Annotated in this window: 42 protein-coding genes; 18 read left to right on the top strand and 24 right to left on the bottom strand. The window is 75.0% G+C overall.

Annotated elements, in window-relative coordinates:
• On the bottom strand, positions 1-1,504 hold a 1,504-nt coding region (locus ACFV2S_RS33345; RefSeq protein ID WP_385568018.1), incomplete at its 3' end, for a glyceraldehyde-3-phosphate dehydrogenase.
• A 138-nt stretch (positions 1,505-1,642) separates the two neighbouring features.
• Between ACFV2S_RS33345 and ACFV2S_RS33340 the strand changes: the two genes are divergently transcribed.
• Both ACFV2S_RS33340 and ACFV2S_RS33335 read left to right on the top strand, forming a co-directional pair.
• Positions 1,643-4,654: a BTAD domain-containing putative transcriptional regulator gene (locus ACFV2S_RS33340; RefSeq protein ID WP_385568013.1), complete on the top strand. Its 3,012-nt coding sequence runs from the start codon at positions 1,643-1,645 to the stop codon at positions 4,652-4,654.
• Positions 4,655-4,880: 226 nt separating this feature from the next.
• Positions 4,881-5,423: a hypothetical protein gene (locus ACFV2S_RS33335; RefSeq protein ID WP_385568009.1), complete on the top strand. Its 543-nt coding sequence runs from the start codon at positions 4,881-4,883 to the stop codon at positions 5,421-5,423.
• On the opposite strand, the gene ACFV2S_RS33330 is transcribed toward ACFV2S_RS33335, so the two are convergent.
• The 3 genes from ACFV2S_RS33330 to ACFV2S_RS33320 all read right to left on the bottom strand — a co-directional run bounded on the left by ACFV2S_RS33330 (position 5,417) and on the right by ACFV2S_RS33320 (position 9,095).
• On the bottom strand, positions 5,417-6,058 hold the full coding sequence (locus ACFV2S_RS33330; RefSeq protein WP_385568005.1) for a GNAT family N-acetyltransferase: 642 nt from the start codon (positions 6,056-6,058) through the stop codon (positions 5,417-5,419). The genes ACFV2S_RS33335 and ACFV2S_RS33330 overlap by 7 nt on opposite strands.
• Positions 6,059-6,156: 98 nt before the next feature.
• Positions 6,157-7,188 (bottom strand): serine hydrolase domain-containing protein, encoded by a 1,032-nt coding sequence (locus ACFV2S_RS33325; protein WP_385568000.1) that lies wholly within the window; start codon positions 7,186-7,188, stop codon positions 6,157-6,159.
• 104 nt (positions 7,189-7,292) lie between these two features.
• On the bottom strand, positions 7,293-9,095 hold the full coding sequence (locus ACFV2S_RS33320) for a VanW family protein (RefSeq protein ID WP_385567995.1): 1,803 nt from the start codon (positions 9,093-9,095) through the stop codon (positions 7,293-7,295).
• Positions 9,096-9,326: 231 nt separating this feature from the next.
• Between ACFV2S_RS33320 and ACFV2S_RS33315 the strand changes: the two genes are divergently transcribed.
• The 5 genes from ACFV2S_RS33315 to ACFV2S_RS33295 all read left to right on the top strand — a co-directional run bounded on the left by ACFV2S_RS33315 (position 9,327) and on the right by ACFV2S_RS33295 (position 16,998).
• Positions 9,327-10,094: an IclR family transcriptional regulator gene (locus ACFV2S_RS33315; protein ID WP_385567990.1), complete on the top strand. Its 768-nt coding sequence runs from the start codon at positions 9,327-9,329 to the stop codon at positions 10,092-10,094.
• 45 nt (positions 10,095-10,139) lie between these two features.
• Positions 10,140-10,469 carry a putative quinol monooxygenase gene (locus ACFV2S_RS33310; RefSeq protein WP_382870858.1) on the top strand — a complete coding sequence of 110 codons (330 nt, stop codon included), beginning with the start codon at positions 10,140-10,142 and terminating at the stop codon, positions 10,467-10,469.
• A gap of 92 nt (positions 10,470-10,561) precedes the next feature.
• A complete protein-coding gene (locus tag ACFV2S_RS33305) occupies positions 10,562-11,596 on the top strand; it encodes a LacI family DNA-binding transcriptional regulator (protein ID WP_385567985.1) in 1,035 nt (344 codons plus the stop codon).
• Positions 11,597-11,728: 132 nt separating this feature from the next.
• Entirely contained in the window at positions 11,729-16,207 is a 4,479-nt protein-coding gene (locus ACFV2S_RS33300) for an aminotransferase class I/II-fold pyridoxal phosphate-dependent enzyme (protein WP_385567980.1), read from the top strand.
• Entirely contained in the window at positions 16,204-16,998 is a 795-nt protein-coding gene (locus ACFV2S_RS33295) for a class I SAM-dependent methyltransferase (protein WP_385567977.1), read from the top strand. Before ACFV2S_RS33300 ends, ACFV2S_RS33295 begins: the two co-directional genes overlap by 4 nt.
• Here the strand turns inward: ACFV2S_RS33295 and ACFV2S_RS33290 are convergent.
• The 9 genes from ACFV2S_RS33290 to ACFV2S_RS33250 form a co-directional block, all read right to left on the bottom strand.
• Positions 16,989-18,263 carry a beta-galactosidase gene (locus ACFV2S_RS33290; protein ID WP_385567973.1) on the bottom strand — a complete coding sequence of 425 codons (1,275 nt, stop codon included), beginning with the start codon at positions 18,261-18,263 and terminating at the stop codon, positions 16,989-16,991. The two genes, ACFV2S_RS33295 and ACFV2S_RS33290, sit on opposite strands and share 10 nt — an antisense overlap.
• On the bottom strand, positions 18,260-19,354 hold the full coding sequence (locus ACFV2S_RS33285) for a glycosyltransferase family 4 protein (RefSeq protein WP_385567969.1): 1,095 nt from the start codon (positions 19,352-19,354) through the stop codon (positions 18,260-18,262). Before ACFV2S_RS33285 ends, ACFV2S_RS33290 begins: the two co-directional genes overlap by 4 nt.
• Positions 19,341-20,990 carry a phospholipid carrier-dependent glycosyltransferase gene (locus ACFV2S_RS33280; protein ID WP_385567965.1) on the bottom strand — a complete coding sequence of 550 codons (1,650 nt, stop codon included), beginning with the start codon at positions 20,988-20,990 and terminating at the stop codon, positions 19,341-19,343. Before ACFV2S_RS33280 ends, ACFV2S_RS33285 begins: the two co-directional genes overlap by 14 nt.
• Positions 20,987-21,859, bottom strand: a complete 873-nt coding sequence (locus ACFV2S_RS33275; protein WP_385567961.1) for a PIG-L deacetylase family protein — start codon at positions 21,857-21,859, stop codon at positions 20,987-20,989. Before ACFV2S_RS33275 ends, ACFV2S_RS33280 begins: the two co-directional genes overlap by 4 nt.
• Positions 21,841-23,685, bottom strand: coding sequence for a glycosyltransferase (locus tag ACFV2S_RS33270; protein WP_385567957.1), 1,845 nt, complete (start codon positions 23,683-23,685; stop codon positions 21,841-21,843). The genes ACFV2S_RS33275 and ACFV2S_RS33270 overlap by 19 nt, the downstream gene beginning before the upstream one ends.
• Positions 23,682-26,144 (bottom strand): lipopolysaccharide biosynthesis protein, encoded by a 2,463-nt coding sequence (locus ACFV2S_RS33265; RefSeq protein ID WP_385567953.1) that lies wholly within the window; start codon positions 26,142-26,144, stop codon positions 23,682-23,684. Before ACFV2S_RS33265 ends, ACFV2S_RS33270 begins: the two co-directional genes overlap by 4 nt.
• Positions 26,141-27,592 carry a glycosyltransferase family 4 protein gene (locus tag ACFV2S_RS33260; protein ID WP_385567949.1) on the bottom strand — a complete coding sequence of 484 codons (1,452 nt, stop codon included), beginning with the start codon at positions 27,590-27,592 and terminating at the stop codon, positions 26,141-26,143. The genes ACFV2S_RS33265 and ACFV2S_RS33260 overlap by 4 nt, the downstream gene beginning before the upstream one ends.
• 5 nt (positions 27,593-27,597) lie before the next feature.
• A complete protein-coding gene (locus tag ACFV2S_RS33255) occupies positions 27,598-28,347 on the bottom strand; it encodes a glycosyltransferase (protein WP_385567944.1) in 750 nt (249 codons plus the stop codon).
• A 565-nt stretch (positions 28,348-28,912) separates the two neighbouring features.
• Positions 28,913-29,707 (bottom strand): glycosyltransferase family 2 protein, encoded by a 795-nt coding sequence (locus ACFV2S_RS33250; RefSeq protein WP_385567942.1) that lies wholly within the window; start codon positions 29,705-29,707, stop codon positions 28,913-28,915.
• A gap of 194 nt (positions 29,708-29,901) precedes the next feature.
• Between ACFV2S_RS33250 and ACFV2S_RS33245 the strand changes: the two genes are divergently transcribed.
• The 6 genes from ACFV2S_RS33245 (at position 29,902) to ACFV2S_RS33220 (ending at position 37,469) form a co-directional block, all read left to right on the top strand.
• Entirely contained in the window at positions 29,902-31,737 is a 1,836-nt protein-coding gene (locus ACFV2S_RS33245) for a glycoside hydrolase family 15 protein (protein WP_385567939.1), read from the top strand.
• Positions 31,738-31,782: 45 nt separating this feature from the next.
• A complete protein-coding gene (locus ACFV2S_RS33240) occupies positions 31,783-32,076 on the top strand; it encodes a hypothetical protein (RefSeq protein ID WP_385567936.1) in 294 nt (97 codons plus the stop codon).
• Between the two features lie 126 nt (positions 32,077-32,202).
• The gene (locus ACFV2S_RS33235; RefSeq protein WP_385567932.1) at positions 32,203-33,276 is read left to right on the top strand and encodes a phosphatase PAP2 family protein; all 1,074 of its coding nucleotides are present in this window, start codon (positions 32,203-32,205) and stop codon (positions 33,274-33,276) included.
• 43 nt (positions 33,277-33,319) lie between these two features.
• Positions 33,320-35,539, top strand: coding sequence for an NADP-dependent isocitrate dehydrogenase (locus ACFV2S_RS33230; RefSeq protein ID WP_385567928.1), 2,220 nt, complete (start codon positions 33,320-33,322; stop codon positions 35,537-35,539).
• Between the two features lie 79 nt (positions 35,540-35,618).
• On the top strand, positions 35,619-35,912 hold the full coding sequence (locus tag ACFV2S_RS33225; RefSeq protein WP_383797613.1) for a hypothetical protein: 294 nt from the start codon (positions 35,619-35,621) through the stop codon (positions 35,910-35,912).
• A gap of 87 nt (positions 35,913-35,999) precedes the next feature.
• On the top strand, positions 36,000-37,469 hold the full coding sequence (locus ACFV2S_RS33220) for a sigma-70 family RNA polymerase sigma factor (RefSeq protein ID WP_385567924.1): 1,470 nt from the start codon (positions 36,000-36,002) through the stop codon (positions 37,467-37,469).
• Positions 37,470-37,473: 4 nt separating this feature from the next.
• Here the strand turns inward: ACFV2S_RS33220 and ACFV2S_RS33215 are convergent, their stop codons facing one another.
• The 4 genes from ACFV2S_RS33215 to ACFV2S_RS33200 form a co-directional block, all read right to left on the bottom strand.
• The gene (locus ACFV2S_RS33215; RefSeq protein WP_385567921.1) at positions 37,474-38,136 is read right to left on the bottom strand and encodes a CAP domain-containing protein; all 663 of its coding nucleotides are present in this window, start codon (positions 38,134-38,136) and stop codon (positions 37,474-37,476) included.
• A gap of 138 nt (positions 38,137-38,274) precedes the next feature.
• Positions 38,275-39,147 (bottom strand): universal stress protein, encoded by an 873-nt coding sequence (locus tag ACFV2S_RS33210; RefSeq protein ID WP_385567917.1) that lies wholly within the window; start codon positions 39,145-39,147, stop codon positions 38,275-38,277.
• 137 nt (positions 39,148-39,284) lie between these two features.
• Positions 39,285-40,646, bottom strand: a complete 1,362-nt coding sequence (locus ACFV2S_RS33205) for an acyl-CoA dehydrogenase (RefSeq protein ID WP_385567914.1) — start codon at positions 40,644-40,646, stop codon at positions 39,285-39,287.
• Positions 40,647-41,006: 360 nt separating this feature from the next.
• Positions 41,007-41,462, bottom strand: coding sequence for an RrF2 family transcriptional regulator (locus ACFV2S_RS33200; RefSeq protein WP_383797618.1), 456 nt, complete (start codon positions 41,460-41,462; stop codon positions 41,007-41,009).
• Positions 41,463-41,915: 453 nt separating this feature from the next.
• Here ACFV2S_RS33200 and ACFV2S_RS33195 point away from each other — a divergent pair, with 453 nt between their 5' ends.
• Complete coding sequence (locus ACFV2S_RS33195; protein WP_385567907.1) at positions 41,916-42,779, top strand: glutathione S-transferase C-terminal domain-containing protein; 864 nt, start codon at positions 41,916-41,918, stop codon at positions 42,777-42,779.
• Between the two features lie 11 nt (positions 42,780-42,790).
• On the opposite strand, the gene ACFV2S_RS33190 is transcribed toward ACFV2S_RS33195, so the two are convergent.
• Complete coding sequence (locus ACFV2S_RS33190; RefSeq protein ID WP_385567903.1) at positions 42,791-43,828, bottom strand: NAD-dependent epimerase/dehydratase family protein; 1,038 nt, start codon at positions 43,826-43,828, stop codon at positions 42,791-42,793.
• 144 nt (positions 43,829-43,972) lie between these two features.
• Here ACFV2S_RS33190 and ACFV2S_RS33185 point away from each other — a divergent pair, with 144 nt between their 5' ends.
• Together ACFV2S_RS33185 and ACFV2S_RS33180 are read left to right on the top strand one after the other, a co-directional pair.
• Positions 43,973-44,218, top strand: coding sequence for a DUF5133 domain-containing protein (locus ACFV2S_RS33185; RefSeq protein ID WP_383797621.1), 246 nt, complete (start codon positions 43,973-43,975; stop codon positions 44,216-44,218).
• A gap of 115 nt (positions 44,219-44,333) precedes the next feature.
• Positions 44,334-46,721, top strand: a complete 2,388-nt coding sequence (locus tag ACFV2S_RS33180; RefSeq protein ID WP_385567898.1) for an ATP-binding cassette domain-containing protein — start codon at positions 44,334-44,336, stop codon at positions 46,719-46,721.
• Between the two features lie 235 nt (positions 46,722-46,956).
• Here the strand turns inward: ACFV2S_RS33180 and ACFV2S_RS33175 are convergent, their stop codons facing one another.
• Positions 46,957-48,222 carry a D-alanyl-D-alanine carboxypeptidase family protein gene (locus ACFV2S_RS33175; RefSeq protein ID WP_385567894.1) on the bottom strand — a complete coding sequence of 422 codons (1,266 nt, stop codon included), beginning with the start codon at positions 48,220-48,222 and terminating at the stop codon, positions 46,957-46,959.
• Between the two features lie 339 nt (positions 48,223-48,561).
• On the opposite strand from ACFV2S_RS33175, the gene ACFV2S_RS33170 reads away from it, so the two are divergent.
• Together ACFV2S_RS33170 and ACFV2S_RS33165 are read left to right on the top strand one after the other, a co-directional pair.
• Entirely contained in the window at positions 48,562-50,463 is a 1,902-nt protein-coding gene (locus tag ACFV2S_RS33170; protein WP_385568026.1) for an NAD-binding protein, read from the top strand.
• A gap of 116 nt (positions 50,464-50,579) precedes the next feature.
• Positions 50,580-51,785 carry a cytochrome P450 gene (locus ACFV2S_RS33165; protein ID WP_385568022.1) on the top strand — a complete coding sequence of 402 codons (1,206 nt, stop codon included), beginning with the start codon at positions 50,580-50,582 and terminating at the stop codon, positions 51,783-51,785.
• Between the two features lie 10 nt (positions 51,786-51,795).
• On the opposite strand, the gene ACFV2S_RS33160 is transcribed toward ACFV2S_RS33165, so the two are convergent.
• The 5 genes from ACFV2S_RS33160 to ACFV2S_RS33140 all read right to left on the bottom strand — a co-directional run.
• Positions 51,796-52,026 carry a hypothetical protein gene (locus ACFV2S_RS33160; protein ID WP_383798233.1) on the bottom strand — a complete coding sequence of 77 codons (231 nt, stop codon included), beginning with the start codon at positions 52,024-52,026 and terminating at the stop codon, positions 51,796-51,798.
• Positions 52,027-52,088: 62 nt separating this feature from the next.
• Positions 52,089-52,565: an NUDIX domain-containing protein gene (locus tag ACFV2S_RS33155; RefSeq protein ID WP_385567888.1), complete on the bottom strand. Its 477-nt coding sequence runs from the start codon at positions 52,563-52,565 to the stop codon at positions 52,089-52,091.
• A gap of 55 nt (positions 52,566-52,620) precedes the next feature.
• Positions 52,621-53,829, bottom strand: a complete 1,209-nt coding sequence (locus tag ACFV2S_RS33150) for an FAD-dependent oxidoreductase (RefSeq protein WP_385567885.1) — start codon at positions 53,827-53,829, stop codon at positions 52,621-52,623.
• On the bottom strand, positions 53,826-55,208 hold the full coding sequence (locus tag ACFV2S_RS33145; protein ID WP_385567882.1) for an FAD-dependent oxidoreductase: 1,383 nt from the start codon (positions 55,206-55,208) through the stop codon (positions 53,826-53,828). Before ACFV2S_RS33145 ends, ACFV2S_RS33150 begins: the two co-directional genes overlap by 4 nt.
• Positions 55,209-55,357: 149 nt before the next feature.
• A partial coding sequence (locus ACFV2S_RS33140; RefSeq protein WP_385567877.1) for an FGGY family carbohydrate kinase occupies positions 55,358-56,743 on the bottom strand: 1,386 nt, incomplete at its 5' end.

Below are 56,743 nucleotides of genomic sequence, written 5' to 3'. Positions count from 1 at the left end.
GGAGCTGACCCTCGCGTACGAGGAGCGGACCGTCGTCCACGAGCTGGACCTGGCGATCCCGGACGGCCGGGGCCGGGAAGGTCGGGTACTCCACGCCGGAGACGTGCTGGACGACCCGGATGACCTGGCACGAGTAGCCGAACTCGTTGTCGTACCACAGGTACAGGATCGCGTTGTCGCCGTCGACCTTGGTCGCGCCCGCGTCGACGATGGACGCGTGGCGCGAGCCGACGAAGTCCATCGAGACGGCGTCGGGGGCCGTGGTGAAGTCGATCTGGCGCTTCAGCGGCGAGTGCAGCGAGACGTCGCGGAGGTACTCGAGGACCTCCTCGCGGGTGGTCTCGCGGCCCAGGCGCAGGCTGAGGATGGCGATCGAGACGTCCGGGACGGGGACGCGGATCGAGCTGCCGGTGATCGGGGCCTTCAGGTCCGGCAGCGCCTTGGCGACGGCCGAGGCGGCACCGGTCTCGGTGATCACCATGTTGAGCGGCGCGGAACGGCCGCGGCGGTCGGCCTTGTGGTAGTTGTCCAGCAGGTTCTGGTCGTTCGTGAACGAGTGGACCGTCTCCACGTGGCCGCGCAGCACGCCGTACTCGTCGTCCATGGCCTTCAGCGGCGGGACGATCGCGTTGGTGGTGCAGGAGGCGCAGGAGAGGATCTGCTCGTCCGGCTTGACCGTGTCGTGGTTGACGCCGTGCACGATGTTCGGCACGTCACCCTTGCCGGGCGCGGTCAGGACGACCTTGTCGATGCCGGGGCGCAGGTGCTTGGAGAGGCCCTCGCGGTCCCGCCACTTGCCGGTGTTGTCGATGAGGATGGCGTTCTCGATGCCGTACGCCGTGTAGTCGACCTCGGAGGGGTCGTTGGCGTAGATCACCTTGATCGTGTTGCCGTTGGCGACGATGGCGCTGTTCGCCTCGTCGACCGTGATCGTGCCCTGGAACTGGCCGTGGATGGAGTCGCGGCGCAGCAGCGAGGCGCGCTTCACGAGGTCCTGCTCGCCGCCGCCGCGGACGACGATCGCGCGCAGGCGCAGACCGTTGCCGGAGCCGGCCTTCTCGATGAGGAGGCGGGCGACGAGGCGGCCGATGCGGCCGAAGCCGTAGAGGACGACGTCGCGGCCGTCACGGCGCTCGATCTTGTTCTCGCCGATGGCGCCGGCGACGGCCTCGGCGGTGAACTCCGCGACCGAGAGACCGCGGTCGTCGGTCTTGTAGTCGGCGGCGAGCACACCGATGTCGATCTGGCAGGGGCCCAGGTCGAGGGTCGTGAGCGTCTGGAGGAACGGGAGCGTCTCGGTGACCGACAGCTCCTCGCCGGCGATCTGCCGGGCGAAGCGGTGGGTCTTGAGAATGCTGACCACCGACTTGTTCACCAGGGAGCGGCTGTGGACCAGGACGGTGATGTCCTGCTCCCGGTGCAGCTTCCCGATGATCGGGATCATCGACTCCGCGATCTCCTCGCGGTTCTTCCAACTGATGAACGAGTCGTCATTGACAGTCACAAGATTTATCTTTCGAGCTAGGCGGCGCTCATATGGTAACCCGGGGCCGGTTTGATCAATCAAGGGGTGCCGAACCGTACGATGGGCACGTCGGGATCCGCCGCAGGCGGGCGGGCCCGCCTACCTTGATGCGGGGGCATGGTGGTGGTGAAGTTCGGGCTGCTCGGATCGCTCGTCGTCCACGACGGGACGGAGCCGCGGCCGGTCACCGGCCCCAAGGTCCGCGCCCTCCTCGCCGCACTGCTGCTCCAGGCCAACCGCACGGTCTCCCGCGACGCCCTCAAGGAAGCCCTCTGGGGCGACGCGGTCCCCGCCAGCGCCGACGCCGCCCTCGCCAACCACCTCACCCGGCTCCGCCGCGTCCTCGCCTCCGCCGACGGGGGGACCGACGAGCGCCTGCGGACCGTCGCCCCCGGCTACCAGCTGGACGTCCGCGAGGGCGAGCTCGACGCCGACGCCTTCGAGACCCGGGTCCGCGCCGTACACCGGGCGCACCAGGAGGAGGACTGGGAGGCGGTCCGCCGGGAGAGCGACCTCGCGCTCCGTCTGTGGCGCGGCACCCCGCTCGCGGACATCGCCCCCTTCTCCGAGACCGAGGCGCCCGCACTGAGGGTCCACCAGCTGACGGAGGCGCGCCTCCAGGTCCTGGAATGGGGCTTCGACGCCGAACTGTCCCTCGGCCGCCACCACGAGGCCGTCGCCCCGCTCACCGTGCTGGTGGGGGAGCACCCCCTGCGGGAGGGCTTCCACCGGCTGCTCATGCTCGCCCTGCACCGCTCCGGACGCCAGGCCGAGGCCTTCTCCGTCTTCCACCGGCTGCGCCGCGACCTGGTCGAGGAGCTCGGCACGGAACCCGGCACCGCCGCCCGGGAGGCCTACGCGGAGGTGCTGGCGGGAGAACCCGCACCGCACCCCCGCCCCCCGGCCGCGTCCGTCCGCCCGCCCTTCCAGCTGCCCTGCGAGGCCGACGCCTTCACGGGCCGGGCGGCCGAGGCGGCGGCCGTCCGGGCCCTGCTCGGGGTACGCGGCGAGGGGGGCGCCGGGACCGCCCCGGGTGCCGACAGGGGTACGGGCCGGGACGCCGACAGCGGTGCGGGCTCCGGCGGGGCCGGTACGGCCGTCGGGTTCGGCGGCGCGGGCACGGGCTCCGGCCCCGTCGGGGTGGGGGCCATCGGCGGCGTGGGCGGGCACGGGAGCGCGCCCTCCCGCGCCCGGGCCGTGGTCATCTCCGGCATGGGCGGCGTCGGCAAGACCGCCCTCGCGGTGCACGTCGCCCACCGGGTGCGCGAGGCCTTCCCCGACGGCGCCCTCTACGCCGACCTGCGCGGCTACTGCGTGGGCGGGGCGCGCACGGCCCACGAACTGCTCGCCCGGTTCCTGTCCGACCTGGGCGTCCACCAGGACGCGCTGCCCGAGGACACCGACGACCGCGCCCTCCTCTTCCGCTCGGCGCTCGCCGAGCGCAGGGTCCTCCTGGTCCTCGACAACGCGCGCAACGCCGCCCACGTGGCCCCCCTGCTCCCCGCCGGCGGCGAGAGCGCCGCGCTGATCACGAGCCGTCAGCTGCTCGCCGACCTGCCGGGCTCCGCCAAGGTGCCGCTCTCCCCGCTGCCCGAGTCCGACCAGCACGCGCTCCTCGCCAAGCTCGCCGGGTCCGCCCGGGTGCGGAGCGAGCCCGACGCGCTGGCCGACATCATGGCCGCCTGCGGAGGGCTGCCGCTCGCCCTGCACATCGTCGGGGGCCGGCTGGCCTCCCGGCCCTCCTGGCCCCTCGCCCTCCTGGCGAGACGGCTCACCCCGCACCAGGGCCGGCTCGACACCCTCGCCATGGGGGACTTCGACGTCCGGCGCACCTTCGCCATGAGCTACGTGGCCATGCGGGACAGCGACCAGCCCCTGGAGCGCGAGGCGGCCCGGGCCTTCAGGCTGCTGGGACGGGTGTGGTCGGCGCACGCCGTCACCCCGCAGTCCGCCGCGGCGCTCCTCGACGTCACGGAGTCCCGCGCCGCCGCCGTGCTCGACGTCCTCGCCGACGCCCACCTCGTCCTCAACCCGGAGCCCGACCGCTACCAGCTGCACGACCTGCTCGGCGAGTACGCGGCGCAGCGGGACGAGGAGGACACCGAGGAGGAGCGCACCGCGGCCCTCCTCCGGCTGCTCTCCTGGTACGCCGCGGCCCTCGCGGCCGCGACACTGACGGCCACCCGCGAGACGCAGTCCCCGCCGCCGCTCGACGGGGAGACCGTGGAGCGGCTGTCCCTGCCCGAGTTCCGGGACGACGACGAGGCGATCCGGTGGAGCGCGAGGGAGCTGCCGGCCGTCCGGGACGCCCTCACCCTCGCCGGGGAGCTCGGCCGCTCCGACATCGCCTGGCGCCTCGCGGTGGGCCTCTTCGGGCACGCGTCCACGCACTGGTGGACGGGGGAGTGGGACGCCTGCCTGGAGCAGGCCATGCGGATCGCCCGCGCCCACGACGACCGGATCGGCCAGGCGTGGCTGCACCGGCGCACGGCCGTCGCCCACGGCATGGCCTTCCGGAACGAGGACTGTCTGAAGCACCTCAGGATCGCCCTGGACCTCTTCACCGAGCGCGGGGACCGCGTGGCCCAGGCGTCGATCCTCGGCAACATGTCCGCGGTGTACCTCCAGATCGAGGACCCCGCGCGGGCGCTCGTCCACGCCGAGCGCTCCCGCGACCTCTACCACGAGGTCGGGAACGCCCGCGGCGAGGCGCTCCTGCTGAGCCGGATCGCCGACGTCCGCAAGATGCACGGTGAGCCCGGCCTCGCGGCCGCGGACTACCGCCGGGTCATCGAGCTGGTCCGCGGCAGCGGCCACGGGGTGTTCCTCGCCACCGCGCTCACCAACTACGGCGACGTGCTGCGCATCCTCGGGGAACGCGACGAGGCGTTCGAGTCCCTGGCGGAGGCGCTCTCCATCCGGCTCCGGATGAACGACCAGGGCGGTACGGCGGACTGCCTCGTCTTCACGGCCCGGGCCCACCACCACTTCGGGGAGTGGGAGGCGGCCCGCGAGACCTGGGAGTCGTGCCTGGAGCTCGCGCGCCGGCACAAGCTGGCCAAGCGGATCGACGAGTGCCTGCAGGGCCTGGAGGACCTGGCGGCCCAGGCCCTCCGGGACGGGCGGTAGAGGACGGGCAATGAAGGCCGGGCAGTAGCGGAGGGGCGGTAGCGGAGGGGCGGTAGGGGAGGGGCGGTGTCCCGGACCGCGTACCCGGGAAGGCCGGGGAAGCCCCGGGACGTCCTGGAGACGGCCGGGACGGCACGGGCGGGGGCCACGGACCCTAGATTCGGGACCCCGGCGGGCCGCGTCGCCCGCCCGCCTCCCCGTCCCTTCCCCCGTCACGGAGTCCGGCATGCCCGCGTCCGCATCATCCCTGCGCCTCCTCGCCCTCGGCGGGGCCCTCGCCGCCGCCCTGCTCGCCGGCCCGGTCCCGACGGCCTCCGCCGCCACGACCGGCGCCCCCGCCGCGGTCTCCGCCGCTCCGGAGTGCGCGTCGGCCTGCTTCCTCGCCGTACGGACCGGCGCCCACCCCGACTACGACCGGGTGGTCGTCGACCTCGGCGGGTCCGCCCTCCCGACCGTCCTGGACGCCTCGGTCGGCACCTCGGGGATCTACACCGACAACGCGGAGGGCGAGCCCCGGCGCGTCCCGCTCGACGGCGCCTCCTACCTGACCCTCCAGCTGATGGGCGTGAACAACTCGACGACCACCGGCCAGACCTCCTTCACCGGCCCCGCCGTGCAGCAGCTCGCCCTGCCCTCGGTGAAGGGCTACGCCCTGGCCGGCGGGCACGAGGGGTACTTCCGCTTCGGTCTCGCCCTCGGCGCCCACAGCAGCTACCGGGTCTTCACCCTCACCAGCCCGAACCGCCTCGTGATCGACGTCTATCACTGAGCCGGCACGCGCCGCTCCCGGATGCCGGCCAGGCGCTCTTCGAGCGCCGCCCGGCGTCCGGGCCACTCCTCCCCGATGATCGAGAAGACGGCTGAATCGCGCAGGAGCGTGCCCTCGCCCGGCGCCCAGGAGCGGGCGGCCCTGCGCAGGACGCCCTCGAAGGTCGCGCCGACGGCCGCGATCGCCGCCCGCGAACGGGCGTTGCGGGCATCGGTCTTGAGGTCGACCCGGGCCACGCCCCAGCTCTCGAAGGCGTGCCGGAAGAGGAGGTACTTGGCCTCGGTGTTCACCCCCGTGCCCTGGGCGGAGGCGGCGAGCCAGGTGTAGCCGACCTCGACCGCGCACAGTCCCTCCCTCGAGGGCCAGGGACGCGGGTCGAGGAACGCGGTGGCGCCGAGCACCCGGCCGGTGGCCGGGTCGACCTGCGCGTACGGGACGACGGCGGCGTCGGCGGCCCGGTCCAGCTGCGCGTCGACGTACGCCTCGAACCCGTCCCGTCCCGGCACCCACGTGAAGCCGTAGGTGTCCCGGCTCTCCTCCGCCGCCTCCGCCAGGCCGGCGGCGTGGTGGTGTGCGAGAGGCTCCAGACGCACGAACGCACCCTCCAGAACCGGCACCTCGCCTGTGAAGACCATCCGCCCGCACCCCGTTCGTGTCGCCGTCGAAGACCGTTCGATCGGGATGCAGGGTCGCAGAACGGGGGCCGGGCCGCCATCGGGATTCCGGACGCCGGTCAGCGGAAGGCCAGCCTCCGGAAGGTGTCCCTGACCCGGGCCAGCGGACCGGGGTCCCGGGTCAGGCGGAGGCGGTTGGTGAGCAGGACGGCCCAGCGGTCCCGCGACGGAGACACCCACAGGGCCGTGCCGGTGAAGCCGAAGTGCGCCCACACGTCGTCCGCCGGCTCCGTGCCGGGCGCCGGATGCCAGAAGAGCCCGCGCGGCGGGACGAGCCCGCCGGTGCGGACGCGCAGCGACGCGGCGGTCCACTCGGCGGAGAAGGTGCCGGGCACCGGGTCGAGCAGATGCCGCAGGAACCGGCCGATGTCGGCCGTGGTCGTGAAGACCCCCGCGATCCCGCAGGCGCCGCCGAGCAGCCGTGCCGAGAAGTCGTGGACGGTGCCCCGCAGCGGGGCTCCGCTCTCCTCGTCGTACTCGGTGGGCGCGCACCGCTCCCCGGCCCCGGCGGGCAGCGGCCCGTACCGGGTCTCCGTCATGGCGAGCGGCGCCCACACCCGGTCCTGCGCCAGCCGGGGGAGCGGCCGGCGGGTGAGGTGCTCGGCGAGGTAGCCGAGGATCAGCGCCGCCCGGTCGGTGTACGCGACGGCCTCCCCGGGCCGGTGCCGGAGCGGCTCGGCGAGGACGCCGTCGCGGACGTCCTGCGGGTCGGAGCCGTACAGATGCCGGAGGTTGGCGCGGAGCGGCAGGCCCGCCGTGTGGGTGAGGAGATGGTGCGCGGTGGCGCCGGCGAGCGGCCGGCCCGCGGCCTCCGGCCAGTACGAGTCCAGCGGGGCGCCGGGATCGAGCTTCCCGGCGTCGACGAGGGTGCCGACGACCGCCCAGACCGTGAGGATCTTGGTGAGGCTCGCCACGTCGAAGAGCGTGTCCGGGCGGGTCGGCCCGCCGGGGTCCGACGGGTCGAGCACCCCGACCGCCCCGGACGAGAGGGTCGTGCGGGCGTCGCCCACCGCCCACGCGGCACCCGGGTACGTGCCCGCGCGCGCGGCCTCGTCGAGGAGCCGCTCGAAGGGGTCGCTGCGCTGGGCCAAGGCGTGCCTCCGACGGTCCGGGGAGGTGGGGTGCGGCCCGTCGGAGGGGGCGACGGGCCGCGCTCCGAAGACATGCCCCGGCCGTAGCGGAAGACACCCTTCCGTCAGCGGCGGTCGCCGCCCTGTCCGGCGCCCTGTCCGGCGTCCGGGGCCGTGTCCTGGGCGACCGGCTTGCAGGTCACCTCGTCCCGCGGGGTGTAGTGCGTCTTGTACGTCTCGCGCTTGACCTCGGTGCCGCCATTCTTGAAGACGCGGTCCACCGAGATGTCGAAGCCTTCGAGGGGCGGCTGCGGGACGCAGGCCTCGCCGGTGCCCTCGCGCTTCGTCGGCTGCGTGAGGTTCGTGCGCGGGCCGGCGACGGCCTCCACGGAGTCGTACTTCTTCGTGCCGAGGAAGCTGACGGTGACCGAGGAGTCGGTGGCGCTCGCCTTGATGTAGATCGGATTGCCCGTGTCGTTCCGGAACTTCAGGTCCAGCTGGCCCCAGGCGACGGTCGCCTCCCGGCCGGCCGGGTAGCGCTCGATGTAGAAGGAGTGCGCGCCGTGCTCGACCGGCTGCACCCCGGCGAAGAACATCGCGTTGTACATGGTGGTGGCCATGGCCGACACGCCGCCGCCCGGCGCCGAGCGGTACTGGCCGTCGAGGATCATCGTGCCGTCGACGAAACCGTTGTCCGGGGTCCGCTCGCCGACCGTCTTGTTGAAGCTCCACACCTCGCCCGGCTTCACCAGCGAGCCGTTGATGAGCTCGGCCGCCCGGCCGATGTTCGTCGTGCGGTACGGGGCGCTGGGGAAGTTCACCGTGAACGACGACATCTGCTCCTTGATGCCCAGCCGGGCCAGGGAGCCGGAGCTCAGTTCGGGGTCGGTGACCTTGGTGGCCACCGGAGCCGTACGGGCCGCGTCGCCGGACTTCGTGAGCAGCGGGCGCACGGCGTCGCCCAGGGCCTTCGCGGTCACCTCGTGGCCCGGCCGGCCCTCCGACTCCACGACGACCTTGCCGTCGCGCACCCCGAGGGACGCCTCCTGCGGCGCGTTCGTCAGCGCGGCCAGGGGGCGCGCCACGTCGGGGTCGCGCAGCAGGGCGTTCTCGTCGAGGGCGGCGGAGAGGCGCCCGCCGTCGTTCTTCACCGTGAGGTGGTCGCCGAGGGTGGCGGCGGAGATCCGCAGCCGCTCCTGGCCCGCCGTGAGCGTCACGGGCCCGGAGACGGCGGGCTTCGCGTACGCGTCGAGGAAGCGGGAGACCTCGGCGGCGGGCAGCTTCGGCTCGGTCACCGACACGGGGAGCGTCACCGCGGCGGCGCCCGTGGCGGCCGGGTAGGCCGAGCGCAGGGTCTCGGCGGCCTGTCCGGCGTCCAGCTTCCGGCCCGTCTGCGGCTGGGTCGCGACGGTCCTGCCGTCGCGGAAGGCGACGGAGCCCTCGCGGACCGCCCGGTCGTTCTCCTTGGCCAGCTCGGCCACGGCGGCGCGGGTCTTGGCCTCGTCGTGCGCGTAGACCGGGCGGACCTCGCGCTCGCCGGAGGAGAAGAGCCGTCCGATGACGGTGAAGGGGTCCCGGGAGGGGTCGGCCGCCTCGTCGGCGGTCTTGGCCACGTCCACGGTCAGACCGGCGGCGGCCGGGTCCACGGTGGTGGCGCGGTCGCCGACCTTCACGGCGATCGGAGCCTTCCAGGAGGCCGGGGCCGCGGCCGTCAGCTTCGCCTCGGCCTCGGCGCGGCTCATGCCGCCGATGTCCACGCCGTCGACCCGGGTGCCGGCGGATATGTCGTCCCCGGTGGCGACGAGACCCGCCACGTACAGGCCGCCCGCGGCGACGGCGACCACAGCCGTCGCGATCGCCGCCGTCCTCAGACGCGGTCGGCGCCCCTCGCGGGGCGTCGGGGCATGGTCGGTCGTGGAGCGGGGCACGCGCTCTCCCGGGGCGTCGAGGAAAAGGGCAACCCCACGACGGTACGCCGAAAGAGTGACTTCTGCACATAAAGGCTGTTTGACCTGCACAGATACGGAGCGGGGCAATTCGGGCACGGAGTGTGCGGCCGAACGGGTGGGAGCGCGACCGCCCGGCCCCCCGGGACCGGCGCGACGGACGGGCCACCCCCACTCCGTACCGCCCCGGAACCGGGCCCCTAAGCTGGAGCGATGCCTGCCACCCCCGGCCCCGGGCACTCCGGTCCGCAGTCCGTCGACCGGGCCCTCGCCGTCCTCGACGCCGTCGCCGACGCGGACCGGCCCGTCGGGGCGAAGGCGCTCGCCCGCGACCTCGGCTGCGCCCTCTCCACCGTCTACCACCTCACCGGGCCCCTGCTCGCCCGCGGCTACCTCGTCCGCACCGCGGAGGGATACGCGCCCGGCCCCCGCGTCCCCGCCCTGCACCGCTCCCACCAGCGCCACCACGGGCTCGGCGCCGGGACCGGCGACCTCCTCGGCCGACTGCGGCGGGCCACCGGCGCCGAGGCGTACCACACCGCCTACCGCGACGGCCTGATCACCGTCGTCGACACCACCGCCCCGGTCACCGACACCGGTCACCCCTTCACGCCGGGCCCCGAGCGCCGCGCCCACGCGACCGCCCACGGCAAGGCGCTGCTCGCCGCGCTGCCGCGCCCGCTGCGCCGCCGCTACCTGGCGGAGCACGGCATGGCCCGCCTCACCGAGCGGACCATCACCGGCGCCCAGCGGTTCGAGGCCGAGATGGACCGGGTCCGCGGCCAGGGCTTCGCCGTGTCCGTCGGCGAGGCCGACCTCGCGTACACCTGCCTCGGCATCGCTCTGCCGGAGCGCGGTGACGGCATCGTGCACGCCCTGTCCGTCTCCCTGCCCACCGCCGAGTTCGGGCGGCGCCGGGGCGAGATCCGGGCCGCGCTCGCCCGGGCCGTCCCCGCCTTTCCGGCCCTGCCGGAAAACTGAGCCGCCCCGCTCGCCCCCGGGCCCCCGGCACCGCACTCTGGACGCATGATCTTCATCGCCGTCCGTTTCACCGCCCGCCCCGACCACGCCGACCGCTGGCTCGACCTGGTCGACGACTTCACCCGCGCCACCCGCGCGGAGCCCGGCAACCTGTTCTTCGACTGGTCCCGCAGCGTCGACGACCCGAACGTCTTCGTCCTCCTGGAGGCCTTCGCCGACGCGGAGGCCGGCGCCGCCCACGTCGCCTCCCCGCACTTCACCGCCGGTCTCGCCGCCATGGCCGGGGCCATCGCCACCACTCCCGAGATCATCAACGTCGAGGTCCCGCAGCAGGGCTGGGGCGCCATGGCCGAGCTCTCCCCGACCGGCCTCTGAGCCTCCCCCGGCACCCCGGGGGCGCGCCGCCCCGCCTGATAGGTTCGCGTGCACACGCAGGCGGGGCGGTGGCCCGAGGGGAGAAGCGGCACATGGCGGTGAGCGGACGGCAGACCGGCAGGCCCACCCTGGAGGAGGTCGCTGCCCGGGCCGGAGTCGGCCGCGGCACCGTCTCCCGGGTCATCAACGGCTCCCCGAAGGTGAGCGAGCAGGCCAAGGCCGCCGTCGAACGGGCCGTCGCCGAGCTCGGCTACGTGCCCAACCGGGCCGCCCGCGCCCTCGCCGGCAGCCGCACCGACGCCGTCGCCCTGGTGATCCCCGAGACCGAGGCACGGCTCTTCGCGGAGCCCTACTTCCTCGACATCATCCGTGGCGTCAGCACCGAACTCGCCGACGCCGACAAGCAGCTGCTCCTCACCCTGATCCGCAGCGAACAGGAGCGGCAGCGCTTCGAGCAGTACCTCGCCGCGCAACGCGTCGACGGCGTGCTCCTCGTCTCCGTGCACGGCGACGACCCGCTGCCCGACCAGGTCCGCGCCCTCGGCCTGCCCGCCGTCCTCAACGGCCGCCGCACCGAGGCCGAGCGCGTCGCCTTCGTCGACTCCGACAACACCGGCGCCGGCCGGACCGCCGTCGCCCACCTCGCCGGCCGCGGCCGCCGCCGGATCGCCACCGTGACCGGCCCCCTCGACATGTACGTGGCCCGCTGCCGCCTCGACGGCTACCGCGACGGCCTGACGGAGGCCGGACTCGCACCCGACGAGACGCTCGTCGCCAACGGCGACTTCACCGAGGAGGGCGGCCGGCGCGCCATGCGGGAGCTGCTCGACCGCCGCCCCGACCTGGACGCCGTCTTCGCCGCGTCCGACGTGATGGCCGCCGGCGCCCGGAGCGTGCTGCGCGAGGCGGGCCGCCGGGTCCCCGCGGACGTGGCCCTCGTCGGCGTCGACGACTCGGCCGTCGCCCGGCACATGGACCCGCCCCTGACGAGCGTCCGCCAGCCCATCGAGGAGATGGGCCGCACCATGGCCCGCCTGCTGCTCCAGGAGATCGTGGCCCCGAGCGGCCCGGACGAACAGCCCCGCCGGATCCTGCCCACCGAACTGGTGGTCCGCGCCTCCTCCTGACTCCGAAAGCCAGGCACAGGGCGCCGAGGTGCAGCCCTCCCCGGGGCCCCGGAGAATGGACCCCGTACAGGGTCCCTATCCGCGACCAGGACGCTACCGACGGCGTCCGACCCGGCAAGGGGGCGGTCGACGATGCCGCAGCGCGAGCCGAACCGGACGCAGACCATGTCCGGGACACTGCGCCGTTGGACCCTGGTGTACCTCCTGATCGTCACGTTGCTGACGATCGCGTACCTGAACTTCCCCGACCGCCACACCGTCCTCTGGGCCCTGATCGGGCTCAGCGGTGTCGTCGCCATCCTCATCGGCGTCCACCTGCACCGGCCCGTCCGGCGCTGGCCCTGGCTGGTGCTCGCCGCGGCCAACCTCGCCTTCGTGAGCGGCGACACGGCCTACAACGCCCTGGAGGCCTTCTTCGGCCAGACCAGGCCCTTCCCGTCCGTCGCCGACGCCCTCTACCTGGTCACCTACCCGCTCTTCGCGATCGGCCTGCTCGGGTTCATCCGCTACCGGGCCGTGGGCCGCGACCTCGCCGTCGTCCTGGACGCCCTGATCCTCACCTCGGGCCTCGCGCTGCTCTGCTGGGTCAACCTGATCAACCCCCTCGCCAGGAACGAGGACATGACCTGGACCGAGAAGGCCATCTCCATCGCGTACCCCCTCGGCGACGTGCTGATGCTGGCGATGCTCGCCCGGCTCCTCGTCCCCGGCGGGCTGCGCTCCCGGTCCGTCCAGCTGCTCACCCTCGGCACCTGCGGCATCCTCGCCTCCGACGTGATCTACGGCATCCTCCAGCTGAAGGGCACCTGGCAGGTCGGCACCCCCTGGGACCTCGGCTGGGTCGTCTTCTTCACCGCCTGGGGCCTCGCCGCCCTCCACCCCTCCATGACCGGCCTCACCGAGCGCGCCCCCGAACCGGCCCCGCGCATCGCCGAACGGCGGCTCGCGCTGCTCGCCGGAGCCTCCCTCGTCGCCCCCGCTCTGCTGCTCCTCCAGTCGCTGCGCCACGACCAGAACAAGGACATCGCCGTCATCGCGATCTTCTCGGCGATCATGTTCCTGCTGGTCCTCGCCCGGCTCTGGGGCATGATGAACGACCACGGCAAGGCCGAGGCCCGCGAGCGCAGCCTCCGGGTCGCCGCCGCCTCCCTCGTCGCCGCCCTCAGCCCCCGCGAGGTCGCCGGAGCGGTCGAGACGGCCTCCGCCACCCTCTTCGGCCCCGGCACCTCCCACCGGGTCCTGCTCCTCACCAGGGACCGCCGCGGCGGTCTCACCGCCGTGGCCACCGCGCGGCACCCCTGGACCTGCCGCACCGACGAGCTGATCCGGCCCCGCGGCACCGACTGGCCCGACGTCGTCGCCGACGGCACCCAGCTCCTCCCGCTGACCCGGCTCGACCCGTCCGTCGCCGCCGAGATCACGCCCGAGACCCACGTCCTGCTCTGCCCCCTGGAGGTCCAGACCCCGGCGGGAGGCGAACCGCTGCTCGGCGTCCTGCTCCTCGGCGGACCGGAGAAGAAGCTCGCGGAGATCTCCGGCCCCGCCCAGTCCCTCGCCTCCCAGGCGGCCCTCGCCCTCGAACGCTTCGAGCTCAGCGAGGAGGTCAACCGCCGCACCAGCGAGGCCTACTTCCGCACCCTCGTCCACAACACCTCGGACGTCATCCTGATCGTCGACGACGACGACACCGTCCGGTACGCCAGCCCCTCCGCCGAGTCCATGTTCGGCCGCTCCCTGCTGCCGGGCACCCCGCTCACCGACCTCGTCGCCCCGTCCGACACGGCCGGCGCCCTGCGCCTCGTCGCCGACGCGCGCGCCCGCGGCGCCGCCGACGCCCGGGACGACTGGAAACTGCTGCACGGCGGCTCCGACGAGCTGGAGGTCGAGGTCCGGTGCAGCAACCTCCGCGACGAGCGCACCGTCCACGGCCTGGTCCTCACCCTCCGGGACGTGACCGAGCAGCGGAAGCTGGAGCGTGAGCTGACGCACCGGGCCTTCCACGACTCCCTCACCGGACTCCCCAACCGCGTCCTGCTCCTCGAACGCATCGAGCGGGCCCTGCTCCGGGGCCGCCGCGAGTCCACCCTGACCTGCATGCTCTTCGTCGACCTCGACGACTTCAAGGTCGTCAACGACACCATGGGGCACTCCGTCGGCGACGAGCTCCTCGTGGCCGTCGCCCGCCGCCTCACCTCGGTCCTGCGACTGACCGACACCGCCGCCCGGCTCGGCGGCGACGAGTTCGCCGTCCTCATCGAGGGCGCGCGCGAACCCCGCGACGCCGAGGCCCTCGCGGCCGAGATCGTGCACACCCTCAGCCAGCCGTTCCACCTCACCGACGGCGCCGTCTCCGTCTCGACCAGCGTCGGCATCGCGACCGTCCTCGACAGCGCCCACGCCGAGGAGCTCCTCGGCCACGCCGACCTCGCCCTGTACGCCGCCAAGGCCGCCGGCAAGAAGCGGTGGCGGCTCTTCCACCCCGAGCTGCACTCCCGGCTCGTCGCCCGCCACGAACTCCAGGCGGGCATGGACACCGCCATCGCCGACCACGCCTTCGCCCTGCGCTACCAGCCCATCGTCGAGGTCGACGGCGGCGCCCCGGCCGGTCTCGAAGCGCTCATCCGCTGGCCGCACGCCCGGCGCGGCATGGTGCCGCCCGACCAGTTCATCACCCTCGCCGAGGAGAGCGGCCACATCATGCCGCTGGGCGCCTGGGTCCTGGAGCACGCGGCGCTCGACATCGCCCGCTGGCAGCGCTCGCACCCCCGCCGCACCCCCCTGCGCGCCAACGTGAACGTCTCCGCCCGGCAGTTCCGCGACCCCGGGTTCCTCGACGGGGTGCGGCGCGCCCTGCACTCCTCCGGGCTCGCGCCCGGCTCGCTCGTCCTGGAGCTCACCGAGAGCGTCCTCATGCGCAGGGACGCCCAGATCAGGACCACCATGGCCGCCCTCAAGGAGCTGGGCGTCGCCATCGCCATCGACGACTTCGGCACCGGTTTCTCCTCGCTCAGCTACCTCCGCGAGTTCCCGATCGACGTCCTCAAGGTCGACAAGTCGTTCATCGACGACATCACCACCGACCCGCAGCAGGTGGCCCTCGTGGACGGCATCGTGCGCATCGCCGACGTCCTCGGCCTCCAGGTCGTCGCCGAGGGCATCGAGCACGAGGAGCAGCGGTCGCTGCTCGCCGAGATGGGCTGCCGGTACGGCCAGGGCTACCTCTTCGCCCGCCCGATGACCGCCCACCAGGCCGACTCCTATCTGCACCGCGCCCCGTCGAACGCCGCAGCGCCCCCCGCCCGGCCCGTCGTCCGGCTCACGGGATCCGCGCCCGCCGCCCCCACCGTCCGGCCCCCGCGCGAGTCCCGCTGGCGCGACCTGGAACACCTCCAGCGGACCAGCCTCATGTGCGACGCCGTCATCGACGAGATCGAGGGCCGCCGCATCCGCGTCGGCGACGACTGGCTCGTCGACTTCGCCTCCTGCAACTACCTCGGCTTCGACCTGGAACCCGAGATCATCGACGCCATCGGACCCGAGGTCCGCCGCTGGGGCACCCACCCCAGCTGGTCCCGGCTCATCGGCAGCCCCCGGCTCTACCCCCGCATCGAGGAGCGGCTCACGGAGCTCCTCGGCGCCCCGGACACCCTGCTGCTGCCGACCATCACCCTCATCCACCAGTCCGTCATCCCGCTGCTCGCCGGCACCGGACAGGTCTTCGTCGAGGCGCAGGCCCACCGGACCGTGTACGACGGCGCCGTCGGCGCCCGCGGGCAGGGCGCCGAGATCCACCGCTTCCGCGCCGACCGGCCGGACGAACTGGCCGCGCTGCTGCGCGGCGCGCCCGCCGACGCCGGCCGGCTCGTCTGCATGGACGGCGTCAACAGCATGACCGGCAACTTCCCCGACCTGCCGGTCCTGGCCCGCGTCTGCCGCGAGAACGGAGCCCTGCTGTACGTCGACGACGCCCACGGCTTCGGCGTCATCGGGGAGCGCCGCCCCGGCGAGAGCAGCCCGTACGGCTCCCGCGGGAACAGCATCGTCCGCCACTTCGGCGAGACCTACGACAACCTGGTCCTGGTCGGCGGCTTCTCCAAGGCCTTCTCCTCGCTGCTGGCCTTCCTCGCCGTACCGAAGTGGCTCAAGGACCACCTCAAGGTGGCGGCGGCCCCGTACCTGTACTCGGGTCCCTCGCCGACCGCCTCGCTCGCCACCGCCCTCGCCGGACTCGACGTCAACGACGAGCGCGGCGACGAGATCAGGGCCCGGCTGTACCGCATGACGGCCCGCGTCCTCGCCCATGTGCGGGCCCTGGGCATCGACACCCCCAACACGGACGGCCTGCCGATCATCGAGATCCCGCTCGGCGACGCCGCGGACCTCGACGCCGTCGCCGCCTTCCTCTGGGAGCACGGCATCTACGTCACCCTCGCGTCCTACCCGCTCGTCCCGCGCGACCGGGTGGGCTTCCGCATCCAGATCACCGCAGCCAACACCGACGAGGAGATCGAGCAGCTGTGCGCCGCCCTCACGGAACTCGCCGCGCGCTTCACCCTGCAGCCCGCCGCGACCACGCGTCCCGTCACCGCGGGAAGGACGGCGGAGGAGTGAAGGTCCCCCGTCCGCCGCTCCCCGGGGAGACGGGCCGGATCCGCCGCAACCGGGACGCCGACTGGAACGCCTGGCCGGTCGACGACTACCTCGCCGAGAACTACCGCCGGCTCCACCCCTGCGACATCGGCGTCATCACGCACCACGCCGCCGTCTACCGGCGGTTCGCCCCCGGCAGCCTGCCCCGCACCCTGGAACTCGGCGCGGGCCCCAACCTGTACCCGCTGATGCTCGCCGGCGCCGCCAGCCTCGGGATCGACGCCCTGGAGCCCAGCGCCGCCAGTGTGCGCTATCTGCGCGCACAGCTCGACCACGGCATCGACACCAGCTGGGATCCCTTCTACGTCCTCTGCCGCTCCCTCGACCCCGCCCTCCCGGAGGGGTGCGCCGAGGCGCTGCGACGGGTGCGCGTCCTGCGGGGCACCGCCGCCGACCTGGCCCCGGGGACCTACGACCTCGCCTCGATGAACTTCGTCGCCGAGAGCGTCACCGAGGACTTCGCCGAGTTCACCGCCGTCTGCGACGCCTTCGTCCGCGCCGTGCGCCCCGGCGGGACCCTCCTCGCGGCCTTCATGGAACGCATGCCGAGCTACCGCATCGGCACCGGCCCGGTCTGGCCCGCCTGCCCCGTCGACGACACCGCCCTGCGGGCCGTGTTCCTCCCCCGCACCACCGGCCTGCGCATCACCCGGCTCGCCAAGGACCGCACCCTGCCCGAGTACGGGGACACCGGCATCCTGCTGCTCACGGCCGAACGGCCGGGCGCGCCCGGCGCAACGGCTCAGGGGTGACTCCGGATCGTCTCGGCGTACCGGTCGAGCGAGGACCCGGGCGTCCCGTCGTACAGGTGCCGGTCGAAGGCCCACATCATGCCCTCGAGCCCGCAGGACGCCATCTGCCGGTACGCCGTGTCCGTCACCCCGTCGTGGTACGGGGCGATCTGCGGCCCGGCGCTCTCCCCGGCCAGCCGGGTGAAGCCCGCGCTCCGGGCCACCGCCGTGACCCACCGCGCCGAGGACCAGGCGCGCACCGCCGCGTCGCCCGGCGCGGCCACGTCGACCCGGGCGTCGGCGGGCGTGCAGCCGTTGTCCCGGGGCCTGCCCGTGCCGTCCACCAGGGCGGTGGTCACGATCCGTACCGTGTCCCGCTGCTCGACCAGGGCCAGCGTCCGGAAGAAGCCCGCCCCGCGGCCGACGAGCCCGATCGCCGGCGAGCCGGCCAGCCGGGCGCCGACGGCCGCCCGCAGGTCGGAGGGGTAGAAGCCGGCTCCGGGCACGAGGACCTTGAGCTGCCCCCGGTAGCCGAGCGAGGTGTACAGGTCGATCTGCCAGTTCACGGCCCCGGCGAGGGCCCCCTCGTACCAGTCGTACCAGCGGGCGGCCTCCTCGGAGGTGAACGGCCGCCCGTGGTAGGTGCCTTCACCGGGCCGCCAGCCCGGGAACGGGGAACTCGCCTGGGCATGGCTGTCGTACGCCCAGAACGCGGCCCGGCCCTCGCCATCCGCCGACGGAGCCGGATAGGTGAACTCGCCGCTCTCGTTGACGCCGAGGCGCACGGCCCAGAAGGTGTCGAGGCCGATCAGGCGGTCCACCGCGCGCACGTAGCCGGCGACCCCCTCGCGCACCGGCTCGCTGAACACGATGTTCGGGGTGGCCGTGGACCGCCGCCCGTACTGGTCGATCCAGACCGACTCCGGATAGGCGTCCGGCAGCCAGGACGGTGCGTGGTTGAGCCCCAGACCCGCCTCGACGAGCAGCCCCGCGTCCCGGAAGACGGCGACCTGGTCCCGTACCTCGCGCGCGTACCCCTCGTCGTACACGCCCTGCTCCGGTTCGAGCCGGCTCCAGTCGATCTGCAGGTGCGCGACCCGGATGCCGTGCTCGTACTCGGTGCGCGCCCGCTCCGGATCGGTCTGGAGCGTGCCGTACCAGTACGGTGCCGGGCGCGGATCCTCGCGCCGCAGCCCCCCGAGCGCCCCCACGAGCAGCACGAGCACCGCGAGGAACACCAGGGTCCCCGGCAGACCGCGGGACCCCGTCCACCACGGCGCCGTCACGACAGCAGCTCCCGGTAGAGCGCCGCGTACCGGGCGGCGAACCGCTCGGGACCGAAGTGGTCCTCGACCAGGGCGCGGCCCCGCTCCGCCAGCATGTCCCAGGAGCGCGGCTGGCCCAGCAGCCACGCCAGCTGCTGCCCCGTGCGGCGCCCGTCGCCCGCGGGGGCGCGCAGCACGGCATGGCCGAAGTCGGCGAACTGGGGAAGGTCGCTGAGGATCGACGGCCGCCCGGAGGCCAGCGCCTGGAGCACGGTGAGCGGGATGTCCGCCTTGCCGCCGAGCACGGCCGGCGGGAACAGGAGCACCTGGACGGAGGCCAGCAGGGCGTGCATGTCGTCGACGTACCCGAGCACCTCGACGTCGGGCAGCCCGGCCGCGCCGGCCCGTTCCCGCAGCGCCTCGTCGAGGGCCTCGCTGTCCTGCCCGGGCCGCCCCCGCATCGCGAGGACCAGCCGGAACCTGGCTCCCTCCCGATGCGCCTCGGCCGCCGCCTCGATCGCGGTCTCCGCCCCGCCGTGCGGATCGTGGTGCCCGGCGAAGAGGACCGCGGGGAACCCCTCGGGGCGCGGCAGGTACGGCCACTCGTCGAGGCCGATCATGGGCGGTACGACCCGGACGTCGCCGAAGTCGGCGGCCCGCAGCCTGCGGGCCATCGACTCGGACAGGGCGACCGTCGTCCCGAGGGGACGGGTGCGCCGGAGATAGCGGTTGTCCATCACGCCGGGCACGGTGTGCACGACCGGCCGTCCGCCCAGCAGCAGCGGGCGCAGCCAGGAGAAGGCCGGGAAGGTGCGGCCGATGGTCAGGAAGGCGTGCACGAGGTCGACCCGGTGCGCGAACAGGGCACCGGCGCCCGCGGACTGCACCCGCTCGGGGATGTGCGGCACACCGTCCCGGGACAGGATGCGGACCGGCCGGCCGCGGTCGGGCGTGGGCTGTCGCCCGTTCGGCCACTGGGTGAACCACACGAAGTCCACGCCGGGCAGCGACCCGAGCACGTCGGAGGCGAGCCGCACGTCACAGCCCTCCGACCCGTCCAGCGGACTGCTGGTCAGGAGCAGGACACGGGGCCGCCGCTCACCGCGGCGCATCGGGCACCTCCGCCGGGAGCGGCCCCGGCGCCGGGAGCAGCGGCCCGGCCGCCGCACCGGGCACGACGAGGCGGGTGAGGTCGGGCCCGGGCGGCGACGACGGCAGCCGGTACAGGGCGAGCGTGCCGTACGTCGGTCCGTGGTAGGCGACCACGGGCGGCAGCCCGCCCGTCAGCCGCCGCACCTCGGCGGGCGTGGAGCGGCCGTACCCCTGCTCGATGACCCGCCACGGCACGACCAGGTAGCGGGCGCCCTCGGCGGCGCGCTCGCCGGGCGTCACCCAGTGGCCGAGCCGGTAGGTGTCCTCGAGGACCCAGTCCGTCACGCCCCGGGTCCGCTGCCCGTCGACCGTGACGACGGCGGTGCCCGCCGGGACGTGCGTGAGCAGGTAGGCCCGCAGGCGCTGGAAGCCGTCGTCGGCCGTCCACCGGTTCTGGGCGTACACGGCGGCGGGCGTGGCGAGCACGGCGACCAGCGCGCCGACGGCCGCCGCGCGCAGCACCCGGCGGTGCCGGGACGGCACGCGGACGGTCACGGCGAGCGCCACCAGGTTGGGCACGAACAGCAGGTACAGGGCCTGCTCCTCCAGCGTCCCCAGGGTCAGCGCGTACCCCAGGGTGACGATGGCGGAGGCCTGGAAGAGCGTGAGCAGCCGGTACACGGGCTCCTTGCGCCGCCACAGCAGCACCAGGGCCACCGGGGTCAGGGCGAGCAGCAGGTACGTGCCCGCGTAGCCCGGGAGTTCGTCGAGGAGCCGGCCCGAGAGCGAGGGGGTGCCCGCCGCGTTGAAGCCCGTCTCCTGCACCATCCCGAGGAGCCGCCGCACGCCGGAGGTCTTCGCCTCCCAGAAGCCGTCGAAGTGCCCGAAGCCCGCGACGAGGCTCACGTACACGGTGTAGGGAAGCAGCGTCACCGTGAGCGTCAGCGCCAGCAGGCGCCGGGGCGGCCCCCATCCGAGCGCCAGGGCGGCGAGCAGCGGCAGCACGGTGATCAGCGCCGCGTGGTCCTTCGTCAGGACCGCGAGACCGAGGAAGAGACCGGCGAGCAGGGCGCGGGCACGGGGGCGGCCGGGCGGATCGGTGCGGGCGAGCCCCACCAGGACCAGATAGCCGGCGAGGATCCACATCATCGTGGCCGTCTCCAGGAGCACCCGGTCGTTCTGCCGGATGCAGAACTGGTCCAGGGCGAACACCAGCCCGGCGAGCGCGCCCGCGCGGGGCGAGCGGACCCTGGCGACGAGGAGGACGAGGAGGGCCGCGGTGACCCCGGCGAGCAGGGAGTTGAGCACCCGGGAGGAGTGCACGCCCGCGATGATGTCCGCGTGTCCGCCGACGAGCTTGGTCCAGCCCGCCTCCAGGTAGAAGTAGCCGGGCGGGTGCAGGAAGAACAGGCCCTCGCCGGTGCGGGGGAAGCCGCCGGCGGCGGCACTGTCGCCGAGGCGCCGGTAGATCGGCTCGTCGATGAACACGTCCCCGGCCCGCCCGATCTCCACCAGGCGCAGCGCCACCGTGAGCAGCGCGGCCAGGGCCGCGTACACGCCGGCCGGGACGGGGCCCCGGGGCAGGCGCGGGCGCGGGAGCGGCGACCTCGTGCGCGCGGTTCCGGCGGGCGCGGGTGCGGTGCGCGGGACGGTCACGGCACACCCCCGGCGGTCCTGGCCCGGGTGCCGGGCGGCCGGGTGGCGGTCCGGGGCACGGCCCCGGAGTCCGACTCGGGCACCAGGTACACCTCGGGCACGCGCGGGACGCGGCCCCCGGGGAACAGCGCGTCGGCCTGCGTCCGGTAGCCCTGGACCAGCTCGGCCTTCCGGTCGAGGTCCCGCTCCCAGGCGCGGGCCACCAGCCGGTGCCCGCGGGTGAACTCCGCGTCGGCGGCGGCCGACTGGTTGTACGGGAAGTCGCTGTAGTACACGACCCGGCGGCCGCTGCGCTCGGCGGCGGTCCGGACCAGGACGTGGTCGGCGTGGCCGCCCACGGCCAGGGGCGCGAGGACCAGGCCGCCGGAGCCGGCGGGAAGCAGGTCGTCGATGGTCTGCGCGACCGCGCGCAGGATCGCGGCGTCGTGCGCGGAGACCCGGCCCCGGGTCAGGTGCAGCCGGTACGTCGGGTACACGTGCGCCACCTCGGGCAGCAGCCGGGCCAGCCCCCCGGTGCCCGGGCGGGGCCGCGGCAGCCGCCGGAACAGCCCGTCGACCAGGCCCGCGTGGTGCGGGTCGACGCCCAGCAGCTCCAGGACCCGCAGGTCCTCCGCGCGCCGCTCGGCGAACAGCTCCTCCGCGTCCCCGGCACGGGTCTGCTTCAGGTACGTCCGGCCCGAGAGGGTGTACGGCGGCGGCGTGGCCTCCGTGAACAGCGAGGCGACCGTCACCGGGGCCCGCCGTCCCGCCCAGCCCAGCAGGGCGCCGCAGGACAGGACCGCGTCGTCCAGGTGCGGCGACAGCACGAGCACCGGGACGCAGGAGCCGACGAGGGTCCGGACGAAGCCCGTCAGCGGGTCGTCTGCCATGACGCACCCCTCTTCCTCGGCCGCCGTGCGGCGGCGGGTGAGTCCAGAAGTCGGTGGGCCAGGGCCAGATAGCGGCCCGTCATCTCGTCCCACGTGTAGTGCCGCGCCGCGATCCCGGCGCGGTGGCCCAGCCGGCGGCGCAGCGCCGTGTCCGTGGACAGCTCGGTCATGCGCGCCCCGAACGCCGCCATGTCGAAGGGCGGCACGGTCAAGTCGCCGCCGTCGCGCATCCAGCGCAGCGCGGGCAGGTCGAAGTGGAGCACGGGCTTGCCGTACGACATGCCCTCCAGGGCCACCAGGCCGAAGGTCTCGTGCCGCGAGGGCATCACCAGGAAGGCGCTGTCGCGCAGCAGCTGGCGCTTGCGCTCCCCGTCGGCGAAGCCCACCCAGTGGATCCGGGGCTCCGGACCGCGGTCGTGCGCGGCGACCAGCGCGGCGAGGCGGCGCTCCTCGGCGGGGGTGCCGCTGCCCGCGAGCAGCAGGTCGAGCGGGGGCCGGGCCCGGTCGTAGGCGTCGAGCAGCAGGTCGAGGCCCTTGACCCAGGTGTCGATCCGGCCCAAGTAGAGGATGAACTGCCCGGACCCGAGCAGGGACTCGTCGAGCCCGCGCTGCTCCACCCCGTTGGGGATGACCTGCACGTCGGCCCGCGGGCTGTGCCTGCGGATCGCCGCGCCGTCGGCGGCGTTCAGGGCCACGAGGTGCCGGTAGCAGCGCAGCCCGAGCCGCTCGACCAGGAAGAAGGGCAGGTGGTAGCGGTCCGACAGCGTCTCCGCGCTGCGTCCCTGGTCGATGCCGACCACGGGGGCGCCCGTCGTCAGGGGCAGGAAGCTCGTCGAGAACGGGGGAGTGAAGCTCTCCAGCCACAGGTCGTGCGGGATCCGGCGGGCCACGAAGGGCAGCACCGCGAGGAACAGCAGCTGTCCGGCGCGCGGTCCGGCCCGGCCCACCGGCAGCCGGACGTACCGGATGCCGTCCCGGTCCTCGGTGCCGCCGCGGCGGCCCGCCGTCACGACCGTCACCCGGAAGTCCTCGGCGAGCCGACGCGCCACCTTGCCGACCACCAGCGCCCCGCCGCCCCGGTACGCGGGGTTGTCCGCGTCGTCGTAGATCGACAGCACCACGTGCCGCCGGTCCCCGGCCGCGCCGCTCTCCGGCTCGCCGGCCGTCCGCTCCCGTGCCCGTACCTCGTCGAGGATCCGCTCCAGGGCCGTGCCCGCCACCAGGGACGGGGCCCGCTCGCCGTCGAGGTGCGCGATCCCCGGCAGCCGCCGCGACCAGCTCCGGTAGCGGGCCCACCAGACGGTCGGCGGCCCCGCGATCTCCTCCCAGCCGCGGCCCCGCAGAGTCTCGGGCCCGGTCTCCACCAGCAGGGTCAGACCGTAGCGGCCGGCGATCCGGCGGAAGACGGACGCCGCCCGGGAGGCGACCGGCAGGTCGAACTTCACCAGCCCGTCGAGCGGCCCGCGGTCCGTCACGACGACGGCCGGCCCGCCGCGGGCCCGCGCGCGCACGAGCAGCCGGGCCGCGGCGATCCGGGCCGCGAGCTCGCCCGCGTCGAGGAACGCGTGGGCGGCGCGCCGCCGGGAACCCCGGCCCTCGGGATCCGAGGCGCGCCGGGCCCGGCGGTCCCCGCCCGGGTCCCCGGCCTCCCCGGCGCGGGGCGGGACCGTGAACGAGCGGCACAGGAAGCAGCCGTAGCAGTGGGTCGTGACGACGGTGATCCCGCGCTCGCGGAGCAGGGTCGAGAGCCGTCGCACCAGCGAGGACTTGCCCGCGCCGTCCGGTCCCGACACCGCGACGAGCAGAGGGCCTCGGATCGTCGTCATGGCACCCGCCTCCGCAGCTTCTTGGCCATCACCAGGGGGACGCGCAGGGACGCCTCACGGGTCGCGGCCCGGATCCGGCCCGCGCCCAGGAGGTGCCCGGAGTGCTCGGCCCCGGCCCGGAGCGAGGTTCCCACGGGCAGCGGCAGCGGCAGCGGGACGGGCTCGCCCCGGTCCAGCCGCGCCATCGCCTCGACGGCGACTTCGAGCGCCGCACGGCCGCCCGTGCTCCAGCCTTCGCGGGCGGCCTCCCGGCGGGCCTCCGCGATCACCTCGGGCCGCAGCAGCGCCCGCAGCGCGAGGAGTTCGGAGAGGTCCAGAGTGAGGTTCTGGAAGAGGGCGTGCGCCAGCCAGATCCGCAGCCGGTCGGACGCACACGGCGTCAGCCAGGCGTATCCGTCGGCCTCGCCGTCGGCGTGGACCGGCCGCTCGGCGCGCGCGAAGAGCCGCTCGGTGGGCACCACCGGGACGCCGAACCACGAGACCGATCCGTGCAGATGCGCCGCGGGGCCCCGCGCGGGTTCCAGGAGCACCTTGCTGGTGCGCTCCAGCCAGTACGTTGTGCGGTGCGCGTACCAGCCGTCGAGGGCGGCCTGCGCCGCCGGGAGCCGTCCCGGGGGCACCACCAGGTCGAAGTTGCCGTACACGTAGTCCCCGCCGAGGTCGGCCTTGATCAGGACGGTCGGGATGCCCGCCGTCCGCAGCCGGTCCGTGGACTCCACGAGGTTCCGCCGGAACAGACCGGTCGCGCTCTCCACCTCTTCGAGGGTCGACGCGAGCTGCCGGGGATAGGCGCGGGCCAGCCGGCCCTCCACCTGGTTGAGCCGGGCCGCGGCCAGCGCGCCGAGCAACTCCTCGTCGCCGGCGGGCCGGACCCGGCCCCGCCACACGGCGTCGACGAGCAGCGGCACGGTCCGCTCGTCGTGGGCCGGGGCCCGTGCTGTCGGCCGCTCGCCGGGGACCGGCTCCCGTGTTCCGGGGCGGCCCGGGCCGGACTCGGCGGCCGGGTCCGGGAGCGCGGTCCCGGCCGCCTCCCCGGCGGCGCCGGCCGCCGGGACGGGCGAGCCGCGCCGTCCGAAGAAGCGCCACAGCGCGACGGTCGTCACCACCAGGGCGGCGCCGAACCAGGCGAGGGTGTGGGGGCTGAGCAGCGCCATGGCCGCAGCGAGCGCGAGCAGCGGCAGCACCACCCGGCCGAAGGGCCGCTCCGCCACCCCGAAGCCGTGGCGGCGGGCATGCCGCACCGCGATCAGCACCAGGGCCGTGACGGTCCCGCACAGTCCGCCGACCGCCATCCCGAGCACGCCGCCGAGGGCCCAGCCGGTCAGCAGGGCCGTCACGTACACGGCGAGACCGGCGAGGAGCGTCCGCAGGCAGCCGTAGTCGTTGACCGCCTGGGCGAAGGTCACGAGCAGGGCGAGCGCGCCGAGCGCCAGGCCCGACGCCGCCGTGCAGGTCAGCAGGGTGGAGACCATGGAGTACCCCGGGGGGAAGATCATGGTGAGCAGGGCGCCCGGCGCCGTCGCGGCCACCACCGTCAGCGGCAGTGCCACCGTGAGGTACATCCGCAGCGCGCTCGCCGTGAGGGGGTCGCCCGCCCGTCGCCGCGACAGCGCGGGCAGGAAGGCGATGGAGACGGCGCTCGCGAGGAAGAGCGGGACGCGGCCGAGCATCACGGCCGCCTGGTAACTGGCCGCGGCCGCGCGGTCGGTGGGCAGCATCGCGACGAGCACGATGTCCACGGCAGCGAGCATCGCGACCACGCCCTGGATCGAGGCGACGCCCATCGCCCGCCGCCACAGCCGCCGGTCGGCGCTCACCGCCCGCCACGGGCGGCGCGGCACGCCGTGGTAGTGGCGCGGCCGGAAGAAGACGTACGGCAGGACGGCGATCCCGAAGGCCGCGAGGGCGCCGGTCTCGCCCATGCCGAGGGCGGTGACGAAGAACAGGCCCACACCGAACTTGAGGGCGGCCTCCAGGGCGGTGAGGACGGCCAGCGTCCGCAGCCGCTCGGTGCCCTGGAGCCAGCCCGCGCTCACCCGGGTGACGTAGACGGCCATGGTGGCGCCGGCGATGACCAGGGTCGTCACCGCGCTCGCGAACTCCATGGACACGGCCGCCACCACGACCGCCGCGACGGTGCCGCCCGCGAAGGCCGTGACCACGGCGAAGCGGACCGCCTCGCCGCGCTCGCCGTCCGAACGGGCGCGTGCCAGGGCCTGCGCGAGCATCCACGGCACGGTGACCACGGCCACCGCGGCGGTGCAGACGATGAGGCCCTGGCCCGCGGCGAAGGTGGCGTACCCGGAGACGTCCAGGAGCCGGGTGAGGATCAGGGAGTACGCGTAGTTCACCGCGCCGACCACGACCACGGCGGTGGCGATCCAGCGCGCGCCGTGCACCGCCGTGACCTCGTCCGGGTGGACCTCCGGGCGGCTGGTGACGGAGCCGGCGGGCTTCACGGCCGCCCGCCCTGGGCCCGGCCCGTGGCGGACCCGTCGCCGGTCTCCGCCGTACCGAGCAGGACGTCGTGGCCGTTCGCCAGGCAGATGTCGGCGTCGGCGACGTCGAGGCGGCGCAGGGCGCTCAGCGCCCGCACCTCGTCGCAGCCGTGGAGGAGGAGCCGGAAGGCGTCGCCCTCGCGCCGCCAGACGTCGGTCTGGCGCAGGGAGCCCCGTACCGCCCGCTCGGTCGCGTCCGGGTCGGGGGAGGTGAAGCGGGTGAGCACGGACAGGTCGCTCGCGCCGCGCCGGGAGCGCCGGTGGCGGTGGATGCGGTGGAGGTCCTCCAGGACGACCTGCGCGAGCCGCTCGGCGCTGGCGTCCCAGGAGAAGGCCGCGGCCCAGGCCCGGCACCGGAGTGCGGCCAGCCGCCGCGCCTCCGCCGTGGACAGCGCGTCCAGGGCGGCGGCGACGCCTTCCGCGAGATCGGCGCCGGGTTCGAGCAGCCAGCCGTTGACGCCCGGCCGGATCGCGTCCCGCAGCCCCGGCACGTCGAAGGCGAGGGCGGGGGTGCCGACGGTGTTCGCCTCGATGACGGCGAGCCCCCAGCCCTCGGCGACGGACGGCACCACCGTCAGCCACGCCTTGTGGAACAGCTCCTGCTTGCGCTCCTCGGTGACGTGTCCGTGGAAGACGACGGCGGATCCCACGCCCAGTTCGGCGGCGAGCTTCCGCAGGCGCTCCGCCTCGGGTCCGTCGCCGCACAGGTCGACGCGCAGCTCGGGGCGCCGGCGCAGGAGCGCGGGCACGGCCCGCAGGATCAGGTCGACCCGCTTCTGCGGGACGAGCCGGCTGACGACGGTCAGCGCGGGGACGGCGGAGCGGTGTCCGGCCGGGGGCGTGGGCGCGGGGCCGGGGCGCCCGTTGGGGACGATGTGGATCGGATTGCCGAAGCCGAGTTCGCGCCGGGCGCCCTCACGGGTGGAGGGCGAGACGACCACCACCGGCCGGCCGCGGTAGACCCGCCGGCTGACCTGCTTCTCCAGGACCCGCCCCACGGAGTTCAGGGGCCAGCGGAACCGGGTGTCGAACTGCCTCTGGTGCACGTGGTGGATGACGCAGATGTCGGCGGTCCAGCGCGGTGTGAACATCGGGGAGAAGAACGGGATCCCGTTCTGGAAGTCGACCACGGCGTCGTACGCGTGACGGTTCCGCAGGAGATGGGCGGCGGCCGACGCGTACACGCCGAAGGTGCCGCCGGCGCGCACGACGCGGATCCCGTCCCGGTACTCCCGGGCACGGGAGCCCGGGTAGCGCGACGAGACGAAGGTGACGTGGGCTCCGGCCGCCGCGAACCGCCGGGCGATCTCCCAGCAGTACGCCTCGGCTCCGCCCGCGTCCGGATGGGACGGGTCGCGCCAGTTGAGGAAGGCGAGGTCGGTACGGGCGAGCCGGTCGAGTGCGGTCATGGCGATCACCGGGCCAGCGAGATCCGGACGAGATCGGCCATCGAGCGCAGTCCGTCGCGCCGGGCCGAGAACGTCGAACCGGGGACGTCGTGCCAGACCACCGGCACCTCCACGACGTCCCGACCGGCCCGCACCACCCGGGCGAGCAGTTCGACGTCGAAGGCGAATCCGTCGATGCGGCAGTCCCGCGCGATCTCCCGGGCCAGCGGCCCGGGGAAGAACTTGAAGCCGCACTGGGTGTCGGCGACACCGGGCAGCGAGAGGTGCGCGAGGGTGCGGAAGAGCAGGCCGCCGCCGCGCCGCAGCAGCGGCTGCTCCACGTCGAGGCGCGCGCCGGGCGCGTGGCGGGAGGCGATGACGGCGCCGTGGCCCTGCCGCAGCAGCCGCATGACCCGGTCCAGGGTGTCCACCGGGGTGGCGTTGTCGGCGTCGGCGAAGCCGATGAACCGGGCCGAGGAGGTCTCGATCCCGCGCCGGACCGCCGCGCCCTTGCCCTGGTCGCTGCAGCCGATGGCGTGGACCGGGACGGGGGAGTCGGCGAAGCGTCCGAGGACGTCGAGCGTGCCGTCGGCGCTGTTGTTGTCGACGACGACGACAGCGGAGGACCACGGCCGTGCGGTCAGGTAGTCGACGCTGGCGGCCACGGTCGACGGCAGCCGGCGCTGCTCGTTGAACGCGGGGATCAGGAGTTCCAGTTCCACCGGCGGGCGGACGAGCCGGCGGGGGAGCGGTGCGTGGGTGCGTGCGGCGGCCATCACGCCTCGCCTCCTCGGGGGAAGGCGCGGGGCGCGGGGCGCACGGGCGCGCGGGGGATGGGGGCGTGGACGGGGGCGCGGCGGGCGGTGCCGCCGTCAGCGGGGCCGGACGGACCGGCCGGGCCGTGGCAACCCGGTGAACCGGATGAGCGGGGTCGGACGGGTGAGCCCGATGGGCCGGCGCTTCGGCCCGAGCCGCGCCCGCGGCGTGCGGTGCGCGTGTGGGCCGTACGGGCCCGCCGCCGCCGCGCGGCGCCGCGCGGCCGGCAGGCCCGGCTCCGGGGCGGAGGGGCGCCGGGGCCGATCCGGTCGGAGGCCCGGCGGGCCGGGTGCGCGGTCGGACGGTGCGGGGAGCGGCAGAGCGAGCGGCGCCGGGCATCGGCGAGGGGCCAGTCGGTCACGCGTCGCAGCGGGTGCGGAACGGGTGCCACCGGTGTTCGGCTGAGGGGATGTGAGGTCACGACGAGCCTCTCCGTCAACCGACCCTGCCGAGGGTGTGCGCTCAGGGTCTGGTTTGTCCTGAAATGTTGCTTCTTTAAGCCCTAGCATCCGGGGGAGTGGTTCGTCAAACGGAGGAGTCGCGGGAGCCGCGGAACGGTCCGTGCGCGAGCCGCGACAGGGCGTTGTGCGGCCGCTCGTCGAGGAGGGTGCCGAGGATCCGGGCGCCGTCGCGGACCGTGCGGGGATGCGGCGGGCCGTGCCGTCCCGCCGGGCGGCGCGGCAGTTCGAGGCTCGGCACCTCGGCGACGCGCAGCCCGTAGTGCAGCGCGTGCGTGACGAGTTCGGCCCCGAGCTCGACGCCGTCCTCGCGCAGGTCCAGGAGGTCCACGAAAGGCCGCCGGAACGCACAGAACCCGTACCAGAGATCCGTGAGGTGCTGACCGTAGAGGCGGCGGGCGACCCGCAGCAGCGCGCGGTGCCCGAGACGACGGGAGAGCGGATAGTCGGCGTAATCGCCGCCCGCGATGAAACGCGAGCCCTTCACGAAGTCGTAACCGCTCTCCAGGTAATGCAGGTAATGCGGGATCTCGTGCGGCGACATGCTTCCGTCGGCGTTCATGAGCACGACCAGGTCCCCGGTCGCCGCGAGCAGGGCCGCGTGCGGGATGTCGCCCCGCGTGAAGTCCCAGTCCCCGAGCCGCCGCACGTCCATGCCCTCGCGCGCGGCGCCCTGCCCGGTGGGGCCGCCGATCAGCACGACCTCCCGCACGCTCGACGGCACCTGGTCCAGGAGCCGGTCGAGCGCCGCGCCCGGCCGCGCGTGACCGGGGCGGACCGTGAGCACGAGCGTCACCGTCCGGGTGCCGGAGCGGGGCGTCCGGTCGGTCGACCGTCGCAGGGGATGCGAATCGCTGCTCATCGGGAACCGCTACTCATCGGTACGGCCTCACTCGTCGGTTCGGCCCCTCGGGCGAACGCCCGCATTCTTCAGAATCCTGCGCGGCGGTGGCGCCGTCAACAAGAGCGGAAGAACACGCGGACTTCCGCGAGGACCGGTCCGCGGTTCCGCCGTCGATTTCTGCACGCGGTCTCCGAGAGGAATACAATCCGGTCATGGCAGGGCGAATTGAAGACTACGCCCTCGTCGGTGACCTGGAGACCGCCGCGCTCATCGGGACCGACGGGTCCGTCGACTGGTGGTGCGCGCCGCGCTTCGACTCGCCCGCCTGTCTCGCGGCCCTCCTCGGGGACGCCGGGCACGGCCGCTGGATCATCGCACCCGTCGGCGGAAGCCGCTGCACGCGCCGGAGTTACCGCGGCGACACCCTCGTCCTCGACACCGTGTGGGAGACCCTCTCCGGAACCGTCCGGGTCACCGACTTCATGCCGCCGCGCTGTTCGGGCGAAGGCGCCCCGAGGATCGTGCGCGTCGTGGAGGGGGTCACCGGACGCGTCGCCGTACGGGGCGAGTTGAGGGTCCGCTTCCACCACGGCAGCATCGTGCCCTGGACCCGCTCGACGGACCGGCACACCGTCGTCTCCGTCGCCGGACCCGACGCCGCCCACCTCTCCTGCGGACCCGGCGTCGAACTCGACGTCACCCCGGAGCGCACGACCTGCGAGTTCAGCGTCACCGCCGGCCGACGGGTCGCGTTCGTCCTCGGCTGGCGCCCCTCGCACGCCCCCGCCCCGCCGCCCGCGTCCCCCGGGGACGTCGCCGCCGCCCTCTGCCGCACCCTCGCCTTCTGGAACGACTGGGCCGCCGCCCTCCGCTACGAGGGGCCCGCGCGCGAGGCCGTGATCCGCTCCCTGCTCACCCTCAAGGCCCTCACCTACGCCCCCACCGGCGGCATCGTCGCCGCCGCCACCGCCTCCCTCCCCGAGTCCATCGGCGGCCACCGCAACTGGGACTACCGCTTCTGCTGGCTGCGCGACTCCACCTTCACCCTCTCCTGCCTGCTGCGCGGCGGCTACCGAGGGGAGGCGCTGGCCTGGACCGACTGGCTACTGCGCGCCGTCGCGGGCGATCCCGCCGACCTCCAGCCGCTGTACGGGGTCGAGGGGCAGCGGAGGCTCGCCGAGACCGACGCCGACTGGCTTCCGGGCTACGAGAACTCACGCCCCGTCAGATTCGGCAACGCGGCCTTCGGGCAGTTCCAGCTCGACGTCTACGGCGAGGTCCTCAGCACCGTCTACTCCGCCGTGCGCGCCGGAGTGTCCCTCGCCCCCGCGGCCTGGTCCCTGGTCGCCTCCCTCCTGGAGTACCTCGGCGAGCGCTGGCAGGAGCCCGACGAGGGCATCTGGGAAGTCCGGGGCCCGCGCCGCCACTTCGTCCACTCCAAGGTCATGGCCTGGGTCGCCGCCGACCGGGCCGTCCGTCTCGCCCGCGTCGCCGGACTGCGCGGCTCCGTCGCGCGCTGGCAGGCGCTCCGCGCCGAACTGCACGCGGAGGTCTGCGCCCGGGGGTGGAGCGAGGAACAGGGCTCGTTCACCCAGTACTACGGAAGCCGGCAGGTCGACGCCACCGCCCTGCTGATCCCCCGGCTCGGCTTCCTCCCGGCCGCCGACCCGCGCGTCCTCGGCACCGTCCGGGCGATGGGACGGCTCGACGACCACGGCTTCCTGCGCCGGTACGGAGACGTCAGTGACGGCGGCACGCACGAGCTCGACGACCTCGGCGGCACCGAGGGGACCTTCGTGGCCTGCACGTTCTGGTACGCCGACGCGCTCGCGATGACCGGCCGTGCGGACGAGGCCCGGACCGTCTTCGAGCGGCTCCTCGACGTCCGCAACGACGTCGGGCTCCTCGCCGAGGAATGGGACCCGGTGGCCGGCCGGCAGCTCGGCAACATGCCCCAGGCGCTCAGTCATGTCGCCCTGGTGAACACGGCGTTCACGCTGTACGGCACCCGCCGCCGCGATCGTGCGCGCCCCCTCGCCGTGGCATGATCGCGTCGTCCTCCGGCGTGGGGCCGGAGAGACGGGGGGTGGACCGTGTCCTGGAATCTCGCGATCCCGAGCGCCGTGCTCGCGGCACTGCTGGTGGCCGGCGGGGTGGCCGCTCTCCGCACGGGCTGGGTGATGCCCTGGCAGCGGCGGTGGGTCCACCGCCCCCGGCTCTTCGGCTGGGCGATGGTCACGGTGGCGGGCTCGGCGGCCTTCCAGGCGTCCACGGCCCTGATCGCCCCCCGCGGGATCGGCGCCGTCGCCCAGGGGGCCGCCCTGGGCCTGCTCCTCGCCGGGATGATCCTGCTGACCCTGTCCCAGCGCCCGGCTCCCGCCGCCTGACACCGCCCACCCGGCACCGCCCACCGGGGCCGCCCGTCCGCACGGCCGGGGCGGACGCCGTCGCCCGGCGTGTCGTTCGGGTGCCTCCAGCGGGCGCCACGGCCGGGCGTGGGTTCGAATCGGGGCATGGCTTCCTACGACAGGCTCCGCACCGGCGGCTCCCCGAGGCCGCCCAAGAACGCCGACACCTGGTGGTACGCCGCCGTGGCCGGCGAGGCCGCCGGCTCGTTCAGCGCGCGGGTCCGCACCCGGACCCGCCGTGCCTGCCTCGGGGCCGTCCTCCTCCTCACGGTCGTCTACGCGGGACTCGTGCTCACCGCGACCGGCCGCCGCTGGGGCGACGCCGCCGTGACCGGCCGCCGAGCCGACGCCGTCGCCGTCGCGGTGCTCCGCGACCACCCCTCGCTCGCCGGGCTCACCACGTTCTCCCTGGTCCTCGGCTGCGTCGTCCTCCTCGCCGTCGGCCTCATACGCAAGCGGTACGCCCTCACCGGCGCCGCCGCCGGAGGGGTCGTCACCGCCCTCGCCGTCACCGGACTCCTCCAGCGGTACGCCCCCCGCCCCCGGACCGTCGACACCGCCGGCGCCCTCGTCCCGAGCGGCTTCCCCAGCGTCCAGACCACCCTCGCCCTCGGGATCGCCCTCGGCCTGGTCCTCGTCGTCCCCAACCGCTCACGGGCCCTCGCCGTCGGCGCCGCCACCCTGTGGGCCGCCGCCGTCGGCGCGTACACCATCGCGACCGGGCACCACCGGCCCGGCGACGTCATCGCCGCCGCCCTCGTCGTCCTCGCCGTGACCTCCGGCCTCCTCGCCGTCATCGCCCGCAAGGGCCAGGTCCGCCCCGGCCCGCCCCGCGGGCCCGCCCTGCCCGGCCTCCCCGCGACCGTCCCGCTCGCCCTCCTCGCCCTGGCCGGCCTCGGCGCCGGGTTCTGGCTGCTCGGCGACACCCTCGCGCTGCCCGCCGCCGCCCCGTACGACCCGGACGAGCTCCGGCTCGCCCACCGCTGCGGCCAGGCCCTCGCCGCGGGCGTGGTCGCCGCCGCGGGTCTGACCCTGCTCACGGTGCTCCGCCGCGTGGACGTGGACGGCCCCCCGGCCGCGTACCGGCTCGGAGGGCCCTTCGTCGAAGCCGCGGGCGCCCCGCGCGACGGCGAGCTCGTGGGGCCCTTTACGGAGGACCTCGATCACGAGATATCTTGATGTCGAGCAATCTCGCATACGCAGACGTGGAGCGGAGCACCCGGTGACTGACTCGACCATCATCTACACCCACACTGACGAGGCGCCTGCCCTGGCGACGTACTCGTTCCTGCCCGTGATCCAGGCGTATGCCTCGCAGGCCGGAGTCACGGTCGAGACGCGTGACATCTCCCTCGCGGGCCGCATCATCGCCGTCTTCCCCGAGTTCCTGGAGGAGGGCCAGCGCATCGCCGACGCCCTCTCCGAGCTCGGCGACCTGGCCAAGACGCCCGGCGCCAACATCATCAAGCTGCCGAACGTCTCGGCCTCGATCCCGCAGCTCAAGGCCGCGATCGCCGAGCTCCAGGCGCAGGGCTACGCCCTCCCGGACTACCCGGACGACCCGAAGACGGAGCAGGACAAGGACGTCCGCGCCCGCTACGACAAGATCAAGGGCTCGGCCGTCAACCCGGTCCTGCGCGAGGGCAACTCCGACCGCCGCGCGCCGGGCTCGGTCAAGAACTACGCCAAGACCCACCCGCACCGCATGGGCGCCTGGACCTCCGAGTCCAAGACCAACGTCGCCACGATGAGCGAGAACGACTTCGCCTCCACGGAGAAGTCCACCGTCGCCACCCAGGACGACACCCTCCGCTTCGAGTTCACCGCCGCCGACGGCACCGTCAGCGAGCTCCGCGAGCCGCTGAAGGTCATCGCGGGCGAGGTCCTCGACGCCGCCGTCATGCGCGCCGCCGCCCTGCGCACCTTCCTCGGCGAGCAGGTCGCCCGTGCCAAGGCCGAGGACGTGCTCTTCTCCGTGCACCTCAAGGCCACGATGATGAAGGTCTCCGACCCGATCGTCTTCGGCCACGTCGTGCGCGCCTTCTTCCCGAAGACCTTCGCCGCGTACGGCGAGGCGCTCGCCGCCGCCGGCCTGTCCCCGAACGACGGCCTCGGCACCGTCCTGGGCGGCCTGGACGCGCTGCCGAACGGCGCCGAGATCAAGGCCTCCTTCGACGCCGAGCTCGCCGACGGCCCCGCCCTCGCGATGGTCGACTCCGACAAGGGCATCACCAACCTGCACGTGCCGTCCGACGTCATCGTCGACGCCTCGATGCCGGCCATGATCCGCACCTCCGGCCACATGTGGGGCCCGGACGGCCAGGAGGCCGACACCCTCGCGGTCCTCCCGGACCACAGCTACTCCGGCGTGTACCAGGCCGTCATCGAGGACTGCCGTGCCCACGGCGCCTTCGACCCGTCGACCATGGGCTCCGTCCCGAACGTCGGCCTCATGGCGCAGAAGGCCGAGGAGTACGGCTCCCACGACAAGACCTTCGAGATCGCGCAGGCCGGCACCGTCCGCCTGGTCGACTCCGAGGGCAACGTCGTCCTGGAGCAGGAGGTCGCCGAGGGCGACATCTTCCGCGCCTGCCAGACCAAGGACCTGCCCATCCAGGACTGGGTCAAGCTCGCCGTCACCCGCGCCCGCGCCACCGGCGCCCCGGCCGTCTTCTGGCTGGACGAGAACCGCGCCCACGACGCGCAGCTCATCGCCAAGGTGAAGCAGTACCTGCCGGAGCACGACACCGAGGGCCTGGACATCAAGATCCTTTCCCCGGTCGAGGCCACGACGTTCTCGCTGGAGCGCATCCGCCGCGGCGAGGACACCATCTCGGTCACCGGCAACGTCCTCCGCGACTACCTGACCGACCTCTTCCCGATCCTGGAGCTGGGCACCAGCGCCAAGATGCTGTCGGTCGTCCCGCTGATGGCGGGCGGCGGCCTCTTCGAGACCGGCGCCGGCGGCTCCGCCCCGAAGCACGTCCAGCAGCTCGTCAAGGAGAACTACCTCCGCTGGGACAGCCTCGGCGAGTTCTTCGCCCTGGCGGCCTCCTTCGAGCACCTCGCGACCACCACGGGCAACAGCCGCGCCCAGGTCCTCGCCGACACCCTCGACCGCGCCACCGGCACCTTCCTCAACGAGGACAAGTCGCCGACCCGTCGCCTCGGTGGTATCGACAACCGCGGCAGCCACTTCTACCTGGCCCTCTACTGGGCCCAGGAGCTGGCCGCCCAGACCGAGGACGCGGAGCTGGCGAAGGCCTTCGCCCCGCTCGCGGAGACCCTCACGGCGAACGAGCGGAAGATCGTCGACGAGCTCGTCGCCGTCCAGGGCTCCCCGGCCGAGATCGGCGGCTACTACCAGCCCGACCCGGCCAAGGCCGCGGCCGTGATGCGCCCGTCCGCCACGTTCAACGAGGCCGTCGCGTCCCTCGCCTGATCCGGCGCGAGACCCCCGTCGGCAGCGGCGGGCGGTCCCGTCAGTGGCGCTTCTCACGTCCGGGTGTGAACCTGGATGGATGAGCTGGGCATCTTGGACGACCGCCGGTGTCTACACCGGGCGAGGTGGGGTGCTGACCGACGAGGCGGGTGTCGTCACGGGCGATCTGACCGTGCACACGACGTTCGTCGAGCGCGAGGCACGCGTGGCCGTGCAGTACAGCGGCGCGTCCGACTGGTTCACCATGTCGGGCAGTCCCGTTCCGTGCGGATCGGAGGAGGAGAGCCGCGACCTGCACGACGCCGTCGTGGCCGCCGTCCGGGAGGGGAACGGGGCCACGGTCCCGACCCTGCCCGCGGCGCCACCGGTGTAGCCGCGTCCGGCAGAAAGTGTTATCCCTCCCAAGCCCGCGGGTCTCCCCCTCCGGGGGACTCGGACCAAGGGATGAGGGAGCACACCCATGGACAGCGACGAGCGGCGCACCACCGCCCTGGTAGAGGCGGCCAGGGCGGGTGACGCGGACGCCAGGGACGCACTGGTCCGCGACCACCTCCCGCTCGTCCACAACATCGTCGGCCGGGCCCTCGACGGCCACGCCGACGCCGACGACATCGTCCAGGAGACGATGGTCCGCGCCCTCGACGGCCTCACCGGCCTCCGCGACCCGTCGCGCTTCCGGTCCTGGCTCGTCGCCATCGCCATGAACGGGATACGGCGCCGCTGGCACGAGCACCGCCGGGCGCCCGTCCCCGGCCTCGACCGGGCCGCGGACCTCGCCGACCCGGCCGGCGACTTCACCGAGCTCACCATCCTCCGCCTCGGCCTGTCCGGACAGCGCCGCGACGTGGCCCGGGCGACCCGCTGGCTCGACGAGGACGACCACGAGCTCCTCGCCCTGTGGTGGCTCGAGGCCGCCGGCGAGCTCACCCGCGCCGAGCTCGCCGAAGGCCTCGGCGTCACGCCGCAGCACGCCGCCGTCCGCGTCCAGCGGATGAAGGAACGCCTGGACACCGGCCGCGCCGTGGTCCGCGCCCTCGACGCGCTCCCGCCGTGCCCGGAACTCGCCGAGACCGTCGCCACCTGGGACGGCCGGCCCTCCCCGCTCTGGCGCAAGCGGGTCGCCCGTCACCTGCGGACCTGCTCCGACTGCACCACCCGAGCCGCCGGCCGCCGGGGGCTAGCCCCGGTCGAGGGCCTCCTCGTCGGCATCGGCCTCGTCCCGCCCCTGACGGCCGCCGCCTCGCTGCACGACGCGCCGTCGATCGAGTACGCCGCCCACACCTCCCCGCAGCCCGCCGGCCGCTGGAGCCCGCTGCGGCGCGCCACCGCCGCCGGGGCCGCGGCCGTCGCCGTCCTCGGCGCGGTCGCCCTCCTCGTACCACCGGAGCCGGAGGCGCACGTCAAGCCGGGCCGGCCGGTCGCCGCACCCCCGCAGACGACCGCACCGGCCACGGCCTCGCCGCGCCCCGTGGCCACCGTCGCCGTCCCCGCCCCCACGACCGCGACCCCCACGCCCCGGCGCACCCCGCGCCCGACCCCGGCACCCGATCCGGGGGAGCGGGTCACCGCGCTCGTCAACCGGCTCCGGGCGGCGGCCGGCTGCGCCCCCCTGCGCACCGACCCCCGGCTGGTCGCCGCGGCCCGGGGCTACGCCCGGGACATGGCCGCCCGCGGCTACTACGGCCACAGCAGCCCCGAGGGCGACTTCGCGGACGCCAGGATCACCGCCGCCGGATACGACTGGAGCGCCTGGGCCGAGAACCTGGCACGCGGCGCGGCCGACCCGGAGACCGTCGTGGAGGACTGGCGGGACGGCTCCATGCACGAGGAGAACATGCTCGACTGCCGGTACCGGGACACCGGTGTGGCGACGGTGCCCGGTCCCGGGGGCCGGATCTGGGTGCAGAAGCTGGCCGCCCCCGCCTCCTGACCGCTCAGCGGCGGGCGCCGAAGTCCTGCACCCACCACGGTCCGTTGGCGGCGAGGGCCACCCCCACTCCGATGTCCTTGAACGAACAGTTGAGGATGTTCGCCCGGTGGCCCGGGCTGTCCATCCAGTCGGCCATGGCCCGCTCCGGGGTCTTCGGCCCGCGGTGGATGTTCTCCCCCCACGTCGACCAGGCGTACCCGGCGCCGCTGATGCGGTCGCCGGCGTCCCGGCCCTCCGGGCTGCGGTGCTCGTAGTAGTCGCGGGCCGCCATGTCGTCGGCGTGCGCCTGCGCGGCGGCCCGCAGCCGCCGCTCGGAGCGCAGCGGGCCGCACCCGGCCTTCTCCCGCTCGGCGTTGGCGAGCTCCACGACGTCCCGGACGTACCGCGGGACCGTCCAGCCGGCCGCCGGAGCCCGGTCCGGGGCGGCCGCGGCCGTCGTACCGGTCGCGGGCGTGGCCACGTACATCCCCGTCAGCACCGTGAGCACGCCGGCCGCTGCCCCGGCGAGGGTGACGGCGGTGCGGAAGGACGGCCGGAGCCGCCCCGGCCCGCCCCTTCTGCGGTGCCGGCCGACGGCGCGTCCGGCCGGGCCGGGGGGCCGGGGGCCGGTGAAGGGGGAGCCGGGTGCAGGGTCTTCGGAGTGGCCGGGACGGTCGTGGTGCCGCATGGAGCTCCGCTCTCTCGCCGAGGTCGCCGGACGGTCCGGCGCTGGGAGAGCCACCGGGGCGACGGCGGTAAGACTGTCCCGCCCCGGCCACCCCGACACTCCTCGTCAACGCGGCGTGTCAACCCGCGTCCGAGCCTGTCAGCCCTGCGGGATCACCGCCACCGGACACGGCGCGAGGTGCAGCGCCGCGTGCGCGACGGAACCGATCCGCGGGCCGACCGCCCCGCGCCGGGCCCGCCGGCCGACCACCAGGAGCTGCGCGCCACCCGAGACCGACAGCAGCACCTGTCCCGCGCTGCCCAGCTCCACGTGCTCGGCGACCGGCACGTCGGGGTAGCGCTCGCGCCAGGGGGCCAGCGCCTCGCGCAGCGCCTTCTCCTCGTACGGGACGAGACCGCCGGCCTCGTCCGCCAGCCGCATCGAGGCCGGACTGTAGGCGAAGAGCGGCGGAAGGCTCCACGCGCGCACGGCCCGCACCGAGGCCCCGCGCGCGGCGGCGGCCCCGAAGGCGAAGCCGAGCGCCGCCGCGCTGTCCTCCGGGCTGCCGTGCTGGCCGACGAGCACGTACCCCGCGGGCGGTTCGGCCTGCTCGCCGTCGCGGGACCGCACGGCCACGACGGGGCGGGTGGCCCCGGCGATGATCTGCTGCCCGTACGAGCCGAGCAGGAAGCCCGTGACGGCGCCGTGGCCGCGCGAGCCGATGACGAGCATCTCCGCCCGCTCCTCGGTGCCGAGCAGCGCGGCGACCGGGGTGTCGGGGAGCACCTCGGCCGTGAGCGTCAGCCCGGGGTGACGATCGGCGACGGTGGCCTCGGCCGCGCGCAGGACGGCGTACGCCGTGCGCTGCTGCTCCTCGGGGTCCTGGACGAGGGGGAGGTCGAGCGGTTCCCAGCGCCACGCGTGCGCGAGCCGTAGCGGGAGGCCCCGGCGCAGGGCCTCGCGGGCGGCCCAGTCGGCCGCGGCGAGGCTCTCCGGGGAACCGTCCACTCCTGCGACGATCTCACGACTCATCAGGCTGCCTCCGTCGGTGCGGTGACGGGCCCGCCCGGCGGCCGGCCCTCCTCGCACCAGCTTGGGCCCGACGGCAGCCCCGCGAGAGGGCCGGACGTCCCGACATGCCGGACCGTCCGTCCCTTTCCCCCGGGCGCTCAGGCCAGCAGGGTGAGCCGGGCGTGCGTGCCGTTGAGGTAGTGGTCCCCGATGTCCCGGAGCCGGTGGGCCGCCTGGGTGGGGGCGGTCAGCGCGCGGGCGTTGCGCCAGAAGCGGTCGAAGCCCGGCCCGCCGCTGCGGGAGTCGGCGCCCGCCGTGCCGTCGACGAGTTCGAGGATGCGGGTGGTGATGTGGACGGCCGCCCGGCCGCTGACGGTCTCGGCCGCCGCCACGAGGACGGCGATGTCGGCGCGTTCCTCCAGGCCGAGCGCCCACTCGGCGAGCAGCCCCCGGGCGAGGGCGTCCGTGGCCCGCTCCACCACCGCGGCGGCGGCGTGCGCGGCGGTGGCCAGCTCCCCGTAGGCGAGGAGGAGGTACGGGTCGTCCCCCGCGCCGACGGGCGCGGCGCCGCCCGAGGCCGAAGGGCCTCCCGCGGGATCGCCGGGAACCGGGCCCGCCTGGCCGGCGCGGCTGATGTCCCGGGCCTCGGCGAGCGCCCCCTCGGCGATGCCGAGTCCGACCTGGACGAGGAGCAGCCGCAGGGCGAGCGGCGCGAGGGTCGTGAACGGCGCGACGGCGTGCTCGTCGTGGGGCAGGGCCCCGAGGACGTGCCCGGGGTCCACCGGGACGTGGTCGAAGGTGACGGTGCCCGCCCCGGCCAGACGCTGGCCGACCCGGTCCGTACCGGCGTCGGTGAACACCCCCGGGTGGGCCGGGTCCACGAGGACCACGAGCAGGTCGCCGGTGCCGCCGGGGCGCGCGCCGACGACGAGCCGGTCCGCGACCGTCACCCCGGAGGCGAAGGTGCGGCGCCCGTCGAGGATCCAGCCGCCGCCGGGGCCGTCGGCGGGGGTGAGCACCAGACCGGGGTCGGACTCGGCGCGCGGCGGTTCCACGCCGCCCGCGAGCAGCCAGCGCTCCTCCGCCGTACACACGTCGAGGGAGAGCGCGCGGGGGGAGCGCGTGTCGCCGGTGTCGTGCGCGGGGCCGAAGAAGCGGCTGCTCCACGACAGGGCGTAGTGATGGGCGAGGAGTTCGCCGACGGAGCTGTCGGCGGCGGAGATCTCGCGCACGACCGCGCAGGCGGCCCGCAGGTCCGCGCCCCGCCGGCTCGGTCCCGGTGCGGTGAGGAGGGCGGGCAGACCGGCCTCCTGGAGCCGGGCGACCTCGTCGAAGGGCGCCTTTCCTGCGCGGTCCCGGGCGAGGGCGTCGACGGCCAGGTCGTCGGCCAGCTCGCGGGTGACGCGGGGCCAGATCTCGTCGTCGGCGGACCGGTCGGCGGGCCGGTCCGCGCACCGGCCGGGCGCTGCGGAGGCGGTGCGTATCGCTGGTCTCTTCGGCGATCTCCTCGGCGTACTCACGTCACCTCACCTGATCCCTAGTATTCCCACTGGAACAGTAGGGATACTGGCAGAGGCGACCGCCGGAGCCCAAGGGGCGTCCACGGGCTGGACAGGGACGTATCGACCGACGAGACGCCGTCAGGTCCACGCAGGTGACGGCGGGTTGACCTCCCGGCGGGCGGCGGTGGCACCCGCGGCGGAGCGAGCCGTGAGAGGGGGCTGGGGTGGGACCCGCGGCGGAGTGAGCCGCAGGAGTGGGCGGCGGTGGCACCCGCGGCGGAGTGAGCCGCAAGAGCGGGCTGCGGTGGGACCCGCGGCGCGGAGAGCCGTGCGAGCGGGTGCCCGTGGCACCCGCGCCGGGGCCGGCCCTTCGAGCGGTCAGGGGTTGGTCCACGCCTCGGGGTCGTCCGCGAGCGCGACGATCTCCGCCGGGAGCTCCGCCGCCGCGAGCTCCGCGAGCGACACCCCGAGCACCCCGCGGACACTCGCCCGCAGCGCGATCCACAGCGTGAGCAGCGACTCCGCGGGACCCGTGTACGACAGGTCCGGCGGCCGCTCCCCGCGCACCGAGACCAGGGGGCCCTCCACGCAGCGGATGACGTCCGCGACCGAGATCGTCTCGGCGGGCCGCGCCAGCCAGTACCCGCCGTTGCCGCCGCGCTGGCTCTGCACCAGACCGCCCTTGCGCATGTCGCCGAGGATGCCCTCCAGGAACTTGTGCGAGATGTCCTGGTCCCCGGCGATGGCCTCGGCCTTCAGCGGCCCCGCGTCCTGGGCTGCGGCGAGCTGGAGGGCGGCCCGCACGGCGTAGTCGGCCCTGGCTGAAATGCGCATGCGCGCATTATTCCGCACGGGCGTGACCGGATCCGTGCGCACGGGCCGCGGCGCGTGGGACGAGCCGTACCGCACCCTTGACGTCACTCGTGACCGGCCGGACACTCATGGACGGGAAAACCGAGCGAACAGGTAGGAAACCATGGGACGCACCGGCCGGAGGGACACCTCGCCCGCCGCGCCCCTCCCGCGCTCGCTGCCCCTCACGTCCCGCCGGCACATCGATCTGCTGCGGGTCTGCAGCGCCGCGAGTCGCCGTTCCCGCCCGGGCGTCCCCCCGGCCACCGAGGCCTGAACCCCAGGCCCGTCCCCGGACGCCCGCCGCGGTCCGCCCGTCTCCTCTTCCCGTACCTCTGCTGCCTCCGGGCCCCGCGCGACCCCCCGCGTCACACCGTCGTGACCCGGGCCCCGCGCGCCGCCCGGCCCAGCACCGAGCACCCCCGAGGGAGAAGCATGTCCGTCGTCGTCCCGTCCTCGCTCCTGCCCGCCTCCGCCACTCCCGCCTTCCGGGGCAGGATCGGCCGCGACGCGAGCAGCGGCCACTACGCCGTGCCGCACCGCTACCGCCTCCACGTCGACCCGGCCGACCCCCGGTGTCTGAGCATCGCCCTCACCCACGGCCTGCTCGGACTCGACGACACGCTCCCGCTCACCGTCCTCCCCGACACCCCCGACACACCCGACGGCGGGTACACCGTGCTCCGGCCGTTGTACGAGGCGAGCGCCCACCTCTACACCGGGCCGGCCGCCGCACCCGTGCTCAGCGACGGATGGACCGGACGGATCGTCAGCACCCACGTCCCCGACATCCTGCGCGACCTCGCCCTGCGCTTCCGCGGCGACGGACCCGACCTGCTGCCCGAGGAGCACCGCCACGCCGTCGAGGCCGTCGCCGACCTCTGCGAGCGCAGCGTCAACCGCGCCGCCCAGCGCGCCGGCGAGCTCGGACTCGACGGCGAGGCCGCCCACCGCGACCCGCTCACCGTGCTCTTCTCCGCCCTCGGATCCCTGGAACGCCGCCTCGCCCACCGGCCGTACGTCCTCGGCGACGCGCCGACCGCCGCCGACGTGCACGTCTGGGTCACCCTCGTCCAGCTCGACACCGTCCACCGCTGGCACCTCGACGCCGCCGCCATGGACCGGGTCGCCGGACACACCGCGCTGTGGGCCTACGCCCAGCGCCTCGCCGCCCGCCCCGAGTTCGCCCGCCACCTCGACATCGACGCCGTCCTGCGCCGCCACCGCGCCCACTGCCGGGGCCGGGAGGCCGCGGGCGCCGGGATACGGATCGTCGACTGGTCCGCCGCCCGGCGCTGACCCGCCGGGCGTCAGCCGATGCGGTGCCCCGCCAAGGGGCCCGTGTCGTCGCCCGCACCCGCGCGGACCCCGCGCAGGAAGGCCTCCAGGGCCTCCACCGAACTCGCCGCCGGCTCCCACCCCAGCTCCCGCCGGGCCCGCTCGGTGGCGAGCAGGGGCAGGTGCCGCAGCGCGTCGAACAGCCCCGGTGACGCCGCGGCGAGCCGCAGCCGCCAGGCCGCCGCCACCGCCCCCCGTACCGCGCCCGCGGGCACCTTCACCGGCCGGGCGCCCAGCATCCCGCCCAGCACCGCGCCGTCGATCACCGGCTCCGCCGCCAGGTTGAACGCGCCCCGCACGTCCCGCAGGAGCGCCCTGCGGTACGCGTCGGCCGCGTCGTCCGTGTGCAGGACCTGGAACCGCAGCCCGTCGAACTCCGGCAGCAGCGGCAGCAGATCGGGCCGCACCAGCTGTCCGGGGAAGAACCGTCCGGCGAAGATCCGCCGCTGCCCGCTCGCCGACTCCTCCTTGAAGAGGAACGCCGGACGCATCCGGACCACCCGGGTCTGCGGATGGTCCCGCTCGAAGGTGTCGAGGACCCGCTCCAGGTAGGCCTTCTCCCGGGTGTACGCGGCGCCCGGCCAGCCGTGCGTCGGCCACGCCTCGGACACCGGCGCGCCGCCCTCGGGTCCGGGGGAGTAGGCGCCCACCGACGAGGCGTGCACCAGGACCGGCACCCGTGCCGCCGCCACCGCGTCGAAGACGCGGACCGCCCCCAGGACGTTCGTCCGCCAGGTCTCCACGGGGTCGTGGGTCGGCCCGAACCGCCAGGCCAGGTGCACCACCGCGTCCGCGTCCGCCACGTGCTGCGCGAGCCGGGGCGCGTCCCCCTCCCGGGAGAGGTCCAGCTCCTCCCACTCCACCCCCGGGAGTTCCAGTCCCGGCCGGCGACGGGCGAGACCGAGGACCGAACCCACGGCCGGATCCCGGGCCAGGGCCCGGACCAGGCTCGTACCCACGTTGCCGGTGGCGCCCGTGACGACGACGCGCGAAAGCGTGCTCGGGTTCATGTCTCCGACCCTCCGCCATGGGGCGCGGAAGCGCATTCCGGAGGCGGCGCCGCAGCGGGGCGGTCACGCACCGTGGCCGTACGGTTCGCGGGGGTGGCCGACGGCCGGGAACATGGAGCGACTCAGGAGACAGGAGAAACGGCCATGCTGCTGCCCGACAGGAACACCGTCGACCGGCTGCTCCGGCATTTCCGCGCACAGGAGCGGACCGTGCTGGACAGGCCGTGCGACCTGTCGGCCCGCCGGCGCTTCGAGGACACGGCGTACACCCTGTGCGTCCTGATGGGAGAGCGCACCGCCTCCGCGGCCGTCCTCGCCGCGGAGCGGTACGTGACAACCGGAGGGGATCAGGAATCGAGAAGCGTGGCCGTCGTGCCGCCACTAGCGTGACCGTCATGACCTTCGCCCACGTGCCCGACGCGCGCGCCGCACGCGTCGGCCCCGGCGCGACCGGCCCCGGACGCGAAGGCACACCGTCACGACCCGCGCGAACGCTGGAGACACGATGAGCAAGGCCCCGAGGGCGGACGCGCAGGCGTCCGCACCCCACGCCGCCGACCGGCACGACCTGATCCGCGTCCACGGCGCACGCGAGAACAACCTCAAGGACGTGAGCATCGAGATCCCGAAGCGCCGGCTCACGGTCTTCACCGGCGTCTCCGGCTCGGGCAAGAGCTCCCTCGTGTTCGACACGATCGCGGCCGAGTCGCAGCGGCTGATCAACGAGACGTACAGCGCCTTCGTCCAGGGCTTCATGCCCACCCTCGCCCGGCCCGAGGTCGACGTCCTCGAAGGCCTGACGACCGCGATCATCGTCGACCAGCAGCGCCTCGGCGCCGACCCCCGCTCCACCGTCGGCACCGCCACCGACGCCAACGCGATGCTGCGGATCCTCTTCAGCCGGCTCGGCAAGCCGCACATCGGCCCGCCCAGCGCCTACGCCTTCAACGTCCCCTCGGTCCGCGCGAGCGGCGCCATCACGGTCGAGCGGGGCACCAGGAAGACCGAGCGCGCCACCTTCGAGCGCACCGGCGGCATGTGTCCGGGCTGCGAGGGCCGGGGCACGGTCTCCGACATCGACCTCACCCAGCTCTACGACGACACCCGGTCGCTCGCCGAGGGCGCGCTCACCATCCCCGGCTACACGCCGGGCGGCTGGAACTACCGGCTGTACACCGAGTCGGGCCTCGTCGACCCGGACAAGCCCATCCGCAAGTACACCAAGAGGGAACTGGCGGACTTCCTCCACCACGAGCCGGAACGCATGAAGATCGCCGGGATCAACATGACCTACGAGGGTCTGATCCCGCGCATCCAGAAGTCCTTCCTCGCCAAGGACAAGGAGGGCATGCAGCCCCACATCCGGGCCTTCGTGGAGCGCGCCGTCACCTTCACCACCTGCCCCGACTGCGACGGCACCCGGCTCAGCGAGGGCGCCAGGGCCTCGAAGATCCGGCGGATCAGCATCGCCGACGCCTGCGCGATGCAGATCAGCGACCTCGCCGACTGGGTCCGAGGCCTCGACGAGCCGTCCGTGGCGCCGCTGCTCACGGCGCTCCAGCTGACCCTCGACTCGTTCGTGGAGATCGGCCTCGGCTACCTCTCCCTGGACCGGCCCTCGGGCACGCTCTCCGGAGGCGAGGCGCAGCGCGTCAAGATGATCCGCCACCTCGGCTCCTCGCTCACCGACGTCACGTACGTCTTCGACGAGCCCACCATCGGCCTGCACCCGCACGACATCCAGCGGATGAACGACCTGCTGCTCCAGCTGCGCGACAAGGGCAACACCGTGCTCGTCGTGGAGCACAAGCCCGAGGCCATCGTCATCGCCGACCACGTCGTCGACCTCGGCCCCGGCGCCGGCACGGCGGGCGGCACCGTCTGCTTCGAGGGGACCGTCGACGGACTGCGGTCCGCCGGCACCGTCACCGGCCGCCACCTCGACGACCGGGCCTCCGTCAAGGACTCGGTGCGCACGCCCACCGGCGCCCTGGAGATCCGCGGCGCCTCCAACCACAACCTGCGCGACGTCGACGTCGACATCCCGCTCGGCGTGCTGACCGTCGTCACCGGCGTCGCCGGCTCCGGCAAGAGCTCGCTCGTCCACGGGTCGATCCCCTCCGGGGAGGAGGTGATCTCCGTCGACCAGGGCGCGATCCGCGGCTCACGGCGCAGCAACCCCGCCACGTACACCGGGCTGCTCGACCCGATCCGCAAGGCCTTCGCCAAGGCCAACGGCGTCAAGCCCGCGCTGTTCAGCGCCAACTCCGAGGGCGCCTGCCCCACCTGCAACGGCGCGGGCGTCATCTACACCGACCTGGGAATGATGGCAGGCGTCTCCTCGACCTGCGAGGACTGCGAGGGGAAGCGGTTCCAGCCCTCGGTCCTCGAATACCTCCTCGGCGGGCGGGACATCAGCGAGGTCCTCGCCATGTCCGTGACCGACGCCGAGGAGTTCTTCGGCTCCGGCGAGGCGAAGACGCCCGCCGCCCAGCGCATCCTCGCCCGGCTCGCCGACGTCGGACTCGGCTACCTGAGCCTCGGCCAGCCGCTCACCACGCTCTCGGGCGGCGAGCGGCAGCGGCTGAAGCTGGCCACGCACATGGGCGACAAGGGCGGCGTCTACGTCCTCGACGAGCCGACGACCGGCCTCCACCTCGCCGACGTGGAACAGCTCCTCGGCCTCCTGGACCGGCTCGTGGACTCCGGCAAGTCGGTCATCGTCGTCGAGCACCACCAGGCGGTCATGGCGCACGCCGACTGGATCATCGACCTCGGGCCCGGCGCGGGCCACGACGGCGGGAAGATCGTCTTCGAGGGCACGCCCGCCGATCTCGTCGCGGCCCGCTCCACCCTCACCGGCGAGCATCTCGCGGAGTACGTCGGCGCCTGACCCACCGGCGGCGACCCGAGACCGCTCCCGGCCCGGGCCGCCGCCCGGTCCCGCGCCCGGGTCACCGCTCCGGCCCGTCCTGGAGCGGTCGCTCGGCTCCTCGGGAACACCGTCCGGGCCGGTCCCGGACGGTGATCCCGCAGGCTGGAAACCGGACCGGGCGGCCCGCGCCGAACCGCCACCGGCACGGCCGGGGTCCACGGCCGCGCCGCACGGCCGACGCCCCGGCAGGCCGTCAGGCCTGGTGAGCCGTCCTGCGCCGCCATCCCCACAGGGCGAGCGCGGCGGCGCAGGCCGAGGCCACCAGGGCCAGCGGCAGCCCCGCCGACGGACCCTCCGCCTCCGCCTCCGCCACCGTGGACTTCGCCGCCGGCGGGGTCACCGCCTCCGCCCCCGCGCCGGCCGCCCGCCCGGGAGCCGCCGCCCGGGCGGGCTTCTCACGGGCCACCGACACGGTCCGCGTGCCCGGGTCGGCCGCGGCCTTCGCCCGCACCGGCACGAGGGAGCCCACCGGCTCCACCCGTCCCGCCGCCTCGAAGCCCCAGTCGAGCAGCGACCGCGCCTCCTCGTACACGGCGAACCCGCCGCCCTCCTGCGGGTTCATCACCGACACCACGAGCGTCCGGTCGCCGCGCCGGGCCGCCGAGACCAGGGTGTTGCCCGCGTTGCTCGTGTAGCCGTTCTTGATCCCGAGGAGCCCGGGATAGCGCTCCACCCCGTCCGCGCCCGTCAGCAGCCGGTTGGTGTTGGCGATGCCGTACGACCAGGAGCCCGCGGGGAAGTCCGCGTACGACGTCGAGCAGTACCGGGCGAAGGCCGGGTCCTGGAGCCCGGCCCGGCCGAAGACCGCCAGGTCGTACGCGGAGGACACCTGGCCGGGGGCGTCGTAACCGTCGGGGGAGACCACGTGGGTGTCCTCGGCCCCCAGCGAGCGGGCCTTCTCCTGCATCTGCCGGGTCATCGACTCCCAGCCGCCGTTCATCTCCGCCAGGACGTGCACGGCGTCGTTGCCCGAGCTGAGGAAGACACCGTTCCACAGGTCGGAGACCTTGTACGTGTACCCCTCCTTCACGCCGACGAGGCTGCTGCCGGCCCCGATCCCCTCCAGCTCGGCGTCGGCCACGGTGTGCCGCTCCGAGGGCCCGTGGTGGGGGAGCGCGGTCAGCGCGAACAGCGTCTTGAGGGTGCTCGCCGGCGGCAGCCTCCGGTGCGCGTTCCGCGCGGCGAGCACCTCGCCCGTGGAGGCGTCGGCCACCACCCAGGAGAGCGCGGAGACCGAGGGCATCTCGGGCGCGCCCGCCAGGCGCTGCACCTGGGTGCCCTTCCGGCCGAGCCGCGCCGGGTCGACGTGCCGGCGGGCCGGCGGGGTGGGCTCCCCGACCGAGGACACGGCGCGCGGCACCGGGCCGGCGGGAGAGGCGACGGCCGCCGGAACGGGCAGCACGAACAGCAGCGCCGCGGAGCCGGCGGCGGCATGACGAACAGCTGACGTGACGATCATTCAGTCACCGTAGGAAGGAGGCGCGGAGCGCGCAGATCGGAGTGCGCCGACCGGCGTAGCGGGTGTGGCGTACGGCGGCGCGTCGTGCGTCCGCCCGGGTGGTGTCCGGACGCCCGAGGTCCCCGGCCCGCCGTCGGCGGCACAGGGCATCCTTGTGACGTGCCCTCATACCCCGACCAGAGCAACGCCGTTCCGGCCCGTGCGACCGGACCGGCCCCCGTCGAACCGGCGGCCCGGCCCGTCCCCGGCCCCGCCCGGGAGGCCGGGACGCCCGCCGGGCCCTTCGGCGCGCCCGCGCTCCGGACCGGGCAGCCGTCCCGCACCGCCCCCGACGGGCACATGATCGTGTGCGGGGACGACGCCCTCGCCCACCGCCTGGCGCGCGAGCTCCACGAGGTGTACGGGGAGCAGGTGACCCTCCTGGTGCCGGTACCGCCCGGCGCGCCCCGGGCACCCGAGGGCCGCGCCGGCCGGGCGCTCGCCCTCTTCGGCCGGGTGACCGCCGCCGTCACCCGCACCACCGGCGCGGGAACCGCGGCCGGATCCCCCGGGGACGGCGCCGACCCGGCCGGAGCCCCGCGGGTCGTCGAGTCCGCCGAGGCGGACGACCGGGCCCTGGCGGACGCCGGGGTGGAGCGCGCGGCAGCCCTCGCCCTCGTCCACGAGGACGACGAGACCAACATCCGGGCCGCCCTCACCGCCCGCCGTCTCAACCCCCGGCTGCGCCTGGTGATCCGCCTCTACAACCGCAAGCTCGGCCAGCACCTGGAGACGCTCCTCGACCAGGCCGCCGCCGTCGCCGAACCCGGCCTCGACCCCGAGAAGCTCGACGCCGCCACCACCGTCCTCTCCGACGTCGACACGGCCGCCCCCGGCCTGGCCGCGGCAGCCGTCGCCGGCACCAGCAAGGTGGTCCAGGCCGGGGGACTGCTGCTGCACGCCGTCGACCGGCCGCCCGTCGCGGGCCGGGCCCCCGACCCCGGGCTCTGCACGCTCGCGCTGCTGTCCGCCACCGCGGGCGACCCGGTGGGCTGCGAGGGATCCGAGCACAGCGGCGAGGCGGGCCCCCGGCTCCTGCCCGACGACCGCACCGTCGCCGCGGCCACCGGACGGGCCGCGGTCACCCTCGAAGCGGTCACTCCGGCGGGCCCTCCCCTCCACCCGGCGCGTCTCGCCGCCTCGGCGCTGCCCGTCGCCTCGCTCTTCTCCCGCCGCCTGCGCTGGTCCCTCGCGGGCGCCGTCGCCGCCGTCCTCGCGCTCGCCCTCGCCTCCACCTTCACCACCGGCGACCACCCCCTGCACGCCGCCTACCTGACGCTCCTCGACATCTTCGCCATCGGCGACCCGGCCGTCGGCGAACCGACCGGCCGTCAGGTCCTGCAGATCCTCGCGGGGTTCGTCGGCCTCCTGCTGCTCCCGGTGATCGTCGCCGCCCTCCTCGAAGGCCTCGGCACGTTCCGGACCGCGACCTCGCTCCGCCGCCCGCCGCGCGGGCTCTCCGGGCACGTCGTCCTCCTCGGGCTCGGCAAGGTCGGCACGCGCGTCCTCGCCCGGCTCCGCGGGCTCGGCATCCCCGTGGTCTGCGTCGAGTCCGACCCGGAGGCCAGGGGCGTCGCCGTCGCCCGCAGGCTCCGCGTCCCCACCGTCATCGGCGACGTCACCGAGGAGGGCGTCCTGGAGGCCGCCCGCATCCACCGTGCCCACGCCCTCCTCGCCCTGACCAGCGTCGACATCACCAACCTGGAGGCCGCGCTCTCCGCCCGCGCCGTCACCCCCGGGCTGCGGGTCGTCCTCCGCCTCTTCGACGACGACTTCGCCACCGCCGTGTTCCGCACCCTGCGCACCGCCCACCCCGGGGCCCTCACCCGAAGCCGCAGCGTCTCCCACCTCGCCGCGCCCGCCTTCGCCGGGGCGATGATGGGCCGCGAGGTCCTCGGAGCCGTACCGGTCGAGCGCCGCGTCCTGCTCTTCGCCGCCGTGGACGTCGCCGACCATCCCCTCCTGGACGGCCGGACGGTGGCCGAGGCCTTCCGCCCCGGCGCCTGGCGGGTCATCGCCCTCGACGGACCCGGCGGCTCCGGCGAGGGGTGGCGCCTCCGGCCGGAACGGCTCCTCGGGGCGGAGGACCGGGTGGTGGTGGCCGCCACCCGCCGCGGCCTCGCCGAACTCCTGGGCCGGGGCGGCCGGGAGGACCGCGGCGTCCCGGACGACTCCGCACGGGCCGAGCGCGGTCGACCGTAGGATCTGACCGCCCACGTGCCGAGATCGCGCCGCATCCGCAGTCAGGAGTGCCTTCGTTGAACACCCCGCACACCACCCCGGACGCCACCCCGGACGCCGCCCGGCCGCCGCACGTCATGGACCCGGCGGGCGGCTGCCCGCACGCGGCCAACGCCCGGCTGCTCGCCGAGGGCGCCGTGGCCCCCGTACTCCTGCCCGGCGGGATCGAGGGCATGGCGGTGCTCGGCCACGACGCGCTGCGCGACTTCCTCTCCCACCCCGATGTCGCCAAGGGGCCGGGGCACTTCACCGCCCTCACCGAGGGCCGCATACCCGACGGCTGGCCGCTGCGGACCTTCGCCACCGTGCCCGGCATGACCACCGCGGACGGGGCCGACCACCGCCGGCTGCGCACCCTGGTCAGCAGCGCCTTCACCGCCCGCCGGGTCGAGGAGCTCCGCCCGCGCGTCGAGACGGTCACCGCCGGACTCCTCGAAGGACTCGCCGAGGCCGCCCGGGAGGGCGACGGCGTCGCCGATCTGCGCCGCCACTACGCGCTTCCCCTGCCGCTCGGCGTCATCTGCGAGCTCCTCGGCGTCGACCCGGCCCACCAGGACCGGCTGCACCACCTCTCCAGCCTGGTCGTCGCCACCGACACCGAGCCCGCGCGGGCCGTCGCCGCCAACCGGGAACTCGTCGAACTCCTCGGTGCCATCGCCGCGGCCAAGGCCGCCGCCCCCGGCGAGGACCTCACCAGCGCCCTCATCGCCGCCCGCGACGAGGGCGGCGACCGGCTCAGCCAGCCCGAGCTCATCGGCACCCTGCTCCTGATGATCATCGCGGGCCACGAGACGACGCTGAACCTCGTCACCAACGCGGTCCGCGCGCTCTGCGCCCACCGCGACCAGCTCGCCCTCGTCACCGGGGGCCGCGCCGGGTGGGCCGACGTCGTGGAGGAGACCCTCCGCTGGGACAGCCCGGTCAGCTACTTCCCGTTCCGGTACCCCACCCGCGACCTCACCGTCGACGGCACCCTCATCCCCCGGGGGACCCCCGTCCTCGCCGGATACTCCGCGGCCGGCCGCGACACCACGGCGCACGGCCCCGACGCGGACCGCTTCGACATCACCCGCGCCACGGAGGCGAAGCACCTCTCGCTCGGTCACGGCCCCCACTACTGCCTGGGCGCGCCGCTCGCCCGGATGGAGGCCGCGATCGCCCTGGAGGCGCTCTTCACCCGCTTCCCCGACCTGGACCTGGCCGTCCCGGAATCCGAGCTGGCGCCCCACGCGGGCTTCGTCGGCAACAGCGTCCGCGCCCTCCCCGTCCGCCCGGGCGGCTGACGGCGGCGGCTCAGGCGGGGGCGGGGGAGGTCCGCAGGGCGGAGACGAGGCGCAGCAGCCGGTCCTCGTTCCCCGCGAGGCCGGCGGCGCGCAGCGCCTCGTCCGCCTCCGCCATCGGATGAGTGAGCATCACCCCCGCGTACGGAGCCAGCTGGGGGTCGGTCAGCACGGCCTGCGTGGACTCGAGCAGCCGCAGGTACGCCTGGGCCGCCGCGCGCTCGGTGGCGGTGATCGTGGTCATGTCGGGCTCCCTCTCGACAGTTCGGCGCTCACCACCCTCTCGTACGGGTCTGACAATCGGGCTCAGGCCCGCCCGCCGAGGTGCGCCGCAAGCCGCTCCAGGAAGACCCGCTGCCCGGACACGAGCAGCGGAGCGGCGGCCTCCGGAGCGAACCAGCCCACCCGGTCGATCTCAGGGAACTCCCCCCGCACCCCGGACCGGGGCGGCCACTCCATGAAGAAGGTCCCCGGCACCACGGCCGCCGGGTCGAGATCGCCCTCCACGGCCCACACGGTGACGAGCTTTCCGCTCCGCTGGCGGGCCTCCCCGAGCGCCAACCACGCGCCCTCCGGCGCCGGGAGACCCAGCTCCTCCCGGAACTCGCGGCGCGCCGCGGCCTCCGGGGCCTCGTCGGGCTCGTACTCCCCCTTGGGGATCGACCAGGCCTCCTCCTCGCGGGACGCCCACAAGGGGCCGCCCATGTGACCGATGAGGACTTCGACGCCACCGCCCGTCGTACGGCGGAAGACCAGGAGACCCGCACTGCGCTTGTCCGGCATGCGTCCAGTCTGTCCGAAAGGCCCGGCCGCCGCACCCACCCCGTGCGGGGGGCCGTCACTCTTCCTCGGCGCCGAGTGTCACCGGCCCGCCGGAGAGCGTCACACCGGACGTCCACCGCGCCCCGAGCCGTACCGAGCGCCAGGGGACCAGCGTCCCGCCCAGCCGTTCCCGCCCCAGCTCGACGCCGTCCTGGGTGACGGTCAGGACGGGGCGTACGAGCCGCCGCTCCGGCCGGACGAGCAGCGGAGCGGGACCGGGACCGAGGAGCCCGGGCGTCACCCACCGCAGCGGACCGGCCGCCGTCACGGGGACACCGGCCCGCGGCCAGGGGCCCCCGGCGAGCCGTTCGAGCACGGCCGCCGCCGCCGTCCGCCCCTCGGCGGCCGCCACGAGCGCCGGCTCCACCCCGCGCAGGAGGTTGCCGACGGCGAAGACGCCCGGCTCGGCGGTGCGGAAGTCCCGGTCCGTCACGGGGCCCCGGGTGCCCGGGGCGAGGGGCAGTCCGCGGGTGCGGACGAGCTCGTGGTCCGGGATCCAGTCACCCGTGAACACCACCGTGTCGCAGCGCAGTACGGTCGCCCGCCCGTCCCCGCCCCGCACCGCGACCCCGGTCAGCCGGCCGCGCCCGAGCAGCTCCGTCACGACGGCACCGGTCAGGACCGGGACCCCCGCGAAGGCGACCGCGGGGGAGGCGAGTCCGGTGACGACGGCCGCCACGTCCACGCCGGCCGTGCGCAGCGCCCGCACCGCGCCGCGGGCCACGGGGTCGCCGCCGACGACCACGGCCCGTCGTCCGATGTGCTCCCGGCCCGGCCCGAACCGGGCGACGATCCGCTGGAGTTCGCCCGTGGTCAGCACCCCGGCGGGTCGCGTGCCCGGGACGAGCCGGGCGCTGCGGGGGCGCTCACGGGCGCCCGTGGCGAGGACCACCGCGCGGGCCCGGACGCGTTCGAGTCCGGTCGGGGAGGTCACGTCCAGGGTGAGCGGCCCGGCCCAGCCCGTGGCGGACACCCCGGTACGGACGGTCGCCCCCGCCCGCAGCGCCCGCCGCACCGCGCGCCGGGCGTACGCCGGGCCGTCCAGGGCACGCCCCCGGGAGTCCGCGCCGAACCCCGGCCGTGCGCAGTGGCGCGGCACCCCGCCCGCCGCGGCCTCCCGCTCCAGGACCTCGACGCGGCCCGCGCCCGCCGCCGCGAGCCGGGCCGCCGCGGCGAGCCCGGCGGGTCCCGCGCCCACCACGAGGACGTCCACCGTCCGGTTCACCCGGCCCCCTCTCCGTACGCCCGCCGCTCGAACAGCGCCCGTACCTCCGCGCCGCAGTGGTGGCCCTGGCAGCGACCGCCCCGGGCACGCGTCCTGCGCCGCAGCCCGTCGAGCCCGCCGGGCGGGATCGTCGAGGCGAGCGCGGCCCGGATCTCGCCGCGGGTGACCCGCTCGCAGTGACAGACGATCGTCCCGAACTCCGGATCGCGCGCGATGAGTCCGGCGTCGCGGTACGGACGAGGGAAGGCCTCGCCGAGGTTGGGCATCCGGACCGGGGCGAGCGGGCGGTCCTGGCCGGGTTCGAGGCCGCAGTCCGCGAGGAGCCCGAGGACGTGCTCGGCGATGGCCAGGGAGGCGGTGAGCCCGGTGGAACGGATCCCGCCCACCGTCACGTAGCGCAGCGCGGGATGGGCGGCGATCCGGTAGTCCTCCTGCCCGGTGGCGGCCCGCAGTCCCGCGTACACGGCGGTGACCTCCTCGTCGAGCAGCGCGGGAAGGATCCTGCCGCCCTGCTCCCGCAGCCCGGCGAGCCCCTCCGCCGTCGTGCCCGTCGCGGTCTTGTCGCGCAGGTCCTCGGCGGTGGGGCCGAGCATGACGTTCCCGTACACCGTCGGTGAGACGAGCACGCCCTTGCCGAGCGGCCCGGGGACCGGCAGCAGGATGTGCCGGACCAGGTCGCGGGCGAACTTGTCGAAGACGAGCAGCTGGCCGCGGCGCGGGGTGACGGTGAAGTCCTCCCGGCCGACCAGCGCGTCGAAGGCGTCGGCGTGCAGACCGCAGGCGTTGACGAGGAGGCGGGTCCGCAGCACCCCGCGCCGGGTGACGAGCCGGTGGTACGGATCACCCGGACGCACCTTCTCCACCCGGCAGTTCAGATGCAGGTCGACGCCGGAGCGGACGGCCTGGGTGGCGTAGGCGAGGGTGGTCGTCCACGGGCAGATCACCGACTCGCCCGGCACTTCGAGCGCGCCCAGCGCGCCGGGCCCCAGGTGCGGTTCCCGCGCGGCCAGTTCGGCGGCCCCGAGCATCCGGGTGGTGCGGTGGCCGTTGCGCGCGGCCTTCGCGGCGAGGCGGGGGAGCGCGGACAGCTGCTCCTCGTCCCAGGCGACGAGCAGCGCGCCGAGCGGCTCCACCGGGATGCCCGCCTCCCGGGCGTACCCGCCCAGCAGGCGGTGTCCCTCACGGACGAGCCGGGCCTCCAGCGTGCCGGGCACGGCGTCGAAACCCGTGTGCAGAAGGGCCGTGTTGGCCTTCGAGGTCCCGTCGCCGACGTCGTTCGCGGCCTCCACGAGCGCGATCCGCAGGGGATGGCGGGCCAGCGCGCGGGCGATCGCGGATCCGACGACCCCCGCGCCGACGACCACGACGTCGTACGCCACGTCCTCACCGCCGGGGAGCGGCCCGCTCCGCGTGACGTCCCCGGCTCGACCGCCGGGACGCGGCCCGTTCCGCGTGACGTCCCCGGCCTCGCCGCCGGGGAACGGCTCAGTCCGCTCACCGGCGGGGGCCCGCCCGTTCCGCGTGACGCTCACGCGACTCCGCCGGCGGCCGGCGTGCCCTCCGACCGCTCCACCAGTGCCGACACCGCCGCGCGGAAGCGTCCGAGGCGCTCGGCCGCCTCGGCGGCCGGGATGCTCGGCTCGTACACGGCCGAGGGCTTCCACTCCGGCACGGCCTCGCGGAGCGAGAGCCCCGGCCGGTGGCCGAGCCGGGCGGCCGCGCCGACCCCGAGCGCCGTGGCGTCGGGCAGCGAGGCCACCTCGACGGGCCGTTGCAGCAGGTCGGCCTGGGTCTGCATGAGCAGGGCCGACTGCGTCAGACCACCGTCGGCGCGCAGCGCGGTCAGCGGCGCGCCCCGGTCCGCCGCGGCGGCCGTGGCGAGTTCCACGACCTGCGCGGCGATGCCCTCGCACAGGGCGCGCACCAGATGGCCCGGCCCGGTGTCGAGGCCCAGACCGGTGAGCGAGCCGCGCACGTCACCCCGCCACCAGGGCGCGGCGAGCCCCGCGAACGCGGGGACGAAGGTGACGCCGCCGCTGTCCGGCACTCCGCCGCCCACGGAGTCGAGCGCGTCGGCGCCGCTGATCACGCCCAGGTCGGTGAGCCAGCGCACGGCCGAGGCCACGGTGTACACCTGGCCGTCGAGGCAGTGAGTGACGCGTCCGCCGAGCCGCCAGGCCACGCAGCTCACCAGACCGGAGGCGGTGCGCCGGGGCTCGGGTCCGGTCCGGGCGAGGAGGAAGGCGCCCGTGCCGTACGTGCACTTGGCGGCGGCGGGGTCGTCGGCGCTCTGGGCGAGCAGCGCGGCCTGCTGGTCGACCAGGAGGCCGGTGAGCGGCAGCGGGGGGCCGAACGCGGTGGTGGTGCCGACGGGGGCGTCGCAGTCCACGACCCGGGGGAGCGACTCGCCGCCGAGCCCGTACAGGTCGAGCGCGGTCTCCGACCAGGCGACCGTGTCCAGGTCGAGGAGGCCGGTCCGTCCCGCGGTCGCCGCGTCGGTGACGAACGCGCCGGTGAGCCGGTGGACGAGCCACGCGTCGCTGGTGGTGACGACGCCCGCGCCGGTGGCGTGACGGCGGATCCAGGCCATCTTCGGCGCGGCGAAGTACGGGTCGACCGGAAGGCCCGTGATCCGGCGCAGCTCCTCGGCCCGGGCGTCGAGCTCCGCGCACACGGAGGCGGCCCGGCGGTCCTGCCAGACGAGGGCGTCGGTGAGCGGCTGCCCGGTGGCGGGATCCCAGGCGAGCACGGTCTCGCCCTGGTTGGCCAGGCCCACGGCGACGACGCGGGTGTCCGCCTCGGCGAGCGCCGCGCGCCCGGCGGCGACCACCGAGTCGTAAACCTCACGCGGGAGCGCCGCGACCAGTCCGCCGGGGAGGTACGCGGGCCCGAGCCGCGCCCTCACGGTGGCCAG

It is taken from the genome of Streptomyces sp. NPDC059695 (genome assembly GCF_042733785.1).
Taxonomy (GTDB): Bacteria; Actinomycetota; Actinomycetes; order Streptomycetales; family Streptomycetaceae; genus Streptomyces.
The sequence above is the reverse complement of the archived record's forward strand: the minus strand, read 5'-3'. Positions and strand labels throughout refer to the sequence as shown.

Excerpts from the sequence above, each read along its gene's own strand:
- ACFV2S_RS33160 (WP_383798233.1), bottom strand. The coding sequence starts at position 52,026 with ATGACCACGATCACCGCCACCGAGCGCGCGGCGGCCCAGGCGTACCTG.
- ACFV2S_RS33335 (WP_385568009.1), top strand. The coding sequence starts at position 4,881 with ATGCCCGCGTCCGCATCATCCCTGCGCCTCCTCGCCCTCGGCGGGGCC.
- ACFV2S_RS33220 (WP_385567924.1), top strand. The coding sequence starts at position 36,000 with ATGGACAGCGACGAGCGGCGCACCACCGCCCTGGTAGAGGCGGCCAGG.
- ACFV2S_RS33275 (WP_385567961.1), bottom strand. The coding sequence starts at position 21,859 with ATGGCAGACGACCCGCTGACGGGCTTCGTCCGGACCCTCGTCGGCTCC.
- ACFV2S_RS33200 (WP_383797618.1), bottom strand. The coding sequence starts at position 41,462 with ATGCGCATTTCAGCCAGGGCCGACTACGCCGTGCGGGCCGCCCTCCAG.
- ACFV2S_RS33190 (WP_385567903.1), bottom strand. The coding sequence starts at position 43,828 with ATGAACCCGAGCACGCTTTCGCGCGTCGTCGTCACGGGCGCCACCGGC.
- ACFV2S_RS33300 (WP_385567980.1), top strand. The coding sequence starts at position 11,729 with ATGCCGCAGCGCGAGCCGAACCGGACGCAGACCATGTCCGGGACACTG.
- ACFV2S_RS33170 (WP_385568026.1), top strand. The coding sequence starts at position 48,562 with ATGATCGTGTGCGGGGACGACGCCCTCGCCCACCGCCTGGCGCGCGAG.
- ACFV2S_RS33340 (WP_385568013.1), top strand. The coding sequence starts at position 1,643 with ATGGTGGTGGTGAAGTTCGGGCTGCTCGGATCGCTCGTCGTCCACGAC.
- ACFV2S_RS33155 (WP_385567888.1), bottom strand. The coding sequence starts at position 52,565 with ATGCCGGACAAGCGCAGTGCGGGTCTCCTGGTCTTCCGCCGTACGACG.
- ACFV2S_RS33245 (WP_385567939.1), top strand. The coding sequence starts at position 29,902 with ATGGCAGGGCGAATTGAAGACTACGCCCTCGTCGGTGACCTGGAGACC.
- ACFV2S_RS33285 (WP_385567969.1), bottom strand. The coding sequence starts at position 19,354 with ATGCGCCGCGGTGAGCGGCGGCCCCGTGTCCTGCTCCTGACCAGCAGT.
- ACFV2S_RS33210 (WP_385567917.1), bottom strand. The coding sequence starts at position 39,147 with ATGAGTCGTGAGATCGTCGCAGGAGTGGACGGTTCCCCGGAGAGCCTC.
- ACFV2S_RS33310 (WP_382870858.1), top strand. The coding sequence starts at position 10,140 with ATGATCTTCATCGCCGTCCGTTTCACCGCCCGCCCCGACCACGCCGAC.
- ACFV2S_RS33165 (WP_385568022.1), top strand. The coding sequence starts at position 50,580 with ATGGACCCGGCGGGCGGCTGCCCGCACGCGGCCAACGCCCGGCTGCTC.
- ACFV2S_RS33260 (WP_385567949.1), bottom strand. The coding sequence starts at position 27,592 with ATGACCGCACTCGACCGGCTCGCCCGTACCGACCTCGCCTTCCTCAAC.
- ACFV2S_RS33330 (WP_385568005.1), bottom strand. The coding sequence starts at position 6,058 with ATGGTCTTCACAGGCGAGGTGCCGGTTCTGGAGGGTGCGTTCGTGCGT.
- ACFV2S_RS33225 (WP_383797613.1), top strand. The coding sequence starts at position 35,619 with ATGAGCTGGGCATCTTGGACGACCGCCGGTGTCTACACCGGGCGAGGT.
- ACFV2S_RS33315 (WP_385567990.1), top strand. The coding sequence starts at position 9,327 with ATGCCTGCCACCCCCGGCCCCGGGCACTCCGGTCCGCAGTCCGTCGAC.
- ACFV2S_RS33215 (WP_385567921.1), bottom strand. The coding sequence starts at position 38,136 with ATGCGGCACCACGACCGTCCCGGCCACTCCGAAGACCCTGCACCCGGC.
- ACFV2S_RS33175 (WP_385567894.1), bottom strand. The coding sequence starts at position 48,222 with ATGATCGTCACGTCAGCTGTTCGTCATGCCGCCGCCGGCTCCGCGGCG.
- ACFV2S_RS33180 (WP_385567898.1), top strand. The coding sequence starts at position 44,334 with ATGAGCAAGGCCCCGAGGGCGGACGCGCAGGCGTCCGCACCCCACGCC.
- ACFV2S_RS33270 (WP_385567957.1), bottom strand. The coding sequence starts at position 23,685 with ATGACGACGATCCGAGGCCCTCTGCTCGTCGCGGTGTCGGGACCGGAC.
- ACFV2S_RS33235 (WP_385567932.1), top strand. The coding sequence starts at position 32,203 with ATGGCTTCCTACGACAGGCTCCGCACCGGCGGCTCCCCGAGGCCGCCC.
- ACFV2S_RS33250 (WP_385567942.1), bottom strand. The coding sequence starts at position 29,707 with ATGAGCAGCGATTCGCATCCCCTGCGACGGTCGACCGACCGGACGCCC.
- ACFV2S_RS33185 (WP_383797621.1), top strand. The coding sequence starts at position 43,973 with ATGCTGCTGCCCGACAGGAACACCGTCGACCGGCTGCTCCGGCATTTC.
- ACFV2S_RS33305 (WP_385567985.1), top strand. The coding sequence starts at position 10,562 with ATGGCGGTGAGCGGACGGCAGACCGGCAGGCCCACCCTGGAGGAGGTC.
- ACFV2S_RS33195 (WP_385567907.1), top strand. The coding sequence starts at position 41,916 with ATGTCCGTCGTCGTCCCGTCCTCGCTCCTGCCCGCCTCCGCCACTCCC.
- ACFV2S_RS33255 (WP_385567944.1), bottom strand. The coding sequence starts at position 28,347 with ATGGCCGCCGCACGCACCCACGCACCGCTCCCCCGCCGGCTCGTCCGC.